Here is a 57,671-nt window from a genome sequence, read left to right as displayed (position 1 = left end):
GGACGCTGGTGATATTGCATGGCCTGTTTGGTCAGGCCCGCAACTGGACGGCGATTGCCCGGCGTCTGGCTGAAAAATATCATGTCGTAACGGCGGACTTGCGCAATCACGGGCGCTCTGGCTGGGATATGGACATGACGTACCTGGCAATGGCATCCGACATTGCCGAACTGATCCGCGATATTGATAACGGCCCCGTGCATCTGATTGGTCATTCGATGGGGGGCAAGGCATCGATGACGCTGGCCTTGTCGGACGATGCCGGTTTGATTGCCGATCTGGTGGTGGTGGATATTGCCCCCTTGCCCTATCAGCATGATTATAACGGTTATATCAAGGCCATGCGGGCGGTGGATTTTGATAGCATTTCCCGGCGGGCCGAGGTGGAAGACGCCCTGGCAAGCGAAATTTCCGAAAAGGGCATTCGCCAGTTTCTGGCGCAAAATGTGGTGACGGACAAAGACAGCGGCAAAATGTCCTGGCAGGTCAATATTGATGCGATGGCCGCGCATCTGGAGGATATTACCGGCTGGCATAATGACGATGGCGCGCAATATCAGGGCGATACCCTGTTTATTGCCGGGGCGAATTCGTCTTATGTCGATATGGAAAGACGCGACGATATCAAGGCACTGTTTCCCAAGGCATCCTTTACCAGTATTAAAAATGCCGGGCACTGGGTCCATGCCGAAAAACCCGATGCCGTTTTGATGACGTTATCGGCGTTTTTAAACCGCTAACCTTTTAACATTCAGAACAGGCCCTGCCATGAGCGACGATTTCCCCGCAGCCTGGACCCGGTTTGAAGCCGATCATGTTCGTCTTGATGGCGTCGATTGCCTGTCGGACAACTGGTACCATCTTTATCGGGTGCGCTTTGCCTTGAAACGCCGTGATGGCGAATGGCAGGAACAGACGCGCGAGGCCTATGAGCGGGGCAATGGCGCGGGCATCCTGCTGTATAACCGGCGCACGCGCAGCATTATCCTGACCCGCCAGTTCCGGATGCCAAGTTTTGTCAATGGCAACGAAACCGGCATGTTGATCGAGGTTCCCGCCGGTGTGTTGGACGACCGTGCCCCCAATGCTGCCATCATTGCCGAGGTCGAGGAAGAAACCGGTTATAAAATTGGCAAGCCCCGCGAAGTGTTTGACGTGTTCATGAGCCCCGGATCGGTCACCGAAAGGCTGTACCTGTTTGTCGCCGAGATCACCAGCGATCATTTGCAGGGTGAAGGGGGCGGCAAATATGACGAGGGCGAAGATATCAGCGTGCTGGAAACGCCCTTTGAGGAGGCGATTGCCATGATCGCCGATGGTCGCATTCGCGATGCCAAGACCATCATGCTGATCCAGTATGCCCAGCTTCATTGTCTGTTTGATACAGCCGCGCCGTAATCGTTCGTCGCTCAATATTCGATTTCACTGCCGTCATAGGCATAGAAGCCGCCATTTTGATCCCGCGAGAGCCGGTTGATCACGTTGAGCATATTGGCTGTGGCCTGTTTTGGTGTTTGCTCCGGCAGGCCGCTTTTGGCAAAGGGGGCGGAAAGCCCGGTATCCACCGTGCCGGGATGCAGGGCAAGGCACAGGGCATCGCGTTTTTTGCGTGCCAGCTCCACCGACATGGTTTTGACGATCTGGTTTAGGGCCGCCTTGGCCGCGCGATAGCCATACCAGCCGCCAATATGATTATCGCCAATGCTGCCCACCCGTGCCGACAGGGTGACAAAGGCCGATTTGCCCTCTTTGGGCAGCAGGGGTAGAAAATGCTTCATCAACAAGGCCGGGCCAATGGCGTTGATGGCGAAGTTGTGCGCCATATGGGCAGGGTTGATCTGCCGCCAGCTTTTTTCGGGTTGAAAGTTTTCGTCATGTAAAAAGCCGGTGGCATCAATGATCAGGCGGATATCGCCTTGCATGTGCGAAAGGCTGTTAGCACAGTTTGCAATGCTGGTTTCATCCAGCAAATCAAGGGGCGGTGTGCCGCTGCGCGAGAGCGAAATTATCTGCGAGAAATGGTTGGCATTGGTCAGGTGGTGCACAAACGCCCGGCCAATACCGCCACTGGCACCGATCACCACGGCAATGGACCCAGGCGCGAAACTGTCAAGGTTCACGGGCGAAGTCGTGCTGACCGAAGGGGCTGTTGCTGTGCTGTCGGACATGGGGCCTCCTGCCAGGATTATGCAGATATTTGCGTAAACAAGATACGGCGCAAAATCCTGTTTGGTTCCCTTTTGCGTGGGGCGGTTGAGCAATAAGACTTAACACGGGTTATGAAAGGCGACGAAAATGGCATATATCTTTACCGAAGCGAATGATCCCACCAAAATTGCGGAACGTCAGTGGGGGAAGGCGGATCCGATCATGTTCACCACATTCACATCCTGCATCGGCATTATGGGGATCAAGGATGACAAGGTGATTGGTGTTCACCTGACTTTGATGGGCACCGAGGATGAACTGGTGACGACGGCCAATATCGATCAGGCGATTGCGCTGCTTGACGGGGCAGCGAACCCCGTCATTATCGGGCAGGTTGAAATTTGGGAAGATTCTGTGCCCGCCGTGTATCAGCATCTGGTTAGCACATTACACCCGGTTGCGATTTATCCGCGCGATGATGGCACCTATGGCGGGGGCAATGATCAGGGCAATGTTCAGCCGCTAGAAGCTCCATAAGCCGCCTATATGATGAAAAAAGCCGCCCGGATGAAGGGGCGGCTTTTTGCTGTGATGTGGTGATTTTATTCGGCGGCGTCGGTTGTGACTTTGGCAGGGGCGCTGTTTGCCCCTTTGCCTTCATGGTCGTGACGGCGGATGAATTCCTTGACACGCGGGCTGATCTGTTCGCGCCAGCGCCGCCCGTTAAACACGCCATAATGGCCGACACCGGGCTGCAAATAGTGCATGCGCATATTATCGGGCAGGTTGCTGCACAGTTTGTGGGCCGCGCGGGTTTGGCCCATGCCGGTAATATCGTCGCGTTCGCCTTCCACCGTTAACAGGGCGGTTTTGGTGATTGCCGATGGCTCAACCGGGATGCCCTGCCAGCGCATGGTGCCGTTGGGCAATTGATGCTCAAGAAACACGACCTTCAGGGTCTGAAGGTAGAATTCCGCGCTCATATCCATCACGGCAAGATATTCCTGATAGAATTTGCGCTTGGCATCGGCACTTTCGCCGTCCCCTTCCACCAGATGGGTGAACATGTCGTGGTGGGCGGCAAGGTGGCGGTCCCAGTTCATGCTCATGAAACCGGCAAGCTGCATGAAGCCGGGATAAACCCGGCGCATCACCCCGGCATGGGGCAGGGGCACATGCGAAATCACATGGCGTTCAAACCATTCCAGTTCGTGTTGCTTGGCAAAATTGTTGACTTCGGTGGGGTGTTCGCGCGTATCAACCGGGCCGCCCATCAATGTCATCGAGGCGGGCTGGCAGGGTTCATCGCCCGCCGCCATCAGCGAGACCGCCGCCATCACCGGTACCGAAGGCTGGCAAACGGCAATGATGTGGGTGTTGGGGCCAAGATGGCGTAAAAACCGCATCAGATAGTCGATATAGCTGTCCAGATCGAAATGGCCCATATGCACCGGCACATTGCGCGCATCCACCCAGTCGGTGATATAAACATCGTGATCGGGCAGCATGGTTTCGACCGTGCCCCGCAGAAGCGTTGAAAAATGACCCGAAAGCGGGGCAACAATCAATACCTTCGGATCATCGGGCTGTTGTGCCAGATGTGCCGTTTCGCGCTTGAAATGCAACAGGTTACAGAAGGGTTCGCTATAGACAAACTCTTCGGTGATGGGGACCTCTTCACCCGCAATCAGCGTGGTATCAAGGCCGAATTCCGGTTTGCCATAACGGTTGGTGATATGGGTAAAGACATCAAATGCCGCCGCCGTCGCCCGACCGGGCTGGGTATAGGCCCAGGGATTGACCGGGTTGCGCATCCATTTTTTGCCCAGATCGGCGGCAACGCGCCAAGGGCTTATGGTTGCATGTTGCAATTCATAAAAATTATAGAGCATTCAATCTCACTCCCCGGCCAGGGTGTTATTAAAATTTCGGGAAATTCTGGCCGTTCAATCCCTGTATGTCAGTTGTGGTTTTGCCAGCCACAATTCAATTGTTTTGTTTCGGATTGGTGTCATTCAAAACGTTATTGGTCATAACGTATGACGAATTTACGGCTGTTGTCACTGATTCAAACGAATATTTGGCGTGATGTCGAGTGAATTTTTGCAGTGCGGCGTAAGTTGTTGCAATGCAATATAAGTTTTAATCTGCTTTTTTCCGGTTTGTCTCCCTTTGCTTCTGGTGGCGTTAAAATTGTGACTCGGCCCTGATGGCAGGCTGCTTGCCGTTTTGACGCGTTGCGAAAACAGATGCCACAATTATTATGTTAACGCTGCAAACACAAAAAGGTGCACGATACGTGTGAGAGAAATGGCAAAAAAACACCGCTGCCGTGGGGACGGACAGCGGTGCGAGTTGCGCGGTTGTATGGATTTGAACGGGACGGGCGGAACGACACTGGACGGGGACTGGGTGCGGGGTTGTCCAGGGCCGGGTATGGGAAGCCGTCCCGTTCAAAACTTGAAGAAGGTCAAGTCAGATCAGACCACGAAGGGTTTGGGCCATGCCCAGGGCAATAACGAAAAGGAAAAATCCGGTACTGCCGACAACGGCGACAGTGCTGCAAACATCGTTAAGGCGACGGGGATTCTGAAGCAGTTTCATCATGGCTGTGACCTCCTTGATCTGTCTGAAGTCACTGTATTGTTCTAATTTTGTTCCATCAAGAACAAAATCGGAACAAAATACCGATTTCCTATTAAATTATTGATTATAATGAATTTTTTAAATTTCGTTTTTGCTTTGTTCTTGTTTGTTCTGCCTCAATAAGAACGCATTTGACGAAAGACTCGGGCTTTTTACCTGTGGTCAGGATGTGCGAAGGTCGCCTTTCCCGGATGGCCGGGGATGCCAGATATAACAGGTATCAAGGTCGTCCCTGTCGGTCACTTCAAAGCCGCAGCCCTGATAAAAGCGGTTGCGGGTTAAACGACCTCGGCGGGCACACCCTTTAGCCCGACACAGCGACCAAAAGAAACACCGTCGGTTTCGCTGGGCAGCGGGCGGGCGGGAACAGCACCGATGCGGGCATCGGGCATGGGCGGATAATCCGGGAACTGGCCGTGAATGCGAATATTGTCGCGATAATCCCGCGCCGATTTGCCGCGATACTGGCGAAAACGGCGATTGAAATTGGACAGATTGCTAAAGCCGTTAAATTCGGCAATGCGATAGATCGGCCAGTCGGTGCGCGATAGCTGCACGCAGGCGCGTGAAATGCGGTATTCGTTGAGATATTCCACCACGCTGCGCCCGGTATAGCGTTTAAACAGCCGGTAAAAGCTGCTTTCGCTGACGCCTGCGACATTGGCAAGGGTTGAAACCCGCAAGGGTTCGGCATGATGGGCATGGATAAAGGCAATGGCCCGATCGACACGCAGCGAATCACTATTTCCTGCTGTATCATTGCCAAAGGATGCCGATGCCAGCGGTCCGTCAATGCCATTGAGCAGAATTTCAAGAATTTCGATAATCAGCATAAAGCGTTTGCGCGGAGCGGCATCGTCCAGTTCCGGTGCGATCGCCAGCACTTTTTGCACAGCCTCGGGCGTGAAGGACTGGCCGCGCCTTGCCTGCTCGAACAGGGCATACAGGTCGGCAAATTCAACAAAATCGCGGGTCAGGTTTTCCACCCATTCCTGGGAAAGCCATAGAACATAAACCTCGATCTGTTTGTCGGTTGAAAGGCGCTGACATTCCCACAAATGGGGCAGGTTCGGGCCGACCATCGCAAAATCCACCCCGTCAAAGGACTGCCGGTGATCGCCAATCAGGCGACTGCCTTTGGCATTTAAGGTCAGGGTCAGTTCGTATTCCGGGTGCTGGTGCCAGTTACAGCGAAAATCATCCCAGACATAGTGGAAATATCCCCACGAATATCCTTCTGGGTTGGTGATGCGTTCCTGGATGATGCGCATTGGGTTCTCCCGGTTTTGGATGATCTTTTGCAGAATAGTATCATCCTTTAAAGGATATGACACTTTGAAAAGGCCGTAAGCGGCGTATCCTTTTTGCATCGGGTGTTGCTGGAAACACAAAGACATTCCCCGCCTGGCGGAAACACCCCGAACCGGTTTGCGCAAAAATATCCGGATCAATAAGGGCAAAGCCAATAACAGGCAATCTGCCCGGGAAAACCGAAAACCATCAATAGGGAGGATTGAATGACCCTGATCCAGAAGTTGCTTGCAGGCGCCAGTGTGGCTGGTGCGGTTTTTGTCATGGCGGTTCCGGCACAGGCGGCCAAGCTGGCCATTTCGTGCGGTGCGGTTGGCCAGGAACTGGCCCTGTGCAAGGAAGGTGTTGATGCCTGGGCCAAAAAAACCGGCAACGAAGTTGATGTGATTTCAACGCCCAATTCCTCGACCGAACGGCTGGCTGTTTATCAGCAAATGCTGGCCGCCGGGTCATCGGATGTGGATATTTACCAGATCGACGTGATTTGGCCGGGTATTTTGGGCAATCATTTCGTCGATTTGAACAAATATATGGGCGATGAAGCCAAGGAACATTTCCAGCCGATTATCGCCAACAACACGGTAGATGGCCGCCTGGTGGCGATGCCCTGGTTTACCGATGCCGGTGTTTTGTATTACCGCAAGGATTTGCTGGAAAAATATGGCGAGAAAGTTCCTGAAACCTGGGCGCAATTAACCCAGACTGCGCAAAAGATTGAAGAAGGCGAACGCAAGGACGGCAACGACAAGATGTGGGGCTATGTGTTCCAGGGCCGCGCCTATGAAGGGCTGACCTGTAACGCGCTGGAATGGGTCGCCTCCTATGGTGGTGGTACGATTGTTGAGCCGAACGGCGATATTTCCATTAATAATGACAAGGCCAAAGAGGCCCTGACAACTGCGGCAGGCTGGATTGGCACCATCGCGCCGGATGGGGTGCTGGGCTATGACGAGGAAGGGGCCCGGGGCGTTTTCCAGTCGGGCAATTCGGTTTTCATGCGCAACTGGCCCTATGCCTGGGCGCTGGCAAATTCCGCCGACAGCCCGGTGAAGGGGAAAGTCGGTGTCGCCCCGCTGCCCAAGGGCGGTGAAGACGGTCAGTCCGCAGCCACCCTGGGCGGTTGGCAATTGTCGGTATCAAAATATTCCAAAAACCCGGAACTGGCCGCCGATCTGGTCAAATATCTGACCTCGTATGACGAACAGAAACGCCGGGCGATTGAAGGGGCCTATAACCCGACGATTGCCGCCCTTTACAAAGATAAGGATGTTTTGGCAGCCAACCCGTTCTTTGGCGATCTCTATGAAACCTTCACCCATGCGGTGCCGCGCCCGTCAACGGCAACAGGGACCAAATATAACAAGGTTTCCAGCGATTTCTGGGACGCGGTGCATACCACCCTTTCGGGCGTGCAAACGGCTGATCAGGCGCTTTCCGGGCTGGAACGCCAGCTTAAACGGACCAAGCGTTCGGGCTGGTAACAGCATTTTGGATGGTCATGTTGCGCGGCAGATTGCAAAAGCGCGCAACATGCCATCCAGGCATTCATTCTTCCGTCCTTTGAAATGATCACGGGCCATTCCTGTGGTGATGGCACACCAAAGGCAGCCCTGCCGGGCAGGGCGCCTTTTTAACCAAGAGCATTTGTCATGGCGCAAGCTTCGTCTTTGACGCGAGCCAGACGGCGTTCCGCGTGGATTTTTCTCGCCCCGATGCTGGCTATTCTGGCGGCGGTGGCGGGTTGGCCGCTGCTTCGCACGTTTTATTTCGGTTTTACCGATGCCAGCCTGTCGGACCTTTCCACCTATCATTTTATCGGCATTGAAAATTTCTATGCCGTTTATGACGGGGAAACGTATGGCCTTCTGACCGACCCCGCCTGGTGGCAGGCCGTGTGGAACACGCTGTTTTTCAGTGTGATTTCGGTGTCGCTGGAAACGGCACTGGGCATGATTGTGGCCCTGGTTTTAAACCAGAACTTCCGGGGCCGTGCGCTGGTGCGGGCTGCCGTGCTTATTCCCTGGGCCATTCCCACCATTGTGTCGGCGCGGATGTGGAACTGGATGCTCAATGACCAGTTTGGCATTATCAACGACATGCTGATGAAGCTGGGCATTCTCTCTACGCCCATTGCCTGGACATCCAGCCCCGAATGGGCCATGAGTGCGGTGATCCTGGTGGATGTCTGGAAAACCACGCCGTTTATGGCTCTGCTGATTTTGGCTGCATTGCAAATGCTGCCCGGCGATTGTTACGAGGCCGCCAAGGTGGATGGCATTCACCCGGTGCGGGTGTTTTTCAAGGTAACGTTGCCCCTGATCAAACCGGCCGTGATGGTGGCGGTTATTTTCCGTGCCCTTGATGCCCTGCGTGTGTTTGACGTGATTTACGTATTAACCCCCAACAACCCGCAAACCACCACCATGTCGGTCTATGCCCGACAGCAATTGGTGGATTTTCAGGAAGTCGGGTATGGATCGGCGGCATCAACCCTTTTGTTTATCGTAATCGCCTTTTGCATCATGGCCTATATCATGATCGGGCGTGTCCGCCTGGACGAGGGAGGGCATTAACATGAACACGAAATTGCGCAAAATATTGCCTAAGGCCGGGTTCTGGCTGTTGGTGACGGTGATTGTTCTGTTTGCCGTTTTCCCGTTTTACTATGCCATTCTGACCTCGTTTGAGAGTGGTTCCGGCCTGTTTCAGGTCAATTACCTGCCCGAAAGTGTGACGCTTGCAAATTATATCTCGGTGTTTAAGGGGCAGGCCTTTGGCCATAATATTTTCAACTCGGTCTTTGTCAGCTTCATGGTGGTTGCCCTGTCACTGCTGTTGGGGGTCACGGCATCCTATGCGCTGGCACGGGTGAAATTTGCCGGGCGTGGCCTGCTGTTACTGACCATTCTGTCGGTTTCGATGTTTCCGCAGGTGGCGGTGCTGTCGGGGATGTTCGAACTGATCCGGGGTGTCGGGCTTTATAACAACATGTTTGGCTTGGCGATTTCTTACATGATGTTAACCCTGCCATTTACCGTGTGGGTGTTAACCGCCTTTATGCGCGAATTGCCCCGCGAGCTGGAAGAAGCCGCCGTGATGGACGGGGCATCGCCCTGGATCATTATTCGCCGGGTGTTTTTGCCCGTGATGTGGCCGGCAATGGTGACAACGGGGCTTTTGGCTTTTATTGCGGCGTGGAATGAATTTCTGTTTGCCCTGACCTTTACTCTGACCGACGACAAACGCACCGTGCCGGTTGCCATTGCCCTTATTTCCGGGGCCAGCCAGCATGAAATGCCCTGGGGCAATATCATGGCGGCATCGGTGATTGTGACTTTGCCGCTGATTGTGCTGGTGCTGATTTTCCAGCGCCGCATCGTTTCGGGGCTGACGGCGGGGGCCGTGAAGGGCTAGGCCGCGGGCGTCAAAAAGATGCCTTTTTACCCGTGATGATCATATCCGGTCGGAAAACAGGACAGGGTCCGGTGTTTTTCGACCGGCAAACGACGACAAACAAATTTCAGGATGTTCCAAGATGGCATTAGGTGGCGATCTCGACTGGTGGCGTGGTGGTGTTCTTTACCAGGTTTATCCGCGCAGCTTTTTTGATTCCAATGGCGATGGCATTGGCGATTTACCCGGGATTACCCAGAAACTGGACTATATCGCCGACCTTGGCGTGGACGGGATCTGGCTTTCGCCGTTTTTTACCTCGCCGATGAAGGATTTTGGCTACGACGTTGCCAATTACCGCGATGTTGACCCGATGTTTGGCACGCTCGATGATTTTGATCATCTGCTGGAAAAGGCCCATGCGCTGGGCCTGCGGGTGACAATTGACCAGGTGCTGTCGCACAGTTCGGATGCGCATCCGTGGTTTCGCGAAAGCCGCTCCTCGCGCGATAATCCGAAAGCGGACTGGTATGTCTGGGCCGATCCCAAGCCCGATGGCACCCCGCCCAATAACTGGCTGTCGATTTTTGGCGGGTCTGCCTGGAAATTCGATACCACCCGCCAGCAATATTACATGCACAACTTTCTGGTCAGCCAGCCGGATTTGAACTTCCACAACCCCGATGTTCAGCAGCAATTGCTTGAGGATGTGGAATTCTGGTTGCGGCGCGGGGTGGATGGCTTCCGGCTGGATACCGCCAATTTTTATGTCCATGATAAACAACTGCGCGATAATCCGCCCTGGGTGCCCGGCACGCACCGCCCCGAAGGCGCGCCCAAGGAAAACCCCTATACCCGCCAGATGCACGTTTATGATAAAACCCGGCCGGAAAACCTGGCGTTTTTGAAAAAGCTGCGTGCGGTGCTGGATAAATATCCCGGCAGCACGACGGTGGGTGAAATCGGGTCGGATAATTCGCTGGCGACAATGGCGGAATATACCGCCGGTGGCGACAAGCTGCATATGGCCTATACCATCAACCTTCTGGAAAGTCCGCTGGAAGCTGGCCTTGTACGCGGTATGCTGGTGGATGTGTTTCGCGAACTGGGCGATGGCTGGCCGTGCTGGGCGGTCAGCAACCACGATTTTGTGCGGGTTGCCTCGCGCTGGGGCAAGGATAAGGGCGGCGACAATGATGCCCGCCTGCGCATGATCCCGGCCCTTTATACCACCTTGCGTGGCACGCCGTGCATTTATCAGGGCGAGGAACTGGGCCTGGAAGAGGCCATTGTGCCCTATGAATTGCTGCAGGACCCCTACGGGATTGAAATGTGGCCGGAATTCAAGGGGCGCGATGGCTGCCGCACCCCGATGCCGTGGCACAATGCCAATGTGGCGCATGGTGGTTTTACCACGTCTGATCAGCCCTGGTTGCCGGTCCCGCAGGAACATAGTGCGCTGTCGGTGGCAAGCCAGGTTGAAGACCCTGATTCCCTGCGCAATTTCTACAAAAACCTGCTGGCATGGCGCAAAACCCACCCGGAAATCATCCAGGGTGATATCGAAATGCTGGAGCATATCGATGATGCGGTGATCGCCTTTACCCGCCTGGCCGGCATTGTCCGCACAATCTGTGTTTTCAATGTTACGCCCGATCCGGTGACAATCACGCTGCCGGGGAAATCACAGGGAAATTGCCCGCTGAATACCGGTTCAGTCTCGGGTGACAGCCTGTCTTTGCCGGGCTGGGGTTTTTATTTCGGAACGATCTGACGGTCCTGACAACAAAAGGTGGGAGGAAGACCAATGGCAAATGTGGTTCTAAAGCAGGTCCGTAAACGGTTTGGGCCGGTGGAAACCATTCACGGGGTTGATCTTGATATTCGGGATGGCGAATTTTGCGTGTTTGTCGGCCCGTCGGGCTGTGGCAAGTCAACGCTTTTGCGGCTGATTGCCGGGCTGGAAGACATTACCGATGGCGAGCTGTCGATTGGCGGAGATGTGGTTAATGACATCGCGCCCAAGGAACGCGGTGTGGCGATGGTGTTTCAGTCCTATGCGCTGTATCCGCATATGAGTGTGTTTGAAAACATGGCCTTTGGCCTGGATTTGGCAAAACACAGCAAGGATGAACAAAAGGCACGGGTGATGGCGGCGGCCAAAACCCTGCAACTGGAAAACCTTCTGGACCGCAAGCCCAAGGAGCTTTCGGGCGGGCAGCGCCAGCGCGTGGCAATTGGCCGGGCGATTGTGCGCAAGCCGCGCGTGTTTCTGTTTGATGAACCCCTGTCAAACCTGGATGCCGCCCTGCGTGTGCAGATGAGGATCGAGCTTGCCAAACTTCATGAAAAATTGAACACCACCATGATCTATGTGACGCATGATCAGGTGGAGGCCATGACAATGGCCGATAAAATTGTGGTGTTGCGCGATGGCCGGGTGGAACAGGTGGGCACCCCGCTGGAGTTGTATCATTACCCGGCAAATCTGTTTGTCGCCGGTTTCATCGGTTCGCCTAAAATGAACTTTATTTCGGCTAATGTTGCGCAGATTTCGCAACATTCTGTTACGGTTAAACTGGAATCCGGTAAAGAAGTGTCGTTACCCGTTGATGGCAGTGGTCTTGCCCCGGCAGATCGTGTAACAGTGGGCATTAGACCGGAACATTGCAGCATTGCCGATCAGGACACGGCGCTGTTTACCGGAACGGTCGAAGTGGTCGAACATCTGGGCGAAGCAGGCCTGGTTTATGTTCGCACCGGATCGGACGATCTTTTTGTTGTCAGGGTTGCGGGGGATACCGCGATCAAGAACGGCGAAACCGTTGGTGTCGCGGCAGCAGAACAGGATTGTTACGTGTTTGACGGGGCGGATATGGCCAAACGGCGGCTGGCGGTGGATAATGCACCGTTAAAAGCGCAGATGACACTGAATTAACAGGGCCTGACATGCCCTGGGCACGGAAACTTTCGTGCAACCGCATGCCGGCCGGAACCGCAAAAAACGGTTCCGGGTCCCACCTTGGCAGCGGGGAGGATAACGAGTGAGAGCAGTTCGCTTGGAAGGCGCAAGTCAACATGAAGAAACAAAGGCTTAAACATCGCATAGCCGATATTGTGATTTTCGGTGGGACCGGAGATTTGGCGCTACGCAAATTATTTCCCGCTTTGTATGAAATGGAGCGGACGGGGCGCTTTGACGATGAAACCCGCATTTTTGGTGCATCACGCAGCCCGCATAGCGACGATGATTTTCGCGCAAAATTGCTTGAGGCAGGCAAAAAATACATTCCCGAGGGCGAGTTTGACCAGAAAACCTGGGATAAATTTGCCAGCCGTGTTGCCTATTTGCAGGTTTCGGCCGGCGATGCGGAAGGGTTTAAAAACCTGTATGACCGCCTGAGCGACGCCCCGGATCGCGACCGGGTTTATTATTTTTCCACCAGCCCCAGCCTGTTTGCCGATATGGCCTTTAATTTACAAAAGGCCGGGCTTGTGACGCCCAATTCGCGTGTCGTGCTGGAAAAACCGCTGGGACACGACCTTGAAAGCTGCCGCGAAATTAACGGCCAGATCGGTGAAGTGTTCGCGGAAGACCAGATTTTCCGTATTGACCATTATCTTGGCAAGGAAACGGTGCAGAACCTTTTGATCCTGCGCTTTGCCAATGCGATGTTTGAACCGCTCTGGAGCAGCGCGCATATCGACCACGTCCAGATCACGGTGGGCGAGGAAGTCGGTGTGGAAGGGCGCTGGTCCTATTATGACGATGCCGGTGCGATGCGCGACATGGTGCAGAACCATATGTTGCAGCTTTTGTGTCTGGTGGCGATGGAACCGCCCTATGTGCTGGACCAGGATGCGGTGCGTGACGAAAAGGTCAAGGTTCTCAAGGCGCTTAAGCCGATTAATGACACCAATATCGACCAGAACACCGTGCGCGGCCAGTATCGTGCCGGGGCTGTCGGTGGCAAGGAAGTGCCAGGCTACCTTGAGGAAGAAGGGGCCAATGTGGACAGCACCACGGAAACCTTTGTTGCTCTGCGTTGCGAGATCAACAACTGGCGCTGGGCCGGGGTGCCGTTTTATCTGCGCACCGGCAAACGTCTGCCCAAGCGCCATTCGGAAATTGTCATCCAGTTCCGTGATGTGCCGCACCAGATGTTCCCGCTGGCAAAATCCATGACCAATTACCAGGCCAATCGTCTGGTGCTGCGTTTGCAGCCTGATGATGGCATTCATCTGGTTTTGAACAACAAAAATCCGGGGCCGGGCCTTGTCCGCCTGCGTCCGACCGCGCTGAACCTGTCCTTTGCCGAGGCCTTTGGTGCCCGCAGCCCGGATGCCTATGAACGTTTGCTGCTGGATGCGATTGATGGCAACAATACCCTGTTTGTCCGCCGTGACGAACAGGACATTGCCTGGCAGTGGGTGGATGCGATTCAGGAAGCCTGGGAAAACAACCATATCGCGCCCAAGGGCTATACGTCGGGCACCTGGGGGCCGTCGGCTGCCATTGCCCTGATCGAACGTGACGGCCGCACCTGGAATGAAGAAGCGGTCTTCTGATCAGCCATGCCGGGGTGGGGGCTTCCCATTCCCGGCACTTGCTTCATTTGATCCGGTTTCCCATTTCTATGGACGATAACATGACAAACGAACGCACCTTTAAAAGTGGCGACGAGATGCTGGCCAGCATGGTTGCGCACACCGTGGAACGGCTGGAATTTGCCATTGCCGAACGGGGCCGGGCGACCATTGCTGTTGCCGGTGGCCGTTTCCCCAAACCTTTTTTTCAGGCTTTGTCACAGGCAAAGCTGAACTGGTCCAAAGTTACCATTACCCTGGGCGATGACCGCTGGGTGGGCATTGACGATGACCAGTCGAATGAAAAACTGGTCAGGGATAACCTTTTGATCAACGAAGCCGCCAGCGCGACCTTTGTGTCGCTGAAAACGGCGGATAAAAACCCGGAAGACGCCATTGCCACCGTGACGGAGCGTTTGAAAAACGATCTGTCCTGGCCGATGGACATTGTCTATCTGGGCATGGGCGATGACGGGCACACGGCATCGCTGTTTCCCTCCTCAACGCCCGAGAATTTGAAGCGCGGGCTTTATCCCGAAAATGGTGAACTGGTGGCTGCCGCACGGCCAACCGTTTCGCCGGTTCCGCGCATCAGCATGACTTTGCCGGCTTTGCTGAATGCCCGTTATATCGGCATTCACATTACCGGTTCCGATAAATGGTCGACCTTTGAAGCCGCGAAAAATGGCACCGTGATTGAAGAAATGCCGGTTCGCGGGATTTTGCACCAGACTGACGTTCCCGTCGATCTATGGTGGAGCGCCGAGAACCCGAAAGGCTGAACCCCATGAAACGTGAAATCGAAATCGTTACCCAGCGGATTGTCGAACGCTCGAAACCGACGCGCGAAGCCTATCTGGCGCGCATCGAGGCTGCCGCAAGCGACCGTCCGCATCGTTCCAAACTCTCTTGCGGCAATTTGGCCCATGCGTCGGCCGGGTGCCTTGGTACGGAAAAGGATCGCATCAATCACGATAATGCCGCCAATCTTGGCATTGTCACCGCCTATAACGATATGCTTTCGGCGCATCAGCCGCTGGGAACTTACCCGGATCGCATTAAAAAGGCCGCCTTTGATGCCGGGGCAACCGCCCAGGTGGCCGGTGGTGTGCCCGCCATGTGTGATGGTGTCACCCAGGGTCGTCCGGGCATGGAACTGTCGCTGTTTTCGCGCGATGTGATTGCCATGTCCACGGCGGTGTCTTTGTCGCATGATACATTTGATGCCGCCCTTTATTTGGGGGTGTGCGATAAAATCGTTCCCGGTCTGGTGATGGGTGCGCTGGCTTATGGGCATATTCCGGCGGTGTTTGTGCCCGCTGGTCCCATGCCGTCGGGCCTGCCGAATGATGAAAAGGCGCGCGTGCGCCAGCTTTATGCGCAGGGCAAGGTCGGGCGCAAGGAATTGCTGGAAGCCGAGGTGGCCTCCTATCACAGCCCGGGTACCTGTACATTCTATGGCACGGCCAATTCCAATCAGATGCTGATGGAAATTATGGGGCTGCATTTGCCCGGTGCGGCATTTGTTAATCCGGGTACGGACCTGCGCGATGCCCTGACCGAGGAATCGGCCCGTCGTGCCCTGCAAATTACCCGTCTTGGCAATGATTACCGGCCGATTGGCAAAATTCTCGATGAAAAGGCCTTTGTAAACGGCATTATTGGCCTGTTGGCAACCGGGGGCTCCACCAACCACACCCTTCATTTGCCCGCTATGGCCCGTGCCGCCGGGATCGAACTGCGCTGGGAAGATTTTGACGATCTGTCGCGCATTATTCCGCTTCTGTGCCGCGTTTATCCGAACGGCCAGGCCGATGTGAACCATTTCCATGCGGCTGGCGGCATGGGCTTTGTGATTAGCAATCTTTTGGCACATGGCCTGCTGCATCATGAAGTTGAAACCATTGTTTCGGGTGGTATGGCGGCCTTTGGCACCGAACCGCACCTTGAAGAAGGCAAGCTTCTGTGGCGCGATGCCCCGAAAGACAGCCATGACGAGGAAATTTTGCGCCCGGCGGAAAAGGCCTTCAGTGCCGATGGCGGCTTGCGGATGCTCACGGGCAATATCGGCCGTGCGGTGATCAAGGTGTCGGCGGTAAAACCCGCCAACCGCGTGATCGAGGCCCCGGCAGCGGTCTTTACCTCGCAGGATGACATGATGCAGGCCTTCAAGGATGGCAAACTGCATCGCGATGTTGTGTGTGTGGTGCGTTTCCAGGGGCCGCGCGCCAATGGTATGCCCGAACTGCACAAATTAACCCCGCCTTTGGGGGTATTGCAGGATCTGGGGTATAAGGTCGCATTGGTGACGGATGGCCGTATGTCTGGTGCATCGGGCAAGGTCCCGGCTGCCATTCACGTAACACCGGAAGGCATGATGAACGGCATGATCGCCAAGGTACAGGATGGCGATATCGTGCGTCTGGATGCCGAAACCGGCGATCTGAAATTGCTGGTATCCGACGAAGAGCTGGCAAAACGCGAATTCGCCCTGTTTACCAACAAGGCAGACTATCAAACCGGCTTTGGCCGTGAATTGTTTGGTGTTTTCCGTGACAATGTTGGTTTGGCGGAAATGGGGGCCAGTGCCGTCCTGCCCGGAGGGAACGAATAATGCGGCTGGTCGGGGATATTGGCGGGACGAACGCCCGTTTTGCCTGGCTGGATGACAATGGTAATCCGCACGCGCCGTTAACATTGGCCGTGCGCGATTATCCTGATATCGGCAGTGCCATTCGTGATTTTGTCGCCCGGACCGATGGGCCCGCCCCGCGCGAATTTGCCGTTGCCGTGGCCTGCCCGGCAATGGCGGATCAGATCAAATTCACCAACAATCCGTGGGTTTTTTCCAAAACGGCCTTAACGGCGGAATTTGGGCTGGACCGGCTGGTCGTGGTCAATGACTTTACCGGCCTTGCCATGTCGGTGCCGTTTTTGGGCAGCGATGATTTGATCACGCTGTTTGACGGGCCGGGGCGGCCGGGGCAGCCTTTGGCCGTGATCGGGGCGGGCACCGGGCTTGGTGTTTCGGGCCTTTTGCCCCATAACGGGCACTGGATACCCGTGCAGGGCGAAGGCGGGCATGTGTCGCTTCCGGCGGTGGATGACCTGGATTATGAAATTGTCAAATTTCTGAGCGCCGAGTTGGGCCGGGTATCGGCAGAGCGTATTTTATCAGGTATGGGCATTGAAAACCTCTATCGTGCGCTGGGCGCGATTAACGGGCAGGATGTAACCCCCAAAACCGCCGCCGAAGTGGTTGAAGGCGCACTGGTGGGCAGGGACCCGCTATGTCTTTCGGTGCTGGATCGGTTTTGTCTGTTTTTGGGCGGTGTTGCCGGGGATCTGGTGTTAACGCTTGGCGCGTTTGACGGTGTTTTTATTGGCGGGGGTATTGGCCCGCGCATTGCCGGTTTTATGAAACAGAGCGGCCTTAAAGAACGCATGATCGCCAAGGGGCGGTTCCGCGAATTAATGAATGATGTGCCGGTGCGCCTGATGACGGCGCAATATCCGGCGCTGCTGGGTTGTGCAAAAATTCTCAGCGCATAACCGGCAAACAGGAGAAACGAAAAATGGCTTTGTCTTCACGCGAAATTCTTTCACAGGCCCCGGTGGTTCCGGTGCTGGTTATCGAAGATGCCAATGATGCCGTGCCGTTGGCAAAGGCCCTGGTGGCCGGTGGTCTAAAGGTGCTGGAAATTACCCTGCGTTCGGCGGCGGCCGAAGAAAGCATCCAGCGTATTATCGCCGAAGTGCCCGAGGCGATCACCGGGGCAGGCACGGTGATCAATGCCAAACAGATGGAACGCATGGCGGAAATCAATTGTGCCTTTGCAGTTTCACCGGGGCATAGTGCCGGTTTGCTGGCTGCGGCCAAAGATACTGGCGTGCCGCTTCTGCCCGGTGCCGGTACACCGTCGGAGATTATGAACCTGCTCGATCATGGCTATGACGTTTTGAAATTCTTCCCGGCGGAACAGCAGGGCGGTGTTTCGATGCTCAAGGCTCTGGGCGGGCCACTGCCGCAGGTTAAATTCTGCCCGACGGGTGGTGTGTCGCTCTCCAACCTGGCCGATTATATTGCCCTTCCCAACATCATTACCGTGGGCGGGTCCTGGGTTGCGCCCAAGGATGCGGTCAAGGCCGGTGACTGGGCGAAAATTACCAAACTGGCGCAGGAAGCAACGGATAAGGTTGCGGCCTTGCGCTCTGCTTAGTCCTGAGCCTGAAATTTACGTCGTTCACGTTTAATAATTTGGGGTCTGGGGTACATCCAGGCTCCGATTTTTATCTGTCAACAATCCTGTAAGAGATCCCGGACATGATTGGCTGGCGCGTTCTGTTGTTTTGTTTTCGTCATGCGCAGAGCAGTATCAGACATTGTCCGCCGTAATTGCGTTGACGATCGTTGCGCAACTTGCTGCACGCTCGCATTCCGACAGAGTGTTTCAGCCTGTCGCAATTCCCTTCATGAAAATGTCTATCAAACGGGTGATATGCCCGTCTGAGGAATTGTCCTGCTCTGTCGCAAGCGAGATTGCCGTTACGACGCATACAATATCGGCGAAGCAGATATCTGGTCGAACAACGCCGGAGTTTTGGGCATTTTCTAGAAGTCGCGTGCCTTCCTCGCTTGTTGCGATACATCCTGGCGTCCCAATCTGAAGGACTATGCCCAGCGACGCGGCAAAACCACGATACATATTCGCATATTCGACGAGTTCTTCAAGATAGGTCCGCAGGGCGTTTAAGGGATCAAGCTCGGTTGCCCTGATGCGACTGTTTTCAGAAAATTTTAGGAACCGGGAACTATAGGCGGCGGCCAACAGGTCCTCCCGCGTCGGAAAGCGTCTATAGAGCGTGCCGATTCCCACGCCAGCACGTTTTGCGACCTCGTCGAGCGAGACTTTAGCCCCTTTTTCAACGAAAACTTCCTCTGCCGCAGTCAGAATGCGATCGCGGTTTCGTTGCGCGTCGGCGCGCAATGGCATTTCGTTCGTCAACAATCTGCTTCCCTGTTTGCTTGATAAGTGGAGTATTACTCCATATAATAAATGGAGCAATACTCCACTTAATGAAGGGCATGTATGAAATGACGAAACGATTTAACGACAAGGTTGTGGTGATTACTGGGGGAACGGATGGTATTGGTTTAACAACGGCCAAGTCATTTGCCGCCGAAGGGGCACATGTATATATCACCGGGCGTCGGCAACAGCGTCTTGACGCAGCACTTAAGGAAATCGGCGGCGGCGTGATTGGTGTTCAGGGCGATGTCAGCAATCTTGCCGATCTTGATAGATTGTATGATCAAATATCGCGTGATCATGGTCGTGTGGATGTGATTTTTGCGAATGCTGGTATATCCGAATCCGCACCGGTCGGCAGCATTACGGAAGATCATTTTGATCGTGTCTTTGCAATCAATGTGAAGGGTACGGTTTTCACGGTGCAGAAGGCTTTGCCGTTGATGTCTGCGGGCGGTAGCGTTGTGTTGACCGGTTCGGGCGCGGGCTGCAAGGGGTTTGCCAGCCTTTCCATTTATAGTGCGACAAAGGCGGCCATCCGTTCTTTGGCCCGGACATGGACGACCGACCTCAAAGGCAAGGGTATTCGCGTAAATGTTGTTTCGCCGGGGATGGTCCTGACCCCCGCCATGCAAACCTATCTAAATGAAAATGTTGGTGCTGAAGAATGGATGGAGCAGGCGATCCCGTTTGGTCGGCTGGCCCAAACGGAAGAAATTGCCAAGGCTGTTCTGTTTCTTGCTTCTGGTGAAAGCAGTTTTATCGGTGGCGAGGAACTGTTGGTCGATGGCGGTTTCGTGGCCGTTTGACAGGGCGTGAAAGCCCTCATTTTCGTATCTGTTTACGGCTGTTGAAGACAGGTCTTCTATGTTTTCCGGATATAAAAACGGCCCCGAACAGTCTGTTTCGGGGCCGTTTCAGTTTCGGTTACGTGAATGTAACATTAACGACGACCCTGTGTCGTTTCACCAAAGGTCGTAACGCGTGCGGTATTATTTCCCGCATCAATCATCTGAAGTTTCCAGTTTTGACCGTCAAAAACCCGTTCCAGGCCAACATCGTGCAGCTGGGAAACGCTGAGTTGTTCGATAATCTGGCGCTGGCTGCGGTTCATCCGGGCGCGCATCATGCGGTTAACCAGTACCTGACGCAGCTTTTGCACCAAAGCACCATGCAATACCGGCGTGGTGTTCATGACAATCCGGTCAAGATGGGTGATTGGCAGAGTGGACATTTTGCCCTCCATGTGTTTGACTTTGCGATGCGCGCAATCTGCCATATGCAAAATAGCCCGAAAATTGGCAGTTTTTGCAAATTTGATGTTTATTTTTGCACAGGTTTTTGCGGGGAAAAATTTCGCGTAAATTCCGCTTAAGCGCTTTATTTGCAACGGTATGGACAGCCAGTTCAGGTGCTGCTATTTCTTGAAAATGGAACATAAACACCACCATTTTACTGTTGTTATTATTACCGCCATTCCACGAATGGCGGGGTAGAAACGGTATTTCCAATACCCAAACCCGCCGGCGAGGCGGGTTTTGTCATTCTGTCTCCCGGTGTCATCTTAACCTGAGAAGGAGACGTGTTATGACGCCACCGAAAAATTCATTTAATCATCAGCATCATCTTCAAATGCCGTCGCGATCAAGCGGGGCAACCCTGCATATGTTGTGTGGCAAGATCGCGTCGGGCAAATCCACCTTGGCGGCAAGATTATCGCAGAATCCGGCGACCGTTCTGATAAGCGAAGATGTCTGGCTGGCCGGGTTATTCGGGGCGGAAATGGCGTCCGTTGCCGATTACGTATGTTATTCGCGTCGTTTGCGCCAGGTGATGGCGCCGCATGTTACCGGGCTGTTGGAACAGGGATTATCGGTTGTTCTGGATTTTCCCGCCAATACGCCGGAATTGCGCCGCTGGATGCGCGAAATTTTTGCCAGGGCCGGGGCTGCGCATAAATTGCATTTTTTGGATGTGGCAGATGAAAGCTGCAAGCAACGTCTGCGGCTGCGTAATCAGGCGCAAAACCATGAATTTTCGGCATCCGATGCGCAGTTTGACCTCATCACGGCGCATTTTGTACCGCCACAGCCGGATGAAGGATTTGATGTTTTGCGTTATGGACCGTGTGACTAAACCGACAACCTTGTGAAGATGCAACCGGGCTGGTTCATGTAATTTGGCCCGTCATGGCCTTCCGGTGATTAATATTTGTCACCGGAAGGCATTGTGAGGCGCGAGTTGCGACTCGTGAAGGTTTTCAATTGCGTATTGTGCGGTTCAGGAATTGGCCGCTTTCGGGCAGGCGGCGCTGAATAATGCCGTGCATACCATTATGGTCCCGTTCCAGTCCGCCGTCGCGCAGCAGATGGTCGCTCAGATCGGCCATTAAAACCTGGCCCTGGTACCAGCGCAGAAAGGCCGTCGCCAGTTTTTGCGCCGATGTTCCAACATTTTTCAGGTGCCTGAGAACGCGCAGCGGTGCTGGTTTGATTAATCCGCGCTCAAGTGTGGGGCTGTTAAAATGTGCCATAAATAGCCTCTTGCGGCATAACGATGAGGGGAGAACCAATCGAATCGGACGCATCCTCTCATATGCAAAATCGCCCGGAAATTTGTATGTTTTGCATAGTTCGTGTGCAAAAATGCACATGGAAATGTCTGGAGGACGTGCGGTGAACTGGGATGATTTGAGGTTTTTTCTGGTTTTGGCCCAGGAAGGAACGCTGTCGGGGGCGGCCCGGCGTTTGCGCAAGGAACACACCACGGTTGCCCGCCGGGTTGAAGCCCTGGAACAGGCGGTCGGGACCAAACTGTTTGACCGGATGCCGGGGGGCTGGCGGCTGACACCCGACGGGCAGCAGCTTGTCCCCCTTGCCGAGCGGGTCGAGGAAGACGCCCTGGCCTTTGAGCGCATGGCAAACAGCAGCGAAATCGCCCGGGGGGTTGTGCGTATTTCCGTGCCACCCGTGGCGGGGCGCATTTTATTTGCCCCGCGCCTGGCGGCCTTGCTGGCCGAACATCAGGGCCTGGAATTTGAATTGATCGGCTCATCGCATGTGGCAAATCTGGCCCGGCGCGAGGCCGATATTGCGGTACGCATGGTCACACCCACCGAACCGGGCCTGATTGCGCAAAAACTGGCCGAAGTTGGCGTCGGGCTGTATGGCGCGCATGATTATGTTGCCAACATCCCCGAAGAATCGTGGGAATTATGTGGTTATGACGATACATCCTATGGTTTGTCCAAGGCGGAGTGGGTCCGGCGTTTGCTGGGGCGCGATATTTTATGCCGCCTTCGGGCCAACGATACGGCATCGGTGCAGGCTTTTGTTGCGGCGGGCCTGGGGGTTGGGGTGTTGCCACGTTATTTGGGGGATAATGACAGCCGCCTGACCCTGATCCGCGAAGACGAGAAAGGGGAAAGCCGCGAGCCGATCTGGCTGGTGGTTCACCCGGATATGCGGCGCTCCCCGCGCGTAAGATTGGTGATGAATGCCCTGATCGATGCCTCGCGCAATATTGCTGAGGAATTCCAGCTTTAATGTCAATTCCACAAGGTGCGGCTTTAATTAAAATAATAAAAAATCATATTTTTCAATGATTTGATGGAAGTCAACGCATCGGGAAGGCGCGGATTTACGATATGCCGGTTTTCATTTGAACCGGAGAAAATCCGTTGTCTGTTGCGCGTCCGGCTTTTACGCCGTTTCTGTTGCTTGGTCCTATCGTCGCGGCGATGCCCGGCTGGCTGATTGACCGTGTTTTGGCCCATGCGATTGCCACCATGCAATCGCGCCATGCTGCCGTGTTTGACCGTTTTGGCCCAGCAATGCAAAAGGGCAAAGATGCGGGGGATGTGGCAGGGCAGCCGTATGATGGGCGTGATGCGGGCACAGGTATTGTGGTTTCGCCGCTGGATTTGGGCATTGACCTTTATTTGCGTCTTGATCCGGTAAAATCGGTGTTGCGCCGGGCAACGGTGGCAGATCGCAAGGCGGCCCAGGCCACCATTATCGGCCCGTTGCCTGCTTTATTGCAATTGCTGGAAGGCACATCGGATGGCGATGCGCTGTTTTTTTCCCGGACGTTGAAAATTGAAGGCCGCACCGAGATTGTCGTCGCCCTGCGCAATGCGCTGGATGGGGAAAATATCGATATACGCCAGGCGGTGGTGGAAAGTTTTGGCCTGTTGGGACCGGTGGCCCGCCGTGCCCTGAAGGTGGCGGAGCGTGGTTATCATCGCCTGGACCGCGACATGGCACGCTTTACCGACGCCTTTGCCGGGGCATCCGATAAAAAACAGGCCGGTTTGGCCGACAGGGTTGAAGACCTGTCCTTACGTCTTGCCAGTGCCGAATCGCAAATACGCCGCCGTCAGCCTGCACGCGGGCGGGGGCCTGCTGTATCCGTTGTCGCGGGTCCGTCTGTTGGCACGGTGGGCGAAGCCGGAACTTTCCGGGCGGCAGACTATGCCAATTCCACCAAAGATGATTTTTCCTTACCCGAAACGGATACCCCTCAGAAGAGCGGAGGAACCTTGTAATGGAACTTGTTTGTCCGGCGGGAACCCCGGCCAGTTTGCGTGCCGCCGTCGAGGCCGGGGCGGATGTGGTTTATTGTGGTTTTCGTGATGAAACCAATGCCCGAAACTTTCCCGGCCTTAATTTTTCCCGTGCCGAACTGGCTGCCGAAACCGAATTTGCCCATGCGCGGGGAACGCATGTTTATCTGGCGTGCAATACCTATCCAACCGCCGGAAACGAGGCCCTGTGGCACAAGGCGGTGGATGACGCGGTTGCAATTGGCGTTGATGCCGTCATTCTGGCCGATATTGGCCTGTTGCGCTATACCCGCGACCGTCACCCGGATGCGCGTTTGCATTTGTCGGTGCAGGCATCGGCCTCGAATGTCGAGGCGATCCGCTTTTATCATCGCGAATTCGGGGTACGGCGCGTGGTGCTGCCGCGTGTTTTGTCGCTTGATGAAATTGCGGACCTGAACCGGCAAATTGGCGTTGAAACCGAAGTTTTCGCCTTTGGCGGTATGTGCGTTATGGCCGAAGGGCGTTGTTCGTTATCGTCTTATGCCACCGGGGAAAGCCCGAACATGAACGGGGTATGTTCCCCGGCCCATCATGTACATTACGAAGAACGTGGCGATGCAACGGTTTCGCGTTTGGGCGATTTCACCATCAATGTTTACGGGGCCTCGGAAACGGTGGGGTATCCCACCTTGTGCAAGGGGCGTTTCCGCGCGATGGGCAAGGCGGGATATTTGTTCGAGGAACCGACCAGCCTGGATGTCACCAGTATGCTGCCCGAACTTGAGGTCGCCGGTGTAACCGCCCTTAAAATTGAAGGCCGCCAGCGTGGTAAAGCCTATATATCCCAGGTAGTTGGCAGTTTTCGGCGCGCACTGGACCAGATTGCAGCGGGGCAGAATGCCGTGGCCAGCCGACTTTCCCATATGACTGAGGGCCAAAGCGATACCACCGGGGCCTATCGGAGGAATTGGCAATGAGCATGCCTGTCAACACAATGCCATCATCGGCCCTTTCCGCACCCAGGCTGGTGATGGGGCCGGTTCTGTTTCACTGGCAGGCCGATTATTTGCGCGATTTTTATGCCCGCATCGCCGATGAAGCCGATGTCGATGTGGTGCATGTGGGCGAAGTTGTATGTGCCAAGCGCATGCCGTTTTTTGACCGCGACTGGCCCGATGTGATTGAAAGGCTGCAACGCGCCGGAAAGCAGGTGGTTTATTCCACGCTGGCCCTGGTGATGGGCGATCGCGAGGTGGGCATTATTCGGGATCTGGCGGAAATGCCCGACCTCCTGATCGAGGCCAATGATTTTTCTGCCATTGGTGTGCTGGCCGGACGGCCACATATGGTGGGGCCTTATGTGAATATCTATAACGAAGGTACCCTTCGCTATATGATTGAACGGGGCGCGACCCGCATTGCCCTGCCGTGGGAACTGCCCGAATCCTCGATTGCCAATTTGTGTGCCGCCGCGCCTGATGTCGAACTGGAAATGCAGGTTTTTGGTCGTGTGCCGCTTGCCATTTCAGCACGATGTTATTCAGCACGGGCCAATGGTTTGCACAAGGATGGCTGCCGTTATGTCTGCGGTGATACGCCCGATGGCATGAATGTCGATACCCTCGATGGTGCGCCTTTCCTGGCTGTTAACGGCCTTCAAACCCTGTCGGGGACCTATCTGGAATTGTCTGCCGAAATGGCGGATTTGCACCGGGCTGGCATTAACCTGTTTCGCCTGTCGCCACACCGCTGTGACATGGTGGCGATAGCCACGGTTTATCGCCAGTTATTGGGCGGGCTTATCGGGCCAGAAGAGGCCCACCAAGCCGTTTTGGATATTGCCGGGGATGTTAACCTTGCCAACGGGTTTTTACATGCCATTCCAGGGGCAGAACTGTATCGGATTCCGGGGCAGGCGCAGCCCGAATAGGGCTGTCTTTGGCGTAAATGTTCTAAAATGCTTCTTTCCCAATCCTAAGTTTTTGCAAAATACAACCCGGCCAAACCCGTCTCTGTGATCTGTTTCACACTGACGGGTTTTCTTTTGTGTAACAGGCTGTTTACTGGTCGAAATATCATAAGTATTTGTTTTTTAAATATTTTGTTTCGGAATTAGTAGCATTTTGGGTTTCGATGGTACGGTCAAACGGAACCAGTATCGGTTGTGTTTCACATAAAAGGCGCCTGAGAGTGTGAACGATTTCACAAAACTGTAGGAAAAAATCGAAAAATCCGGGTGTAGGTTCAGCGCCATCGCAACGGCATACAGCAAGCCGGGGCGAAAATTCATTTCAGAAATTTGGTGGCGGCATGTTGCCGACAGTCAAGTTTCCCTGATTTTTTGATTTTGCCGCTATGGTGATTGGGAGAACCTCATGCTGACGACTTTTAAGAAAGGCATCCTGGGTGGTGCTGCTCTTTTGATGGCTGCCGGTGTATTTGCTTCGGCACAGGCCACCGAAATTTCCGGTGCCGGTGCGACCTTCCCTTATCCGGTTTATGCAAAATGGGCCGAAGCCTATGAAGCAAAAACCGGTGTCAAGATGAACTACCAGTCGATCGGTTCGGGCGGCGGCATTAAACAGATTAAGGCCAAAACCGTTGATTTTGGTGCATCTGACGCACCGCTGACCAAAAAAGAGCTCGATGAAGCCGGTCTGGTTCAGTGGCCGATGATCATGGGTGGTGTTGTTCCGGTTGTGAACATCAAAGGCATCAAGGGCGGCGACGTCAAGCTGACCGGTCCGGTTCTTGCCGACATTTATCTTGGCAAAATCACCAAATGGGACGACAAGCAGATCACCGATCTGAACCCGGACCTGAAACTGCCCTCAGAAGCCATTTCGGTTGTTGAACGTTCGGATGGTTCAGGCACCACCTTTAACTTCACCAACTACCTGGCTGCCGTTAGCCCGGAATGGAAGAAAAACATTGGTGTCAACAAATCGGTTCAGTGGCCGGTCGGTGTTGGTGGCAAGGGCAACGAAGGCGTTGCTTCCTACACCAAACAGATCGACGGTTCGATCGGTTATGTTGAATATGCCTATGCCCTGCAAAACAACCTGGCCTACACCCAGATGAAAAACAAGGATGGCGAGTTCGTTTCGCCGACCGCTGCCTCGTTTGCTGCTGCCGCTGCCAATGCTGACTGGGCTCATGCGCCGGGTTATTACCTGATCCTTGGCAACCAGCCGGGTGCCAAAAGCTGGCCGATCACCGCTGCTTCCTTCATCCTGGTGCACAAATCCCAGGAAAAGCCGGAAACCGCCAAAGAAGTCCTGAACTTCTTTGACTGGTCCTTCAAAAACGGCGGCGAAATTGCCGACAAGCTGGATTATGTCGCCATGCCGGAAAACGTTGTCGACATGGTTGAAAAGACCTGGTCTGCCGACATCAAAGGCAGCAATGGCAAAAAGATCTGGTAAGTTTGCTGCATAACTTACCTGACCAACCCGCCGCCGAACGATCTCGGCGGCGGGCTTTGGTGTTTCGGGGACAGCCCCGGAAGGTCGTTATATTTTTCCCTAGAAAACAGGTTTATTGCGGTGTCTGTAAAACAGTTCAGACCGGGATTTGATCGCGGTTTCCATAACCTGACTTTCGGGCTGGCGATGTCCGTTCTGGTCCTGCTGGCGGCTATTCTTGCCTTTCTGGTCGTGGGCAGCATCCCGGTTTTGCAAAACCAGGGATTGTCATTTTTCATCAGTTCCGACTGGAACCCGGTAACGGATGTCTATGGCGCGCTTCCGGCCATCATTCAGACATTGATTACCGCTGTCATTGCCCTTGTAATCGGCGTTCCGGTCAGTTTCGGGATTGCGGTTTTTTTGACCGAACTGTCACCGGGCTGGATCGCACGGCCAGTTGGTGTGGCGATTGAGTTGCTTGCGGCCATTCCCAGTATCATTTACGGCATGTGGGGGCTGTTCGTTTTTGCGCCGACATTTGGCGCAGCCCTGCAACGCTGGACGATGGCCAATCTGGCACCGATCCCTGTTATTGGTCCGCTCTTTGCCAGTCCGCCCATGGGCATTGGTATTTTTACCGCCAGTATCATTCTTGCCATCATGATCGTGCCGTTCATCACGGCGATGATGCGCGATGTCTTTACCACGGTTCCCGCCGTGCTTAAGGAATCGGCCTATGGACTGGGCTGCACGCGCTGGGAAGTGATTTACCGGGTTGTGCTGCCTTATTGCCGGGCAGGGACGGTGGGGGCCGTCATGCTGGGGCTGGGGCGCGCACTGGGCGAAACGATGGCCGTGACCTTTGTGATCGGAAATTCGCACCGGCTGTCGGCCTCCATTATGGGGCCGGGGGCGACCATTTCATCCTCGATTGCCAATGAATTTGTCGAGGCGGATTCACCCCTGCACACATCGGCACTGGTGACACTGGGTCTGACCCTTTTTGTCATCACCTTCATCGTGCTGGCAATTGCGCGGCTGTTTTTGCTGCGTTTGAAAAAACAGGCAGGCCACTAGGCCGGGAAAGGACAGGATATGTCAGTTCAAATACCGGTCAGACGAACGACCGAACGTCAGGTTTCCAGCCCTTATCAGCGCCGCATGTATATGCGCCGCCGTTTGACATCGATGTTCCATATGACAATGGCACATCTGGTAACGGCCCTGGGCATTGCCATGCTGGCCTGGATTTTGTGGTCGTTGTTTGGCGAAGGGCTTTCGGCGGTTTCGCTGAAACTTTTTACCGAAATGACACCGCCGCCCGGATCAGACGGCGGGTTGTTGAATGCCATTGTCGGATCGCTGATGATGGTGGGGATTGCCACGGTCCTTGGTATTCCCATCGGGCTTCTGGTTGGGACCTATCTGGCGGAATATGGCCGCTATGCAAAAATTTCGGCCGTGGTGCGTTTTATTAACGACATCCTGCTGTCGGCGCCGTCAATTCTGATTGGCCTGTTCGTTTACGAACTGGTTGTCGTCCCGATGGGGCATTTTTCAGGTTATGCCGGGGCCATTGCCCTGGCGGTTATTGCGCTGCCGGTGGTGGTGCGCACCTCCGAGGACATGCTGCTTCTGGTGCCAGATAGTCTGCGCGAAGCTGCCGCCGCGCTTGGTATTCCGCGCTGGCGGGTGATTTTGCAGGTGTCTTACCGTGCGGCGGGCCCGGGCCTGTTGACCGGCGCGCTGCTGGCCGTGGCACGCATTAGCGGCGAAACGGCACCGCTTCTGTTTACCTCGCTCAATAACCAGTTCTGGAGCGCAAACCTCAATCATCCGATGGCAAACCTGCCGGTGGTGATTTTCAACTTTGCCATGAGCCCCTATGAGGACTGGCGTGCGCTCGCCTGGGCCGGGGCATTGCTTATTACGCTTGCCGTGCTGGGCCTGACCATTGCCGCACGGATTTTGCTGGCCGCCAAAAGCCGGATGAAAGGTTAATCATGAGTACGTTTCAGGCGCTTTCCGACGATATTCTTGCCCATGCACCGATTGCCGAACCGACGCCGGTCAAGCTGAGTGTTCGCGATCTTGATTTTTATTACGGCAAGAACAAAACGCTAAACTCGATCTCGCTGGATTTTCATGATCGTAGCGTGACCGCGCTGATCGGACCCTCTGGCTGTGGTAAATCGACGCTTTTGCGTACGTTGAATCGCATTTATTCGCTTTATCCCAATCAAACGGCAACGGGTGAAATCCTGCTTGATGGGGAAAATATTCTGGCATCGGGCAAGGATTTGAACAATCTGCGCGCCCGTGTTGGCATGGTGTTCCAGAAACCAACACCGTTTCCGATGTCGATTTACGAAAACATCGCTTTTGCCGTGCGCATGTACGAAAAACTCAGCAAATCCGAAATGGATGAACGGGTGGAATGGGGCCTGCGCAAGGTTGCCCTGTGGGATGAAGTGAAAGACAAGCTGCATGCCAGCGGCAACGGGCTTTCTGGCGGGCAGCAGCAGCGTTTGTGTATTGCCCGTTCGGTGGTGCTGAACCCCGAAGTTCTGTTGCTTGATGAACCGGCATCGGCCCTTGACCCGATTTCAACCATGAAGATCGAGGAACTGATTTCGGAATTGCGCGCGGATTACACCATCATCATTGTCACCCACAATATGCAGCAGGCGGCGCGGACATCCGATTATACCGCCTTTATGTATCTGGGCGATCTGGTTGAAATCAGCCCGACGCGTGAATTGTTTACCAATCCGCGCGAGGCCCGCACCCGGGATTATATCACCGGTCGTTTTGGCTGATATTTCCGGCCTTTGGGCCGGGCGGTACTTTTAATACACACAGGCCCGAAAAGGTGGTTTCGGGCCTGTTTTGTTTAGCCTGCGTTGTTTAGCCTGTGTCAGAGCGGAAACACGCTAAATCCAGCCCATCTGATGGCTGGCCGCTAAAAACAGTACCACCCCAAACAGGGTAATCATCGCCGCCCCGCCAAAACCGACAATTCGCCGGATCCAGTCGGACCATTTGGGCGGTAGGGAAAACAGCTTCTGGCTACCAAAGCGAATGCCAATCGCGGCAAGACCGATGGCACTGACGGTCAGTGCCACGCCAAATGCCATTGCAAAGGCAGCAATGATGCCGACCAGGAACAACCCGTTTGCCAGGGTGAACAACAGCATCAGAATAGACCCGGTGCAGGGCCGCAAGCCAACAATGATGGCGCTGGTAATGGCATTGTAACGGCCAGATCGCGTTGTCGTGTCTGCCGTGCTGGCCGCATCATGCGCATGGTGATGATGACCGTGATCATGATGATCGTGGTGATGATGATCATGATCATGATCATGGTGATGGTCGTGAGCGTGATCATGCGTAGGGCCGATGGGACCATGATCGCAGCAATCATCCTTGCCCTGAAGGATGCGCAGGCACATATAGCCGCCCATCACCACGATCAGGGCATAGGATGCCAGTTCCAGCAATAATCCGTTTCGGGTGATTTCGGCGGGACCAAGATTGAGGACAAGGCCCAGGATGCCGACCAGGGCAATGGCACTGACGGCCTGGGTAGCGGCAATCAGCGCGCCCATTGCCACCCCCTGTTTCCATCCGGCATCGCGCGACAGAAAATAGGTGCTTGTTACCATTTTGCCATGCCCGGGTCCGGCGGCATGAAACACGCCATAGGCAAATGACAGGGCAATGATGCTCAGTGCGGGCCACCAGCTATTGTCCTGTTTTGCCGCCCGCAGAGTGGCTGTCATGTTGCGGTTTAACTGGGTTTGGATTTTCATCGCACCGCCAACAATACCGGCCAGCCAGTCCGGCATTTTAAAGGCGGGGGCCGGGTTTTCCGTTTCCGCCGGGGCGCTGCGCCGTCCCAGTAATTCAGCCGATTGCGCATGTGCGGTGGTCGGCATGATCAGGGCAAAAAGGGCCAGCATCAGCACCGCTAAAACAGCCAGCAATTTGGCCGGTCGGTTGCGGTTTTTGCCGCCAGAGCTGCTGTTATTTGCAGGTAATGTCCGCCCGCTGCGGTGAGACCATGTCATAATAGATGCGGTGTTTGTCATCTTCGCCCATTTTATAGCTGCAGGTCAGGCCGTCATTGCCGGAAAACAGGACCGGATCCTTCTGGGCAAAGGCGACATCAATAAAGAATTCGGAATCATAAACCGACAGGCCGATCTGGTCGGCAACGGGGTCTACCGGTTCGGCCAGATCCAGTGTGAAGCTGTATTTAACACGTCCCTGGTCGGTAATATCGGCGACAAAATCATGAAAGCCGGCAATTTTGACAACTTCTTCATTGCGGCGCAGATAGGTCATAAACCCGATATCGGCCAGCGCGATGAAGGCATTGTCACGGACTTCGTCATTTTCCTGATCAAAAAAGCGCATGTCATGATTGTGGTCGAACTGGTCCATCAGGGTCAGGCTGAACATATCGTCAAACACCCAGACCATGTGGATGCCGGTAATTTTGTTTTTGTCAAAAATCATCGTTGCCTGGCTGTCGATCCAGACATGCGGATGGGCGGTCGCCACGGGGATGTAGCCAACAATGGCAAAGGTAGCGGTCAGGGCGGCAATGGCGGTTTTTGGGGCCAAACGCAAAAAGCGCGCACCCCGAAAAACGGAGTGCGACGCCCTTTGCCAAAAGGTTAGGGGTTTAACCTTCGAGGCAACTCGCCAGGTGGTCGATATTTTGTGAAAGAATCTCGATATAGGCATTCGGACCGGCGTCAATATTCGCTCCTAGCGGATCCAGCGTGCCCGTGCGTGCGCCGGTATCGGCGACAATGGACTGGACAATGGCGGGTTTGAACTGCGGTTCGGCAAACACGCAGGTAGCCCCGCTGGATTTGATTTTGTCTTCAATATCATGAAGCCGCTTTGCCCCCGGTTTACGATCCGGTGAAATCGTGATCGACCCGACGGCGTGCAGGCCAAAGCTGTGTTCGAGATATTGATAGGCATCATGGAAAACAATGAAGGGTTTGTCTTTGACCGGCGCAACCCGGCTGGCAAGATCATCCTTTGTTGCATCGATTTTGCCAAGCAGACTTTTCAGATTGGCGCGATAAAAGTCCGCATGGGCCGGATCAATTTCCGCCAGTTCTTCGGTAATGTCGGTGGCAATGGCTTTGCCGTTTTCCGGGCTCATCCAGATATGCGGGTCGCCTTCGTCATGATGATGTTCATGTTCTTCGGCATGTTCGACATCTGTATGGTCGTGATCATGGTCTGCGTCTTCTGCATGGTCATGATCGCCGTCATGGTGGTCATGGTCGTGGTCATCGTGACCGTCTTCATGTTCGTCACCGTGATGATGCGCCTCAAACGCGCCGCCTTCACGCATTTCCAGGGTTTCCACCCCTTTGGCCTCTGCCAGTTCCATCACCTTTGCATTCGCCGAAAGCGATTTTAGCGGTTTGGCGAGAAACGATTCCAGTTCCGGCGACACGTAAATCACCAGGTCGGCATTTTGCAGCGCGCGGGCTTCGCTGGGGCGCAGTGAATATGTATGCGGTGACGCTGCACCATTGACCAGCAATTCAGGTTTGCCAACACCCTGCATAATGGCGGCCACTATGGAATGGATCGGTTTGATCGAGGCAACAACTTTGGGTGCATCCGCCGCCCAGGAAGCCGCTGGAACAGCAAATTGGGCAGCAGCAAAAAAAGCACCGGCAAATAACAAACGTGACTTTGGCATCGGATTTCCATCTTGGCAGGAGGCATGTAAATTTATTTTGTTATGTTATAACGTATCTTGATTGTCAAAGGAAAATTGGCATTCCGGGGGAGCGTGTTTGTCATGTGCCATGTGCCATGTGCCATGTGTCATGTCGTGGGGCGGGATTGAATCATCTGTCTTGTGCCGGGCTTGCGGTATGTCGCCAGAGGGGGCTGCGGGTACGGCAAAAGCTGTCAGTTATTCACGGTTGGGCACATGGCGTTGCTTGCATGGCGGGTTGCGGCCTTAATTGGGCGCAAAGCAGGTTTTTTTTAATTTTAAAATTATACTTTAATCCAATCAGAATGTTTTATTTGATCCTGAAATGATTATTTTTATATCGTAATGATAAAACTGCAAATGCAGGTAATGGCCCGGCAGATGGATGAATCGTTTTGATATGGTGATAAAATTCCGTTTTGTCGCGGATGATGGTAGTGACGATCAGATACAGCAAAGGCTGCAATCGCTTGCAGCCTTCAAAGCTCCGGGCGTGAGGTGAACCGGTTAAACCGGGACGAGATCTTCCGGGGTGTAGTGCATTTCGCTCAGGATTTCGCCGCTATCATTGTCAACGGCTTGCAGGGTGACGCCATACCCCCATAACTGTCCGATATAGCCCAGTGCCAATTCCGCTTCGGATTTATCAAGACGAATGCCGTCATGCTGGGTATGGGCGATGTAAAGCTGGCGATTGCCGCGCAAATCGACATCGACCACTTGCAGGTCGGGCTCGCGCACCGACAGGTCGTGCATGCGGGCCAGCGCACGGCGTACATTGCGATAACCGTTATCATCATGGATGGCACCAACCTGAAGATACGGGGCGGAGGCCTGGTCATTGATCATGAACATGCGCATGTCCCGCATCACCTTGGGCGAGAGGAATTGCAAAATGAAGCTTTCATCGCGGTAATGCGCCCAGGCTTCGCGCAGCGTGGCAAAGGGCTGGTTATTGCCGGCAATGTCGGGGAACCATTTATGGTCTTCCTCGGTAGGCTCAACGCAGATGCGGTGAATATCCTGCATCATGGCAAAACCCAGCGCATAGGGGTTAAAACCGGAATAGCGCGGATCGTCATATTCGGGCTGAAACACCACCTTGGAATGGGAATCGATAAATTCCATGATCGCGCCTTCGGAAATCAGCCCTTTGTCATACAGGCGGTTCATGATGTGGTAATGCACATAACATGCACAGCCCTCATTCATCACCTTGGTCTGTTTTTGCGGGTAAAAATACTGGCCGATATTGCGCACGATGCGCAAAATCTCGCGCTCCCACGATTGTAAACCCGGCGCATTTTTTTCCAGGAAATAAAGCAGATTTTCCTCGGGCAGGCCAAATTGTGCCCGGCGTTGTTCCTGGCGCAGGCGGCGCTTCTGGTCATCCAGGTCTTCGGGGTCGTCATCGTGCTGGGGCAGGGTGCGCCACAAATCGTTATAGGTTTCGTCTTCGTATTTGGCGCGCTCGCGTTCACGCTCCAGCTCGACCGCCAGATTGGGTTTTTCCGGGTGGGAATAACGGTTCACCCCGTGATCCATCAGGGCGTGTGCGGCATCCAGAATGCGTTCAACCGCATCAAAGCCAAACCGGTCCTCGCATTTGGCGATATAGCGTTTGGCAAATTGCAGATAATCGAGAATGCCCTCTGCATCGGTCCATTGTTTGAACAGATAATTGTTTTTGAAAAAATGGTTATGGCCAAAGGCGGCATGGGCCATCACCAGCGCCTGCATGCCGATGGTGTTTTCTTCCATCACATAGGAAATGCAGGGGTTGGAGTTAATCACGATCTCGTAGGCCAGTCCCTGATAACCCTTGCGATACATCGCGTCATCGCGCACGAAGCGTTTGCCGAACGACCAGTGATGATACATCAACGGCATGCCAATCGATGAATAGGCATCGAGCATTTGCTCGGATGTAATCACCTCGATCTGGTTGGGATAAACATCAAGGCCCATTTCATTCAGCGCAATGTCCTCGATCGCGTCATAGGTGGCTTTGAGACTGTCAAAGTCCCAGTCGGCACCATCAAACAGCAGGCCGGATTTGGTTTTGCGGGCTGTCATATCCGTGCCTCCGCCTTGTTTTTGGCAAACAGTTCGCGAAATACCGGGAAAATATCGGCCGCTTTCTTCACCCGTTTCAGGGCAAAACGGCCATTCTGGCTCTGTGCGAGCGGGGCATAAGCCTTCCAAAGCGCGGTTTCACCTTCGGCTGTTGAAAATATTTCGGCCTCGCGTTCGTCGGTGATTTCGATATAGGCGTAATACTGGCATTTGGGCAAAAGGTCCTCGGCCAGAAGGGCGGTGCATTTGGCCCCGTCATTGGAATAGTTATCACCATCCGATGCCTGGGCGGCATAGATGTTCCACTGATCGACCGGGTACCTCTCGGCCAGGATTCGCTTCATTTCCTCGAGCGCGGTGGAAACAATGGTGCCACCGGTTTCGCGCGAATAGAAAAAGGTTTGTTCGTCCACCTCGGATGCGCGTGATGTATGGCGAATAAACACCACTTCCACATGTTCGTAACGACGATGCAAAAACATGTGCAGCAGCATGAAAAACCGTTTCGCCAGTTCCTTCATCTGTTCGGACATCGAACCTGAAACATCCATCAGGCAGAACATCACGGCCTGGGTATTGGGATCGGGGATTTGCCGAAACTGGTTATAACGGGTGTCGATCGGGTCAATAAAGGCAATCGCCTTGCTGCGCCGTTTGGCTTCGTCCAGTTCGGCCTGCAACAGCTTCAGCGTTGCTTCATTGGCCTGCTTTTGCGGTTGCGGAATGTCGCCTGCATTTTCAGCCGTCAGGGCGGCAATTTTCTCTTCCAGTTCGCGGATTTCACTGCTTTTGGGGCGGCGCAGGCCAATGCGCCGGGCCAGCGAATTGCGCATGGTGCGCACCAAGTTCAGGTTGGCCGGGCTGCCCTCCACCGAATATCCCGCCCGTGCGGTGCGAAAGGCGGTGGTTTGTTTCAGGCTTTTTTTCAAAAGATCGGGAAGCTCCAGATCCTCGAAAAAAATATCAAGAAACTCATCGCGCGTCAGCACGAACTGGAATTCATCTTCGCCTTCGCCATCCGGGCTGGCCTGTGATCCACCGGCACCGCCATCGCCGCCCTGGGGGCGCGCGATCCGGTCGCCGGGAACGAATTTTTTATTGCCGGGCAATACATAATTGCGGTCGCCGCCCCGGCCTGCATGGTGAAACCCCGGTTCCCGCAGGGTTTTGCCGGGAATCGTGATTTGGTCGCCATTGTCAATGTCGGTAATGCCGCGTGTTTTTATGGTGTCTTCGACGGCTTTTTTGATCTGTGCCTTGGCACGGCGCATAAAACGCTGGCGATTGCCAATGCTTTTGCCTTTCGGGTTTTTGCGGCGGTCGATGATATGGAACATGGGCAGTCTATCCTTGAAACGCAGGGCCGCACCGGCGGCTGGCCCAACCCGGCACCGGGTGGCGGAAGGGGAAAACCGCCACCCGGCGGGGGCCGGTACGGGCCTGTCAGCCCGCCTTGTTGACGCGCATATACCATTCCACCAGACGGCGGGTCTGGCGTTCGGTATAGCCACGCTCGATCATGCGTTTGACGAACTCGTTATGTTTCTTTTCGGTATCGCCATCCTTTTTCGATCCGAACGAAATCACCGGCAACAGGTCCTCCACCTGGCTGAACATGCGTTTTTCAATTACGTCACGCAGCTTTTCATACGATGTCCAGGCGGGGTTTTTGCCCTTGTTGTTGGCGCGTGCCCGCAGGGCAAATTTGACAACCTCGTTACGGAAATCCTTGGGGTTGGCAATACCGGCCGGTTTTTCGACCTTTGAAAGCTCCTGATCGATAATTTTGCGGTCCAGAAGCTGCCCGGTATCGGGGTCTTTGAAATCCTGGTCTTCGATCCAGGCGTCGGCATAGGCGACATAGCGGTCAAACAGGTTCTGACCATAATCGGAATAGCTTTCCAGATAGGCTTTCTGGATTTCCGCCCCAATAAATTCGGCATAGCGCGGGGCCAGTTCCGCCTTGATGAACTCCATATATTCCTTTTCGCGTTCTTCCGGGTACTGTTCACGCCGGATCGCCTGTTCCAGCACATACATCAAATGGACCGGGTCGGCGGCCACCTCGTGGGTGTCGTGGTTGAAGGTTTCGGATAAAACCTTGAAGGCAAAACGGGTTGAAATGCCGTCCATGCCTTCATCGACACTGGCCGAATCGCGATATTCCTGCATCGAACGCGCTTTCGGGTCGACATCCTTGAGCGTTTCGCCGTCATAAACGCGCATTTTGGAAAACAGGTTGGAATTTTCATGTTCCTGAAGGCGCGACAGGATGGAAAACTGGGCCAGCATTTTAAGGGTACCGGGCGCGCAGGATCCCTGCTCCAGTTCCGAACCCTGCAGCAATTTGTCGTAAATGCTGGTTTCTTCGGTGACACGCAGGCAATAGGGCACCTTGATCACGCTGATACGGTCAATAAAGGCTTCGTTGTTTTTGTTGGCCTTGAAACTTTGCCATTCCGCCTCGTTGGAATGGGCCAGAATCATGCCCTGGAAGGGGATGGCACCCAGGTTTTCCGTACCGATATAGTTGCCTTCCTGGGTTGCGGTCAGCAACGGATGGAGCATCTTGATCGGCGCCTTGAACATTTCGACAAATTCAAGCATGCCCTGATTGGCACGGTTTAACCCGCCGGAATAGGAATAGGCATCGGGATCATTCTGGCTGTAATATTCCAGCTTGCGAATATCAACCTTGCCCACCAGCGATGAAATATCCTGGTTGTTTTCATCGCCGGGTTCGGTTTTGGCAATGGCGATTTGCCGCAGGCGCGATGGCAGCAGCTTGACGACGGAAAATTTGGAAAGATCGCCGTCAAATTCATCCAGGCGCTTGACCGCCCAGGGCGACATCAGGCCGGTAAGGCGGCGTTTGGGAATGCCGTATTTATCCTGGATCGCATCGCCCATTTTTGACGGATTAAACAGGCCCAGCGGGCTTTCAAATACCGGGCTGATGTCATTACCGGCTTTCAGAACATAAATGGGTTCCTGTTCCATCAATTCCTTAAGCCGTTCGGCAAGCGAGCTTTTGCCCCCGCCAACCGGGCCCAGCAGATAAAGAACCTGTTTGCGTTCCTCCAGTCCCTGGGCGGCATATTTGAAGAAACCGACAATCCGTTCGATGGTTTCTTCCATGCCAAAAAAGTCGTCAAAGGCCGGGTACCGCTTGATTGTGCGGTTCAGAAAGATGCGGCCCAGACGGGAATCGGTCGATGTGTCGATCAGTTCGGGTTCGCCGATGGCCTTGATCATGCGTTCGGCCGCCGAGGCATAGGCCGATGGATCATCGCGACACAAATTGAGATAGTCACGAATGGTCAGTTCGGTTTCGCGTTTTCCGTCATAACCTTCCGCATATAGCTCGAAGATATCCTGGTCTTCAGCCATGGCGCGGTCTCCTTTCCAAAATTATCGCACGTCTTTTGTTTCATAAGGGTCCGGTCTTGTGGCAACTCTCCCGGTTGAAGGTCGTTGGGCGGCCTGGGGCCATGCCCGTTATTTTTTGGTTCCGCCGGAAAAGGGGTATTGCACAATGCCGGTGGAACGGTTTTGAGAAAAAAGGGGCAGCTTGGGTGTCAATGCACGGCTAAAAGCAAAATGGCGTCGTCAGACCCGGGAAACAGGCTGCAAAAGTGCCCGCCTGTAGAAATTTTCATCCATAGTGTCCGCGGTTGGCTTGCCGGGCGACGGACTGAATTTTTCCGCCAAAATCGTGCCCCTGTGCAAGGCCAGGGCGACAGGATGCAATCGTAAAGCAACTACTTTAGAACGTGGTTACTGCGCTGGTGCTACGCAATATGTTCTTTAAAAATTTCAGTAAGTTCCAGCCGATTTTATCGAAATGACCGTTCACAAATTGGTGACGGGATGCCTACATGTTGGTACGACATCGTCAATAGCCTCTCCCTGACAGACAGTGTGCCTGATAGATGCAGGTCATGAAAGGAAACAATGTCAGAAAATTCTGTATATTTTATTGACAGTGACGCCCTGAACCGGATTTTGCAGGAAAAAAGTGCGCTGCTGGTTGATGTTCGTCAGCCCGACGAATTTTCCGGCGGTACGGTGCCCGGCGCGATCAATATCCCCTTGGGCGAGCTTGATATGTCCGCCCTGATTGATCAGACCGACGAAATGGAATGTGACATCGTTTTTATCTGTGCGGTGGGGCAGCGGTCCTTTGGGGCGGCCAATGCCGCATTGCCGCATCTGGATTGCAAGGTCATGACCCTGAAGGGCGGTGTGCAATCCTGGGCGCGCGATGGCTTTGCTGTTCAAAAATAAGTCTGCCATGTCGGGCGATCGCTGGCGCAAAAGAAAACCCCGCAACCGGTGACGGTATGTGGGGTTTTCTTTTGATGGTGCCGGCAGAGAGACTCGAACTCCCAACCTTCGGATTACAAATCCGCTGCTCTACCAATTAAAGCTATGCCGGCGTGAGCGGCGAGAACATAGTCCGGCTGGATCAGGATTGCAAGCCCCTGATTCATCCGGTTTTCCGCCGCCGGTTATTTTGCGATAAATCCTTTTGTTTCAAGCGATTCGCGTAAAATCAAATCCGGTTTATCCCTGTGTGCGGAACAACTCGTAAAGGGCGACCGCCGCCGCATTGGACACATTGAGGCTTTCGATGCGGTCCGTCATCGGCAGTTTGACCAGAAAATCGCAATTATCCCGGGTCAGGCGGCGCAGACCATCGCCTTCGGACCCCATGACGATTCCCACCTTGCCGGTCAGTTTGGCCTCGGCCAGGGTTTGTTCGGCTTCGCCATCCATGCCTGCCAGCCAGAAATTGGCCCCCTTCAGGGCTTCAAGCGCGCGGGCAAGGTTGCCAGCATGGATATAGGGCACAACTTCCAGTGCCCCGCTGGCCGATTTTGCCAGGACACCCGATTCTGTCGGCGCGTGACGATCCGGGACAATGACGGCACTGGCACCAAAGGCCGCCGCACTGCGCAGAATCGCGCCGACATTGTGCGGGTCCGTGACCTGATCTAGAATCAGCACTGTTGCCGAATCCTGATCGCGAAATTCCGCCACCAGATCCTCGACGGCGGGTTGGGGCAGGGGGGCACAGTGCATGGCCATGCCCTGATGCACCGATCCGGGCGGTAACATCTGGTCAATATCGACACGCCCGGCATTATCGACGGCAATATCGGTGCGTCCGGCTTCCTGTAAGGCATAGTTGATTTCATCGCGGGCATTTTCGGTGGCCCAGATGCGATGAATCGTGCGTTGCGGGTTTGCAATGGCCATCATGACCGGATGACGGCCAAAAAGAATCAGGCGCGACGAATCCCGTCCGGCCCCTGAATCCCGGCCGCGTCCGCGACCCCGGCGGGAATTGCCATCGGTGTTTTCCGCGTCTTGCGGGGACATGCCGCCCTCTGGCGAGGCGGCGGGGCGGGAAAATGAACGATTTTTGCTGCGGCGCGCCATTGTGGCGGAAACCTCCAACTCATAAGAACTTGAATGCACTTTATTTCGCCCGGTTTACCGGGTGAAACGAGCATATAGGAAAGGAAATGCGAATTCGTGCTTTTTTTGCTGTTGACAAGAAGGGTACCTGCAACGTATTCCCTCCCTCGCCGAAACGAGGCGGGCCTCACAGCCAACAGCGTTTCAGCCCCGTGGAGGGGTGGCAGAGCGGTCAAATGCAGCGGACTGTAAATCCGCCGACTTAGTCTACGCAGGTTCGAATCCTGCCCCCTCCACCAACCTCTCGCCCTCGCGAGAGCTCGCAATATAAATATGCGGGTGTAGCTCAATGGTAGAGCAGAAGCCTTCCAAGCTTACGACGAGGGTTCGATTCCCTTCACCCGCTCCAGAATTTTAGTGGCCCGTCGGCGAGTGCGGTGGGTTCTTACGTGTTTTTTTGGTTCGGATTAGGATCTGAGGGCAATGGCCAAGGAAAAGTTTGCGCGTACAAAGCCGCACGTTAACGTTGGCACCGTCGGCCACGTTGACCACGGTAAAACCACGCTGACCGCAGCGATCACGAAAGTACTGGCAGAAAGCGGCGGTGCGTCGTTCCAGGACTACAACATGATCGACAAGGCACCGGAAGAGAAGGCACGTGGTATCACGATCTCGACCGCGCACGTCGAATATGAAACCGAAAACCGCCACTATGCGCACGTCGACTGCCCGGGCCACGCTGACTATGTGAAGAACATGATCACCGGTGCCGCCCAGATGGACGGTGGTATTCTGGTTGTTTCGGCAGCTGACGGCCCCATGCCGCAGACCCGCGAGCACATCCTTCTGGCCCGCCAGGTTGGCGTTCCGGCACTGGTCGTGTTCATGAACAAGGTTGACCAGGTTGACGACGAAGAGCTGCTCGAACTCGTCGAAATGGAAATCCGTGAACTGCTGTCGTCCTACGACTTCCCGGGCGACGATATTCCGATCATCAAGGGCTCGGCTCTTGCTGCTCTGGAAGGTCGCGACGACGAAATCGGCAAGAACGCCATCATGGAACTGATGGCCGCTGTTGACGATTACATCCCGGCGCCGGACCGTCCGAAGGACAAGCCGTTCCTGATGCCGATCGAAGACGTGTTCTCGATCTCGGGTCGTGGTACGGTTGTGACCGGTCGTGTTGAAACCGGTATCGTCAAGGTTGGTGAAGAAGTCGAAATCGTCGGCATCAAAGCCACCGTCAAAACCACCGTTACCGGCGTTGAAATGTTCCGCAAGCTGCTCGACCAGGGCGAAGCTGGCGACAACATTGGTGCGCTGCTGCGTGGTACCAAGCGTGAAGACGTCGAACGTGGCCAGGTTCTGGCTCATGTCGGCTCGATCACCCCGCACACCAAGTTCCAGGCAGAAGCCTACATCCTGACGAAGGATGAAGGTGGTCGTCACACGCCGTTCTTCTCGAACTACCGTCCGCAGTTCTACTTCCGTACGACGGACGTTACCGGTTCGATCGAACTGCCGGAAGGCACGGAAATGGTGATGCCGGGCGATAACGTGCAGATGGTCGCAACGCTGATCGCACCGATCGCGATGGACGAAGGTCTGCGTTTCGCAATCCGTGAAGGCGGTCGTACCGTCGGCGCGGGCGTCGTTGCCAAGATTATTGAATAATTTGTGATTTTGCATCGAATAGATGCTTGATCTTTGATGTGCGGGCGGATATAAGCCGCCCGCACACCCCACCACCCGGATGGGGATGTGTCGGAAACAAAATTGATTACCAACTGTTTCTGGCAAGATTATAGGAGTGTAGCTCAGTTGGTAGAGCATCGGTCTCCAAAACCGAGGGCCGTGGGTTCGAGTCCCTCCGCTCCTGCCATTTTTTCCGGGCCTGATTTAATAAGCATTTGAAACGGTACACACCCGACAATGGCTAAAACGTCACCGGCACAATTCGTACAACAGGTTCGCCAGGAAGCCCGCAAGGTTACGTGGCCGACCCGCAAGGAAACGACCGTATCAACCCTGATGGTTTTCATCATGGTTGCTTTTGCGTCTGTTTTCTTTTTTGTCGTTGATCAGCTTCTTGCCCTGGGCGTCAAGCTGATCTTTGGTGTCGGGGGCTGATATGGCTGAGCATCGCTGGTACGTGCTGCACGTCCATTCCGGTTTTGAAAAAAAGGTCGCCCAGTCGATCCGCGAACAGTCGATCAAGAAAGGTCTTGAAGGCGAGATTGCGGAAGTTCTGGTCCCGACCGAAGAAATTACCGAAATGCGTCGTGGCAGCAAGGTCAATGCCGAGCGCAAGTTCTTCCCGGGTTATGTGTTGCTGAAAATGCAGCTGACGGACGAAAGCTGGCATCTGGTCAAAAACACTGCCAAGGTTACAGATTTCCTTGGTAGCCGTGGCAAGCCGATGCCGATTTCGGAAAAGGAAGCCCAGCATATCCTGCATCAGGTTCAGGAAGGTGTTGATCGTCCGAAATCCACAGTCAGCTTTGAAGTTGGCGAAGAAGTCCGGGTTTCGGATGGTCCGTTCGCATCCTTTAGTGGTGTGGTCGAAGGGGTCGACGAAGAGCGCGCACGCCTTAAGGTGTCTGTGTCGATCTTTGGTCGTTCAACCCCGGTCGAGCTGGAATACACCCAGGTCGAAAAGATCTGATCGATCTTTGAAAAGTTTCCGGATTGCAAGGTTTTGTATCCGGTTTATAGAGCGCGGGAGGTCAGCCATGACCGGACCGCGCGCTTCTTTAAGAGGTAAGTGAAATGGCCAAAAAGATTACTGGCTATATCAAGCTGCAGATTGCCGCTGGTAAAGCCAACCCGTCACCGCCCGTCGGCCCGGCTCTGGGTCAGCGCGGCGTGAACATTATGGAATTCTGTAAGGCGTTCAATGCTGCAACCCAGCAGATGGAACCCGGTATGCCGATTCCTGTCGTCATCACCGTCTATGCCGACCGTTCTTTCAGCTTTGTCACCAAAACCCCGCCTGCATCCTACTTCCTGAAAAAGGCAGCAGGTCTGGCAAAGGGTTCGGGTACGACCGGCAAGGGTTTTGTCGGTAAAGTGACCAAAGCCCAGGTCGAAGAAATTGCCAATGCCAAGATGGCTGACCTTAATGCGGTCGACATCAAGGGCGCTATGGCGATGATCGAAGGTTCGGCCCGTGCAATGGGTCTCGAGGTTGTGGAGTAAGACGATGGCCAAGACTGGTAAGCGCCTTGCCCAGGCCTATGAGGGCATTGACCGTAACAAACAGTATGAACTTGCTGCTGCCATCAAGCTTGTCAAAGACGGTGCAAAAGCAAAGTTCGACGAAACCGTTGAAATCGCGATGAACCTGGGTGTTGACCCGCGTCACGCCGACCAGATGGTTCGTGGTGTTGTATCGCTGCCGCACGGTACCGGTAAAACCATGCGTGTTGCTGTCTTCGCAAAAGACGCCAAAGCAGAAGAAGCCCAGAAAGCGGGTGCGGATGCTGTTGGCGCCGAAGACCTGATGACCGCAATGCAGGGCGGCGATCTGAATTATGATCGCGTCATTGCAACCCCGGACATGATGGCTGTTGTCGGTCGTCTCGGTAAGGTTCTCGGCCCGCGCGGCCTGATGCCGAACCCGAAACTCGGCACCGTGACGATGGACGTTGCCAAGGCCGTTGCCGATGCAAAGGCAGGCCAGGTTCAGTTCCGCGCTGAAAAGAATGGTCTGGTTCACGCTGGCGTGGGCAAGGCATCGTTTAGCGAAGAACAGCTGGTTGAAAACGTCAAGGCGTTCGTTTCGGCGATCGTCAAGGCGAAACCGACCGGTGCCAAGGGCACCTATCTGAAGCGTGCCGCTGTCAGCTCCACGATGGGTGCTGGCGTTAAGGTCGCCGTTTCGGATATCGCGACCAACTAAGATTTGAGTTTCCGGTCTGCCCCCGGGCGGGCCGGTTGCCGGAGAGGGGGCTATCCCCTCTCTACCTGTCTGTCCCAGACTGCAGGTGGGCAATGTCTGATTGCTCTTAATCTCCTGCATAGGCAGAGGTTCCGGTTCTAGAATTTCCCGTTATCGGGGTTTTCCAAAGGCTTGAACATCTGGCAAACGGACGGGCGTCATCGACCGGTTCCTGTGGACCGGTCACGTCTGTGAACCCTTAGGGGTTCAGGGCAAAAAGCAAAATGTCGGAGACTGATTGTGAACCGCGATGAAAAACAACAGTTCGTAGCAGAAATGCGCGAAGTGTTCGAAGGTGCGGAAGGCGTCATCGTCACCCAATACAAGGGTCTGACGGTCGCTGAAATTACCGCTCTTCGTGCGCAGATGCGTCAAGCTGGTGCGGGCTTCAAGGTCACCAAAAACCGGCTTACGCGACTTGCTCTGGAAGGCACCAAATTTGCCAACCTGGCAGATTACTTCACCGGCCCGACCGCGATCGCCTATTCGGCGGACCCGGCCGCAGCCGCAAAGGTAGCTGCCAATTTTGCCAAGGCAAACGAGAAGCTTGTTCTCGTTGCTGGTGGTCTCGGCGAACAGGTTCTGGATGAACAGGGTGTTAAAGCTCTGGCAGAACTGCCGTCGATCGACGAACTGCGCGCAAAACTGGTTGGCATGATCCAGACCCCGGCACAGCGTATCGCTACGCTGACTTCCAAGCCGGCGGCCCAGATCGCCCAGGTGCTCAAGGCATATGCCGACAAAGGCGAAGCCGCGTAACCCTTTTTTACCTCAATACTACCAAGTTTAAGCCTAGGAGTTATCAAAATGGCCGATCTTAAGGCACTCGTCGAAGAGCTCTCCAAGCTCACCGTTATCGAAGCTGCTGAACTGTCCAAGCTTCTCGAAGAAGAATGGGGCGTTTCCGCCGCTGCTCCGGTTGCTGTTGCTGCCGCTGCTGGTGGTGCTGCTGCTGAAGCTGCTGAAGAAAAAACCGAATTTGACGTTGTTCTGGCATCTGCCGGCGACAAGAAAATCAACGTCATTAAAGAAGTTCGCGCAATCACCGGTCTTGGCCTGAAAGAAGCCAAAGACCTGGTCGAAGGCGCTCCGAAGCCGGTCAAAGAAGGCGTGGCTAAGGAAGAAGCTGAAGAAATCAAGAAGAAGCTTGAAGAAGCTGGCGCAACCGTCGAACTCAAATAATCGGCGGCTTTTGCCAAGGTTTGGGTCGGCGTTCCTTTTGGGGACGTCGACCTATCCGTCTTTGCGGGATATATTTTTTGACACCGCAGGACGCGAAAGGGAAATTTAACGGTTGACGCTGCCAAAGCTAATCATACATAGTGCGAGACTGTTTTTGCCGAAGGTTATCTTTGGCGGCGTCGACAGCCGAGGGATCAGTGATCTCTATTCATGTTGGATGTCAAATAACATCCGCGGTCATATTTAAGTAACGCCCGCCCCGTACGGGGCTCGGGCGTCGTTGTGCTGAACGCATTTTTTGCGGGGGCATGTTCGACGACGAGTTCGGACGGTGTGGGGAGGCGCGATTAAAGGAACGATGATGGATAAGTCCTTTACTGGTCGAAAGCGCATTCGCAAGAGCTTTGGACGGATCAGCGAAGTCGCTCCGCTCCCGAACCTGATTGAGGTTCAGAAGAATTCTTACGTGAAGTTTTTGCAGACCGGAATCCCGAGTGAGCAGCGGGATGATACCGGCTTGCAGGAAGTCTTCAAAAGCGTCTTTCCGATTAAAGACTTTTCGGAACGAGCGACTCTTGAATTCGTCTCTTTCGAGCTGGAGCAGCCGAAATACGACGTTGAGGAATGCGGCCAGCGTGGCATGACCTTTGCCGCGCCGTTGCGCGTGACCCTGCGTCTGGTCGTTTGGGATATTGACGAAGATACCGGTGCACGTTCCATCCGCGATATCAAGGAACAGGACGTGTATATGGGCGATATGCCGCTCATGACCGAGCATGGCACCTTTATCGTCAATGGTACCGAACGTGTGATCGTTTCGCAGATGCACCGTTCGCCGGGCGTCTTCTTCGACCACGACAAGGGCAAGACCCACAGCTCGGGTAAATATCTATTCTCTGCACGCGTGATCCCGTATCGCGGTTCCTGGCTCGATTTTGAATTCGATGCCAAGGATGTGCTTTATGTCCGTATCGACCGTCGTCGCAAGCTGCCGGCAACCACGTTGCTGATGGCGCTTGAAAACGAAGAGTCCGAGCAGCTTCGTGCGCAGCGCGCCGAAGAAGGCCGCTCTGTCGATCCGTCGGAAATCGAGGGTCTGACCCCGGAAGAAATTCTCAACTATTACTATGATTCGGCTGAATACCGCCGGACCAATAATGGCTGGGTGACGGATTTCGATGCCGATCGTTATATCGGTCAGAAGCTTCTGAACGACCTTCTCGATGCCGAAAGCGGCGAGGTTGTTGCTGCTGCCGGTACGAAGATCACCAAACGTTCTGCCGCGAAAATCGTCGAGCAGGGCGTTAAACAGATCATGGTGCCCGAAGAACAGCTTTATGGCTGGTACATGGCCGAAGATCTGATTGACGGCGAAACCGGCGAAATCCGTGCCGAAGCCGGCCATGAACTGACCGAAGGCGTGTTTGAACAGCTTAAGGAATGGGGTGTTGATTCCGTTCGTCTGCTGCTGATCGATCATAACAATGTCGGGGCCTATCTGCGCAACACCGTGGCGCTGGATAAAAACAGCAACCGTGAAGAAGCCCTGGTTGACATTTATCGTGTCATGCGCCCGGGTGAGCCGCCGACGATCGAAGGTGCCGAGGCCATGTTCAAGGGCCTGTTCTTCGATGCCGAGCGGTACGATCTGTCGGCTGTTGGCCGTGTGAAGATGAATGCGCGCCTTAATCTGGAATGCCCGGATACGGTGCGTGTTCTGCGCCGCGAAGACATTCTGGAAGTCGTCCGTGTTCTGATCGACCTGAAAGACGGTCGTGGCGAAATCGACGATATTGACCATCTGGGCAACCGTCGTGTTCGTTCTGTCGGCGAACTGATGGAAAACCAGTTCCGCGTTGGTCTGCTGCGTATGGAACGTGCGATCCGCGAGCGCATGAGCTCGGTCGAGATCGACAATGTCATGCCGCATGACCTGATCAATGCCAAACCGGTTGCGGCGGCCGTGCGCGAATTCTTCGGCTCCTCGCAGCTGTCGCAGTTCATGGACCAGACCAATCCGCTGTCGGAAATTACCCACAAGCGTCGTCTTTCGGCCCTTGGACCGGGAGGTTTGACCCGTGAGCGCGCAGGCTTTGAAGTCCGTGACGTGCATCCGACCCACTATGGGCGTATTTGTCCGGTTGAAACGCCGGAAGGTCCGAACATTGGTCTGATCAACTCGCTGGCGACCTTTGCCCGTGTCAACCAGTACGGCTTTATCGAAAGCCCGTACCGCAAGGTTGTTGACGGAAAGGTGACGCCCGAGGTGATTTATCTGTCGGCGATCGAGGAAGGGCGTTATGTGATCGCCCAGGCCAACGAACCGCTGACCGAAGATTTCCGCTTCGCCAACGAACTGATCAACACCCGTAAGGCGGGTGAGCATCTGATGGCGCGCGAAGAAGAAATCGACCTGATGGACGTTTCGCCAAAACAGCTGGTATCCGTGGCTTCGGCCCTGATCCCGTTCCTTGAAAACGACGACGCCAACCGTGCTCTCATGGGCTCGAACATGCAGCGTCAGGCGGTTCCGCTGATCCGCTCTGAAGCACCGTATGTCGGGACCGGCATGGAAGTTCCGGTGGCCCGCGATTCGGGTGCAACCCTTATTGCGCGCCGTGACGGTGTTGTTGAATCGGTTGACGCCACCCGTATGGTGATCCGTGCGACGGGTGATATTGCCGCCTCGGAATCGGGTGTTGATATTTACACGCTTCGTAAATACCAGCGGTCGAACCAGGGCAGCTGTATCAACCAGAAGCCGCTGGTGAAGGTGGGCGACGTTGTCCAGAAGGGTGACATCATCTCTGACGGTCCCTGTACCGACATGGGTGAACTGGCCCTTGGCCGTAACGTGCTGGTCGCGTTTATGCCGTGGAACGGTTACAACTTCGAGGACTCCATCCTTCTGTCCGAACGGATTGCACGTGATGACGTCTATACCTCGATCCATATCGAGGAATTTGAAGTCATGGCCCGTGACACCAAGCTCGGCCAGGAAGAAATCACCCGTGACATTCCGAACGTCGGTGAAGAAGCCCTGAAAAACCTCGACGAGGCAGGGATTGTCTATATCGGTGCGGAAATCAAACCGGGCGATATTCTGGTTGGCAAGGTCACGCCGAAGGGCGAAAGCCCGATGACGCCGGAAGAAAAACTTCTGCGTGCCATCTTCGGTGAAAAGGCATCCGACGTTCGCGATACCTCGCTGCGTGTCCCGCCGGGACAGTTCGGTACCGTTGTTGAAGTTCGTGTTTTCTCGCGCCGTGGCGTGGACAAGGACGAACGTGCGCTGGCCATTGAACGTTCGGAAATCGAACGTCTGGCGCTGGACCGTGATGACGAACGCTCGATCCTGGAACGCAACTTCTATGGCCGTCTGAAAAATCTGCTGCTGGGTCAGACCATCGTTGATGGTCCCAAAAGCCTGGCCGGTGTGATTACCGAAGACAGCCTGTCGAATGTTGCCCGTGGCTTGTGGCGCCAGATTGCGGTTGCCGATGACACTGTCATGTCCGACATCGAGGCGCTGAAAAAGCAGTTTGAAGAATCGATCAAGGTCCTTCAGGCCCGCTTTGATGACAAGGTTGACAAACTTCAGGCCGGTGACGAATTGCCGCCGGGCGTTATGAAGATGGTCAAGGTCTTTGTTGCCGTGAAGCGTAAAATGCAGCCGGGCGATAAAATGGCCGGTCGTCACGGGAACAAGGGTGTCGTGTCGCGCATCATGCCGATGGAAGACATGCCGCACCTTGAAGACGGGACCCCGGTTGACATCGTTCTGAACCCGCTTGGCGTGCCGTCGCGCATGAATGTCGGTCAGATTCTTGAAACGCATCTTGGCTGGGCATCGCGCGGTCTTGGCGAGCAGATCGGGAATATGGTCGATGGTGTTCTTGATGAACGCAATTCGATGGACGAACTGCGCAGCAAGCTGAACGAAGTCTATGAAGACGACGATTATGTCGCCGGCATCAAGGAATTGAGCGACGGTGACGTGATCGAGCTTGGCAACAATCTGCGTCGTGGTGTGCCGATGGCAACGCCGGTCTTTGACGGTGCACGCGAACCCGATGTGGTCCGCATGCTCGAAAAGGCAGGCTTGGATGGTTCTGGTCAGGTCGATCTTTATGACGGTCGTACCGGCGAGAAGTTCCATCGCAAGGTCACTGTGGGCTACATCTACATGCTCAAGCTGCACCACCTTGTCGATGACAAGATCCACGCCCGTTCGATCGGTCCGTACTCGCTTGTGACCCAGCAGCCGCTGGGTGGTAAGGCGCAGTTCGGTGGCCAGCGTTTCGGGGAAATGGAAGTGTGGGCACTCGAAGCATATGGTGCCGCTTACACCCTGCAGGAAATGCTGACTGTCAAATCGGACGACGTTTCGGGCCGTACCAAGGTTTACGAAGCGATTGTGCGGGGCGAAGACACCTTTGAAGCCGGTATTCCGGAATCCTTTAACGTTCTTGTTAAGGAACTCCGGTCGCTTGGTCTCAATGTCGAGCTTGAGCAGGAAGACTACTAAAATCCAGGGCGGGCGAAGCTTGCTTCGTCCGCCATTGCATCTTTCGGCCTGAAATTGGCGAAACCCGGCGCGGCCGGGCATAGCGGGAGAGCCTTTATGAACGAGTTGATGAAGATCTTCGGGCAGCCGCAGGGCACCCAAAGCTTCGATCAGATCCGCATTCAGATCGCCAGCCCGGAGCGTATCCGTTCCTGGTCTTTTGGTGAAATCAAGAAGCCGGAGACCATCAACTACCGGACTTTTAAACCGGAGCGCGACGGTCTGTTCTGTGCGCGCATTTTTGGTCCGGTCAAGGATTATGAATGCTTGTGCGGCAAGTACAAGCGCATGAAATATCGCGGTATTATCTGCGAAAAATGTGGCGTTGAAGTTACGCTGGCCAAAGTGCGTCGTGAACGCATGGGGCATATTGAACTGGCAGCACCTGTTGCGCATATCTGGTTCATGAAATCCCTGCCGAGCCGCCTTGGCCTGCTGCTGGACATGATGCTCAAGGATCTTGAGCGTATTCTGTATTTTGAAAACTATGTCGTGATCGAGCCGGGCCTGACCCCGCTCAAGATGGGTGAACTTCTGAGCGAAGATCAATTCACCACGGCACAGGAAGAATACGGTGAAGACAGCTTCCGCGCCGGGATTGGTGCCGAAGCCATTCGTGACATGCTGGCCGAGATTGATCTTGACGACGAATATGAAGTCGCCAAGCACGATCTCAAGGAAACCAATTCCGAAGCCAAACGCAAAAAGCTGGTCAAGCGTCTGAAGCTGATCGAGGCTTTCCGGGATTCGGGTGCGCGTCCGGAATGGATGATCCTGGAAGTTATTCCGGTCATTCCGCCAGAATTGCGTCCGCTGGTTCCGCTGGATGGTGGCCGTTTCGCAACGTCGGATCTGAACGATCTGTATCGTCGCGTGATTAACCGTAATAACCGTCTGAAACGCCTGATCGAACTGCGTGCGCCCGATATTATCGTGCGTAACGAAAAGCGTATGCTTCAGGAATCGGTTGACGCCCTGTTTGACAATGGTCGTCGCGGCCGTCCGATCACGGGGGCGAACAAGCGTCCGCTGAAATCGATGTCTGACATGCTCAAGGGCAAGCAGGGTCGTTTCCGTCAGAACCTTCTGGGTAAACGCGTTGACTATTCCGGCCGTTCGGTGATTACCGTCGGGCCGAGCCTGAAACTGCATCAGTGCGGTCTGCCCAAGAAAATGGCGCTCGAACTGTTCAAGCCGTTCGTTTATGCGAAACTTGAACTGTACGGTATGGCGACCACGATCAAGGCGGCCAAACGCATGGTCGAAAAAGAGCGTCCGGAAGTGTGGGATATCCTCGAACAGGTTATCCGTGAACATCCGGTGATGCTCAACCGTGCGCCAACCCTGCACCGTCTTGGTATCCAGGCATTCGAGCCGACCCTGATCGAAGGTAAGGCCATTCAGCTTCATCCGCTGGTTTGTACTGCCTTTAACGCCGACTTTGACGGTGACCAGATGGCCGTTCACGTGCCGTTGTCGCTCGAAGCGCAGCTTGAAGCCCGTACCCTGATGATGTCGACCAACAACATCCTGTCACCGGCATCGGGTCGTCCGATCATTGTGCCGTCCCAGGACATTGTTTTGGGTCTGTATTACATCTCGATGGACGGCGAAGGCGAACCGGGCGAGGGCATGTCCTTTGTCGATATCGCTGAAATCGAACAGGCGCTGGATTCGGGTGCGGTTGGTCTGCATGCGAAAATCAATGCCCGTTACCACACCGTTGATGCGAACAACGAACCGATCACGGTACGTGTTCAGACGACGGCGGGCCGTATGTTGCTCTCGGAACTGTTGCCGCGTCATCCGCGCATTCCGTTCTCGACGATCAACAAGCTGCTGACGAAAAAAGACATCTCGAACGTTATCGATATTGTCTATCGTCACTGCGGCCAGAAAGAGACGGTCATTTTTGCTGACCGCCTGATGGGCCTTGGCTTTAACTGGGCATGCCGTGCCGGCATTTCCTTTGGCAAGGATGACATGGTCATTCCCGATGCCAAGGAACCGCTGGTCAACACGACCCACGAAAAGGTCAAGGAATACGAACAGCAGTATCAGGACGGCCTGATCACCCGTGGTGAAAAATACAACAAGGTGGTCGACGCCTGGTCGCAATGTACCGACGACGTTTCCGAAGCCATGATGAAGGGCATTTCGGCAACGAAGGAAGGCAACCAGATCAACTCCGTTTACATGATGGCCCATTCCGGTGCCCGTGGTTCTGCCGCCCAGATGCGTCAGCTTGCCGCCATGCGCGGCCTGATGGCCAAGCCGGATGGCTCGATCATTGAAACGCCGATCATTTCCAACTTTAAGGAAGGCCTGACCGTGCAGGAGTACTTCAACTCCACCCACGGTGCCCGTAAGGGTCTGGCCGATACGGCGCTGAAAACGGCAAACTCCGGTTATCTGACCCGTCGTCTTGTTGACGTCGCCCAGGATTCGATCATCACCCAGCATGATTGTGGCACCGAACGGGGCCTCGACATCTCGGCTGTGGTCGATTCGGGTGAAGTGATCGAAACCCTGTCGGATCGTATTCTCGGTCGTTACACCGCCGATGCCATCGTTGATCCGTCAACCGGCGAGGAAATCGTTGGCAAAAACGAAATGGTTGTCGAAGATCATCTCGACCTGATCGAAAAGGCCGGTGTTGAAACCGCCCGTATTCGCTCGGTTCTGACCTGCGATGCCGAAACCGGCGTTTGCGGCCATTGTTATGGTCGTGATCTGGCACGCGGTACCACGGTCAATATCGGTGAAGCGGTTGGTGTTATCGCCGCCCAGTCGATCGGTGAACCGGGTACCCAGCTCACCATGCGTACGTTCCACATTGGTGGTGCCGCGCAGCGTGGTGCGGAAGTTTCCGGTGTCGAAGCCAATTTCGATGCGACCGTGAAAATCAAAAACCATGCCGTGGTGACGAACTCCAAGGGCGTCAACATTGTCATGGCCCGTAACCTGGAAATTCTGCTTCTCGACAAAAATGGTCGTGAACGTGCGAAATTCCGCGTTCCTTACGGTGCGAAGCTGCTGACCGAAGACGGTGCACAGATCTCGCGCGGTCAGAAACTGGCCGAATGGGACCCGTACACCCTGCCGATCATCACCGAGAAGGAAGGTTTCGTGAACTATGTCGACCTGATCGAAGGGACGACCATTCGCGAAATCTACGACGAGGCGACCGGTATCGGGGCCAAAACGGTTATCGACTGGAAGAGCCAGCCGAAGGCGTCCGATCTCAAGCCGCGTGTGACCCTGCGCAATGAGAACGGCGAGGTCATCAACCTTGATAACGGTCTTGAAGCCCGTTACTTCCTGTCGGTTGACGCGATTCTGTCGGTTGAAAACGGTCAGAAGGTCAATGCTGGTGACGTTCTTGCGCGTATTCCGCGTGAAGGATCGAAAACCCGTGACATTACCGGTGGTCTGCCGCGTGTGGCCGAGCTGTTTGAAGCCCGTAAACCGAAAGAGCACGCCATTATCGCAGATATTGCAGGGCGTATCGAATTCGGTAAGGACTACAAGAACAAGCGTCGTGTCATCCTGCATCCGCATGATGATGCCGGTGTCGAGCCGATCGAATATCTGATCCCGAAAGGCAAGCATCTTGCCGTTCAGGAAGGGGACTTCGTCGAGCGTGGCGACCTTCTGATGGATGGTTCGCCGGTGCCGCACGATATTCTGCGTGTCATGGGCGTTCCGGCGCTGGCGGACTACCTGGTCAATGAAATCCAGGAAGTTTACCGGTTGCAGGGCGTTAAGATTAACGACAAGCACATCGAAGTCATCGTTCGTCAGATGCTCCAAAAAGTGGAAATCACCAAACCGGGTGACACCACACTTCTGGTTGGCGAAATTGTCGACCGTGTCGATTTCGATGCCGAGAACGAAAAGGCAGCCCGCGAAGGCGGCGATATGGCCGAAGCTTCACCGGTCCTCCAGGGGATCACGAAGGCTTCTCTCCAGACGCACTCCTTCATCTCGGCCGCGTCGTTCCAGGAAACCACGCGCGTTTTGACCGAAGCGGCGGTTTCGGGTAAAACCGATACCCTGATCGGTCTGAAGGAAAACGTGATCGTGGGTCGTTTGATCCCGGCAGGGACGGGGGCTGTGATGAATCGCTTCCGCGCCTTGGCCAGTGAACGTGACCGTGTGGTCCAGCTTGAGGCTGAAGAGGAAGAAATCGGCGATAGCTTTGGTCCCCAGGGCGGGTCCGAGTCCCCGAGCCTTCCGGCCGGCGAGTAAGGATTTACGCGCAAGGTTATGAAAGAATCAGAGACGAACCGGGAATTTTTGATCGACGCCCCGGTTCGTTTCGGCGTTTGAAGCGCCAACTCGATGGCTCCAAGGGTTTTGCTTGACGCGATATGGGCCCGTCACTAGTATGCGCCCACCGAATCTTGGGGGGTGTTTCTGTGGCGGTGCCGATAATGGTTCCGGGCGGAGATGCCCTTCCGTCGCATCAGGCGACTTTGACGGCCGTCGAGGCAGGATCCAACCTGCTTTTTTGGGCGTCCGCGATGTTTTTGTCTTTTGGCAAAAGCAAAGCGGTCGTTCGTCGTGCGTCGATAGAGTACGCCCAAGTGGCGTCCGTTAAGGCAAAAGGGAAAGTTAATGCCTACGATTAACCAGTTGATCCGCAAGTCGCGGTCGCCGCGCTCTCAGCGCGATATGGTGCCTGCACTGGAAGCATGCCCGCAGAAGCGTGGCGTGTGTACCCGTGTTTACACCACCACACCGAAAAAGCCGAACTCGGCACTTCGTAAGGTTGCCCGTGTCCGTTTGACCAACGGCTACGAAGTCACCAGCTACATTCCGGGTGAAGGCCACAACCTGCAGGAACACTCTGTCGTCATGATCCGTGGCGGCCGTGTGAAGGACTTGCCGGGTGTTCGTTATCACATTATTCGCGGTACCCTCGATACGCAGGGTGTTAAAGACCGTAAGCAGCGTCGTTCGAAATACGGCGCGAAGCGTCCGAAATAAGGAGCGCATTGAATGTCTCGTCGTCACGCTGCTGAAAAGCGCGAAGTACTTCCTGACGCCAAATATGGCGATAAGGTTCTGACCAAATTCATGAACGGTTTGATGCTCGACGGTAAAAAGTCGGCGGCTGAAAAGATCGTTTATGGTGCATTTGACATCATGGAAGCAAAAGGCGGCGATCCCGTTGCCCAGTTCCATGAAGCCATGGACAACGTGAAGCCGAACGTCGAAGTTCGCTCGCGTCGTGTTGGCGGTGCGACTTATCAGGTTCCGGTCGAAGTTCGTTCCGAACGTCGTCAGGCGCTTGCCATTCGCTGGCTGGTGGATGCGGCGCGCAAGCGTTCCGAAACCACCATGATTGGTCGTCTCGCTGGTGAATTGATGGATGCTGCTAACAACCGTGGCACCGCCGTCAAGAAACGCGAAGACACCCATCGTATGGCCGAAGCCAACAAGGCTTTCGCTCATTATCGCTGGTAATTCAGACCCAAAGATCAAGAGTCGATTATGGTACAACGTACTCCGATCTCTCGGTATCGCAATATCGGCATCATGGCGCACATTGATGCCGGTAAAACCACGACAACCGAGCGAATTCTATTCTACACCGGCAAGTCCTACAAAATCGGCGAAGTCCATGACGGCGCCGCGACGATGGACTGGATGGAACAGGAACAGGAACGCGGCATTACGATTACGTCTGCTGCAACCACCTGCTTCTGGAAAGATCACCGCGTTAACATCATTGACACGCCGGGCCACGTTGACTTCACGATTGAAGTTGAACGTTCGCTGCGCGTGCTCGACGGTGCCTGCGCCGTGTTTGACGCGGTTTCCGGTGTTGAACCGCAGACCGAAACCGTATGGCGCCAGGCTGACAAATACCACGTCCCGCGGATGTGCTTTGTCAACAAGATGGACCGTACCGGCGCGGACTTCTTCCGTTGCGTCGAGATGATGAAAGAACGTCTTGGTGCCAACACGGCCGTGTTGCAGTTGCCGATCGGTTCTGAATCCGAGTTTGAAGGTGTTGTCGATCTGGTTCACAACCGGGAAATCGTCTGGAAAGACGAATCCCTGGGTGCTGAATTTGAATATCGCGAAATTCGTGATTCCCTGGCTGACCAGGCGAACGAATATCGTGAAGCCCTGATCGAAGCCGCCGTCGAATTTGACGAAGAAGTGATGGAAGCGTATCTCGAAGGCGAAATGCCGTCTGAAGAAACGCTGAAGGCCTGTATCCGTAAGGGTACGCTGGCGTCCAAGCTGGTTCCGGTTCTGTTGGGTACCGCGTTCAAGAACAAGGGTGTTCAGCCCCTTCTTGATGCCGTTATCGACTATATGCCCGCACCTGACGACATCACCGATGTGCGTGGTGTCAAGCCGGGTACCGAAGACGAGCCCGATTCACGTCCGCTGAATGACGAAGCACCGTTCTCGGCGCTGGCATTCAAGATCATGAGTGACCCGTTTGTCGGTTCTCTGACCTTCATTCGTATCTACTCGGGTGTTCTTGATGCCGGTTCCTACGTTCTGAACTCCGTTAAGGAGAAGAAAGAACGTATCGGTCGTATGCTGCTGATGCATTCAAACAACCGTGAAGAAATCAAATACGCCTGCTCGGGTGACATCGTGGCACTGGTTGGTATGAAAGATACCACCACCGGTGATACGCTCTGCGATCCGTCCAAGCCGATCATTCTGGAACGCATGGAGTTCCCGGATCCCGTTATCGAAATTGCTGTTGAGCCGAAAACCAAGGCTGACCAGGAAAAGATGGGTCTGGCACTCGCACGTCTGGCACAGGAAGATCCGTCTTTCCGCGTCAAGACCGACCACGAATCCGGTCAGACCGTGATTTCGGGCATGGGTGAACTGCATCTCGACATTATCGTTGACCGTATGAAGCGTGAATTCAAGGTCGAAGCGAATGTCGGGGCTCCGCAGGTTGCCTATCGCGAAACCATCTCGCAGCAGGTCGATATCGATTACACCCACAAGAAGCAGTCGGGTGGTTCGGGTCAGTTTGCCCGTATCAAGTTGACCTTCACCCCGGGTGAACCGGGCAGCGGGTTCTCCTTTAGCGATACCGTCGTTGGCGGTAACGTGCCGAAGGAATACATCCCCGGTGTCCAGAAGGGTCTTGAAAGCTCGCTGCCGAATGGCGTTATCGCAGGCTTCCCTGTGACCGACCTTTCCATCACCCTGACCGACGGCGCATATCACGACGTCGACTCGAGCGTGATGGCCTTTGAAATTGCTGCACGCGCTGCCTTCCGTGAAGGTCTCGGGAAAGCTCGTCCGAAGCTTCTTGAGCCGATCATGAAGGTTGAGGTCGTGACCCCCGAAGAATATATGGGCGACATCATTGGCGACCTGAACAGCCGTCGTGGCCAGGTTCGTGACATGGACTCTCGCGGTATCGCGCGCGTCGTCACGGCTTATGTCCCGCTGGCAAACATGTTCGGTTATGTCAACACGCTGCGTTCCATGTCTCAGGGTCGTGCCCAGTTCGTGATGCAGTTCGATCATTACGCCGACGTGCCGCAGGCTGTCGCGGACGAAGTCCGTGCCAAATCGGCCGGCTAAGGCGAAGCAAGGAATAAACGGAGTTAAAAATGGCTAAAGAAAAATTTGCGCGTACAAAGCCGCACGTTAACGTTG

50 protein-coding genes and 4 tRNA genes (1 of these 54 running past the window's edge) are annotated in these 57,671 nt (G+C 54.7%); 39 read left to right on the top strand and 15 right to left on the bottom strand.

Annotated features, from left to right (window positions below):
- Positions 1-740, top strand: partial view of an alpha/beta fold hydrolase gene (locus TH25_RS18915; RefSeq protein WP_114089852.1) — the 3' portion only. It extends 46 nt beyond the left edge of the window; the window shows 740 of its 786 coding nt (coding positions 47-786); the start codon falls outside the window, past its left edge; its stop codon occupies positions 738-740.
- Positions 741-768: 28 nt separating this feature from the next.
- Positions 769-1,398: an NUDIX domain-containing protein gene (locus tag TH25_RS18910; RefSeq protein WP_114089851.1), complete on the top strand. Its 630-nt coding sequence runs from the start codon at positions 769-771 to the stop codon at positions 1,396-1,398.
- Between the two features lie 11 nt (positions 1,399-1,409).
- Here TH25_RS18910 and TH25_RS18905 read toward each other — a convergent pair whose 3' ends face one another.
- On the bottom strand, positions 1,410-2,168 hold the full coding sequence (locus tag TH25_RS18905; RefSeq protein ID WP_114089850.1) for an SDR family NAD(P)-dependent oxidoreductase: 759 nt from the start codon (positions 2,166-2,168) through the stop codon (positions 1,410-1,412).
- A gap of 127 nt (positions 2,169-2,295) precedes the next feature.
- On the opposite strand from TH25_RS18905, the gene TH25_RS18900 reads away from it, so the two are divergent.
- The gene (locus TH25_RS18900) at positions 2,296-2,685 is read left to right on the top strand and encodes a hypothetical protein (RefSeq protein WP_114089849.1); all 390 of its coding nucleotides are present in this window, start codon (positions 2,296-2,298) and stop codon (positions 2,683-2,685) included.
- Positions 2,686-2,750: 65 nt separating this feature from the next.
- Here the strand turns inward: TH25_RS18900 and TH25_RS18895 are convergent, their stop codons facing one another.
- The 3 genes from TH25_RS18895 to TH25_RS18890 form a co-directional block, all read right to left on the bottom strand.
- Entirely contained in the window at positions 2,751-4,040 is a 1,290-nt protein-coding gene (locus TH25_RS18895; protein WP_114089848.1) for a polyhydroxyalkanoate depolymerase, read from the bottom strand.
- Between the two features lie 583 nt (positions 4,041-4,623).
- Positions 4,624-4,755 (bottom strand): hypothetical protein, encoded by a 132-nt coding sequence (locus TH25_RS25515; protein WP_256359936.1) that lies wholly within the window; start codon positions 4,753-4,755, stop codon positions 4,624-4,626.
- 317 nt (positions 4,756-5,072) lie between these two features.
- Positions 5,073-6,065, bottom strand: coding sequence for a helix-turn-helix transcriptional regulator (locus TH25_RS18890; RefSeq protein WP_181847706.1), 993 nt, complete (start codon positions 6,063-6,065; stop codon positions 5,073-5,075).
- Positions 6,066-6,311: 246 nt separating this feature from the next.
- Here TH25_RS18890 and TH25_RS18885 point away from each other — a divergent pair, with 246 nt between their 5' ends.
- The 10 genes from TH25_RS18885 (at position 6,312) to TH25_RS18840 (ending at position 18,305) form a co-directional block, all read left to right on the top strand.
- Complete coding sequence (locus TH25_RS18885) at positions 6,312-7,586, top strand: ABC transporter substrate-binding protein (protein ID WP_220151457.1); 1,275 nt, start codon at positions 6,312-6,314, stop codon at positions 7,584-7,586.
- Positions 7,587-7,754: 168 nt separating this feature from the next.
- Complete coding sequence (locus tag TH25_RS18880) at positions 7,755-8,678, top strand: carbohydrate ABC transporter permease (RefSeq protein WP_114089846.1); 924 nt, start codon at positions 7,755-7,757, stop codon at positions 8,676-8,678.
- A gap of 1 nt (position 8,679) precedes the next feature.
- Positions 8,680-9,519, top strand: coding sequence for a carbohydrate ABC transporter permease (locus tag TH25_RS18875; protein ID WP_114089845.1), 840 nt, complete (start codon positions 8,680-8,682; stop codon positions 9,517-9,519).
- Positions 9,520-9,640: 121 nt separating this feature from the next.
- Entirely contained in the window at positions 9,641-11,272 is a 1,632-nt protein-coding gene (locus TH25_RS18870) for an alpha-glucosidase (protein ID WP_114089844.1), read from the top strand.
- Positions 11,273-11,305: 33 nt separating this feature from the next.
- Entirely contained in the window at positions 11,306-12,436 is a 1,131-nt protein-coding gene (locus TH25_RS18865; RefSeq protein ID WP_114089843.1) for an ABC transporter ATP-binding protein, read from the top strand.
- Between the two features lie 140 nt (positions 12,437-12,576).
- The gene (gene zwf / locus TH25_RS18860; protein WP_114089842.1) at positions 12,577-14,067 is read left to right on the top strand and encodes a glucose-6-phosphate dehydrogenase; all 1,491 of its coding nucleotides are present in this window, start codon (positions 12,577-12,579) and stop codon (positions 14,065-14,067) included.
- A gap of 80 nt (positions 14,068-14,147) precedes the next feature.
- The gene (gene pgl, locus TH25_RS18855; protein ID WP_114089879.1) at positions 14,148-14,867 is read left to right on the top strand and encodes a 6-phosphogluconolactonase; all 720 of its coding nucleotides are present in this window, start codon (positions 14,148-14,150) and stop codon (positions 14,865-14,867) included.
- A gap of 5 nt (positions 14,868-14,872) precedes the next feature.
- Entirely contained in the window at positions 14,873-16,699 is a 1,827-nt protein-coding gene (gene edd / locus TH25_RS18850) for a phosphogluconate dehydratase (protein ID WP_114089841.1), read from the top strand.
- The gene (gene glk / locus TH25_RS18845) at positions 16,699-17,637 is read left to right on the top strand and encodes a glucokinase (protein WP_114089840.1); all 939 of its coding nucleotides are present in this window, start codon (positions 16,699-16,701) and stop codon (positions 17,635-17,637) included. The genes edd and glk overlap by 1 nt, the downstream gene beginning before the upstream one ends.
- Before the next feature lie 23 nt (positions 17,638-17,660).
- A complete protein-coding gene (locus TH25_RS18840) occupies positions 17,661-18,305 on the top strand; it encodes a bifunctional 4-hydroxy-2-oxoglutarate aldolase/2-dehydro-3-deoxy-phosphogluconate aldolase (RefSeq protein ID WP_114089839.1) in 645 nt (214 codons plus the stop codon).
- A gap of 231 nt (positions 18,306-18,536) precedes the next feature.
- Here the strand turns inward: TH25_RS18840 and TH25_RS18835 are convergent, their stop codons facing one another.
- Positions 18,537-19,091, bottom strand: coding sequence for a TetR/AcrR family transcriptional regulator (locus tag TH25_RS18835; protein WP_258549224.1), 555 nt, complete (start codon positions 19,089-19,091; stop codon positions 18,537-18,539).
- Here TH25_RS18835 and TH25_RS18830 point away from each other — a divergent pair.
- Positions 19,073-19,924, top strand: coding sequence for an SDR family NAD(P)-dependent oxidoreductase (locus TH25_RS18830; RefSeq protein ID WP_258549223.1), 852 nt, complete (start codon positions 19,073-19,075; stop codon positions 19,922-19,924). The genes TH25_RS18835 and TH25_RS18830 overlap by 19 nt on opposite strands.
- Before the next feature lie 134 nt (positions 19,925-20,058).
- Here the strand turns inward: TH25_RS18830 and TH25_RS18825 are convergent, their stop codons facing one another.
- On the bottom strand, positions 20,059-20,349 hold the full coding sequence (locus TH25_RS18825) for a hypothetical protein (protein ID WP_147253048.1): 291 nt from the start codon (positions 20,347-20,349) through the stop codon (positions 20,059-20,061).
- Positions 20,350-20,702: 353 nt separating this feature from the next.
- On the opposite strand from TH25_RS18825, the gene TH25_RS18820 reads away from it, so the two are divergent.
- Positions 20,703-21,251 (top strand): P-loop nucleotide/nucleoside kinase family protein, encoded by a 549-nt coding sequence (locus TH25_RS18820; protein WP_114089836.1) that lies wholly within the window; start codon positions 20,703-20,705, stop codon positions 21,249-21,251.
- 124 nt (positions 21,252-21,375) lie between these two features.
- On the opposite strand, the gene TH25_RS18815 is transcribed toward TH25_RS18820, so the two are convergent.
- The gene (locus TH25_RS18815) at positions 21,376-21,648 is read right to left on the bottom strand and encodes a hypothetical protein (protein WP_114089835.1); all 273 of its coding nucleotides are present in this window, start codon (positions 21,646-21,648) and stop codon (positions 21,376-21,378) included.
- Between the two features lie 118 nt (positions 21,649-21,766).
- On the opposite strand from TH25_RS18815, the gene TH25_RS18810 reads away from it, so the two are divergent.
- From TH25_RS18810 to pstB, 8 genes are all read left to right on the top strand, one after another.
- Positions 21,767-22,660 (top strand): LysR family transcriptional regulator, encoded by an 894-nt coding sequence (locus TH25_RS18810; RefSeq protein WP_258549222.1) that lies wholly within the window; start codon positions 21,767-21,769, stop codon positions 22,658-22,660.
- A gap of 134 nt (positions 22,661-22,794) precedes the next feature.
- Entirely contained in the window at positions 22,795-23,661 is an 867-nt protein-coding gene (ubiT, locus tag TH25_RS18805) for a ubiquinone anaerobic biosynthesis accessory factor UbiT (RefSeq protein WP_258549221.1), read from the top strand.
- A complete protein-coding gene (ubiU, locus tag TH25_RS18800) occupies positions 23,661-24,638 on the top strand; it encodes a ubiquinone anaerobic biosynthesis protein UbiU (RefSeq protein ID WP_114089834.1) in 978 nt (325 codons plus the stop codon). The genes ubiT and ubiU overlap by 1 nt, the downstream gene beginning before the upstream one ends.
- Positions 24,635-25,591 carry a ubiquinone anaerobic biosynthesis protein UbiV gene (ubiV, locus tag TH25_RS18795; RefSeq protein WP_258549220.1) on the top strand — a complete coding sequence of 319 codons (957 nt, stop codon included), beginning with the start codon at positions 24,635-24,637 and terminating at the stop codon, positions 25,589-25,591. Before ubiU ends, ubiV begins: the two co-directional genes overlap by 4 nt.
- Positions 25,592-26,036: 445 nt before the next feature.
- A complete protein-coding gene (gene pstS, locus TH25_RS18785; protein WP_181847705.1) occupies positions 26,037-27,086 on the top strand; it encodes a phosphate ABC transporter substrate-binding protein PstS in 1,050 nt (349 codons plus the stop codon).
- Positions 27,087-27,206: 120 nt separating this feature from the next.
- Positions 27,207-28,145, top strand: a complete 939-nt coding sequence (gene pstC / locus TH25_RS18780; RefSeq protein WP_258549219.1) for a phosphate ABC transporter permease subunit PstC — start codon at positions 27,207-27,209, stop codon at positions 28,143-28,145.
- A gap of 18 nt (positions 28,146-28,163) precedes the next feature.
- Positions 28,164-29,069, top strand: coding sequence for a phosphate ABC transporter permease PstA (pstA, locus tag TH25_RS18775; RefSeq protein ID WP_220151456.1), 906 nt, complete (start codon positions 28,164-28,166; stop codon positions 29,067-29,069).
- Between the two features lie 2 nt (positions 29,070-29,071).
- Positions 29,072-29,887, top strand: coding sequence for a phosphate ABC transporter ATP-binding protein PstB (gene pstB / locus TH25_RS18770; protein WP_114089832.1), 816 nt, complete (start codon positions 29,072-29,074; stop codon positions 29,885-29,887).
- Between the two features lie 114 nt (positions 29,888-30,001).
- On the opposite strand, the gene TH25_RS18765 is transcribed toward pstB, so the two are convergent.
- From TH25_RS18765 to TH25_RS18740, 6 genes are all read right to left on the bottom strand, one after another.
- Positions 30,002-31,138 carry a nickel/cobalt transporter gene (locus TH25_RS18765; RefSeq protein WP_258549218.1) on the bottom strand — a complete coding sequence of 379 codons (1,137 nt, stop codon included), beginning with the start codon at positions 31,136-31,138 and terminating at the stop codon, positions 30,002-30,004.
- Positions 31,095-31,703, bottom strand: a complete 609-nt coding sequence (locus TH25_RS18760) for a DUF1007 family protein (RefSeq protein WP_258549217.1) — start codon at positions 31,701-31,703, stop codon at positions 31,095-31,097. Before TH25_RS18760 ends, TH25_RS18765 begins: the two co-directional genes overlap by 44 nt.
- A gap of 55 nt (positions 31,704-31,758) precedes the next feature.
- Positions 31,759-32,805 carry a zinc ABC transporter substrate-binding protein gene (locus TH25_RS18755; RefSeq protein WP_114089830.1) on the bottom strand — a complete coding sequence of 349 codons (1,047 nt, stop codon included), beginning with the start codon at positions 32,803-32,805 and terminating at the stop codon, positions 31,759-31,761.
- Between the two features lie 528 nt (positions 32,806-33,333).
- Positions 33,334-34,902, bottom strand: coding sequence for a SpoVR family protein (locus tag TH25_RS18750; RefSeq protein WP_114089829.1), 1,569 nt, complete (start codon positions 34,900-34,902; stop codon positions 33,334-33,336).
- The gene (locus TH25_RS18745) at positions 34,899-36,239 is read right to left on the bottom strand and encodes a YeaH/YhbH family protein (protein ID WP_114089828.1); all 1,341 of its coding nucleotides are present in this window, start codon (positions 36,237-36,239) and stop codon (positions 34,899-34,901) included. The genes TH25_RS18750 and TH25_RS18745 overlap by 4 nt, the downstream gene beginning before the upstream one ends.
- A gap of 106 nt (positions 36,240-36,345) precedes the next feature.
- Complete coding sequence (locus tag TH25_RS18740) at positions 36,346-38,292, bottom strand: PrkA family serine protein kinase (RefSeq protein WP_114089827.1); 1,947 nt, start codon at positions 38,290-38,292, stop codon at positions 36,346-36,348.
- A gap of 564 nt (positions 38,293-38,856) precedes the next feature.
- Here TH25_RS18740 and TH25_RS18735 point away from each other — a divergent pair.
- Positions 38,857-39,189 (top strand): rhodanese-like domain-containing protein, encoded by a 333-nt coding sequence (locus TH25_RS18735; RefSeq protein ID WP_114089826.1) that lies wholly within the window; start codon positions 38,857-38,859, stop codon positions 39,187-39,189.
- Positions 39,190-39,264: 75 nt separating this feature from the next.
- Here the strand turns inward: TH25_RS18735 and TH25_RS18730 are convergent.
- Together TH25_RS18730 and rlmB are read right to left on the bottom strand one after the other, a co-directional pair.
- Positions 39,265-39,341 (bottom strand) — tRNA-Thr (locus TH25_RS18730).
- 127 nt (positions 39,342-39,468) lie between these two features.
- Complete coding sequence (gene rlmB / locus TH25_RS18725) at positions 39,469-40,287, bottom strand: 23S rRNA (guanosine(2251)-2'-O)-methyltransferase RlmB (protein WP_258549216.1); 819 nt, start codon at positions 40,285-40,287, stop codon at positions 39,469-39,471.
- A gap of 253 nt (positions 40,288-40,540) precedes the next feature.
- Here rlmB and TH25_RS18720 point away from each other — a divergent pair.
- The 15 genes from TH25_RS18720 to fusA all read left to right on the top strand — a co-directional run bounded on the left by TH25_RS18720 (position 40,541) and on the right by fusA (position 57,596).
- Positions 40,541-40,625: transfer RNA gene (locus tag TH25_RS18720), tRNA-Tyr, on the top strand.
- Between the two features lie 36 nt (positions 40,626-40,661).
- A tRNA-Gly gene (locus TH25_RS18715) sits at positions 40,662-40,735 on the top strand.
- A 74-nt stretch (positions 40,736-40,809) separates the two neighbouring features.
- Entirely contained in the window at positions 40,810-42,000 is a 1,191-nt protein-coding gene (gene tuf, locus TH25_RS18710; RefSeq protein ID WP_114089824.1) for an elongation factor Tu, read from the top strand.
- A 132-nt stretch (positions 42,001-42,132) separates the two neighbouring features.
- A tRNA-Trp gene (locus TH25_RS18705) sits at positions 42,133-42,208 on the top strand.
- 50 nt (positions 42,209-42,258) lie between these two features.
- Positions 42,259-42,456: a preprotein translocase subunit SecE gene (gene secE / locus TH25_RS18700; RefSeq protein ID WP_114089823.1), complete on the top strand. Its 198-nt coding sequence runs from the start codon at positions 42,259-42,261 to the stop codon at positions 42,454-42,456.
- Position 42,457: 1 nt separating this feature from the next.
- A complete protein-coding gene (gene nusG / locus TH25_RS18695) occupies positions 42,458-42,991 on the top strand; it encodes a transcription termination/antitermination protein NusG (protein ID WP_114089822.1) in 534 nt (177 codons plus the stop codon).
- 104 nt (positions 42,992-43,095) lie between these two features.
- Complete coding sequence (rplK, locus tag TH25_RS18690; RefSeq protein ID WP_114089821.1) at positions 43,096-43,524, top strand: 50S ribosomal protein L11; 429 nt, start codon at positions 43,096-43,098, stop codon at positions 43,522-43,524.
- 4 nt (positions 43,525-43,528) lie between these two features.
- The gene (rplA, locus tag TH25_RS18685; protein ID WP_101271767.1) at positions 43,529-44,227 is read left to right on the top strand and encodes a 50S ribosomal protein L1; all 699 of its coding nucleotides are present in this window, start codon (positions 43,529-43,531) and stop codon (positions 44,225-44,227) included.
- Positions 44,228-44,506: 279 nt separating this feature from the next.
- Positions 44,507-45,025 (top strand): 50S ribosomal protein L10, encoded by a 519-nt coding sequence (gene rplJ / locus TH25_RS18680; protein WP_114089820.1) that lies wholly within the window; start codon positions 44,507-44,509, stop codon positions 45,023-45,025.
- Positions 45,026-45,073: 48 nt separating this feature from the next.
- A complete protein-coding gene (gene rplL / locus TH25_RS18675; RefSeq protein ID WP_114089819.1) occupies positions 45,074-45,448 on the top strand; it encodes a 50S ribosomal protein L7/L12 in 375 nt (124 codons plus the stop codon).
- Positions 45,449-45,809: 361 nt separating this feature from the next.
- Complete coding sequence (gene rpoB / locus TH25_RS18670; protein ID WP_114089818.1) at positions 45,810-49,976, top strand: DNA-directed RNA polymerase subunit beta; 4,167 nt, start codon at positions 45,810-45,812, stop codon at positions 49,974-49,976.
- A gap of 96 nt (positions 49,977-50,072) precedes the next feature.
- The gene (gene rpoC, locus TH25_RS18665; RefSeq protein ID WP_114089817.1) at positions 50,073-54,266 is read left to right on the top strand and encodes a DNA-directed RNA polymerase subunit beta'; all 4,194 of its coding nucleotides are present in this window, start codon (positions 50,073-50,075) and stop codon (positions 54,264-54,266) included.
- 369 nt (positions 54,267-54,635) lie between these two features.
- The gene (gene rpsL, locus TH25_RS18655; protein WP_073957450.1) at positions 54,636-55,007 is read left to right on the top strand and encodes a 30S ribosomal protein S12; all 372 of its coding nucleotides are present in this window, start codon (positions 54,636-54,638) and stop codon (positions 55,005-55,007) included.
- Between the two features lie 12 nt (positions 55,008-55,019).
- Positions 55,020-55,487: a 30S ribosomal protein S7 gene (gene rpsG / locus TH25_RS18650; protein WP_073957451.1), complete on the top strand. Its 468-nt coding sequence runs from the start codon at positions 55,020-55,022 to the stop codon at positions 55,485-55,487.
- A gap of 27 nt (positions 55,488-55,514) precedes the next feature.
- A complete protein-coding gene (fusA, locus tag TH25_RS18645) occupies positions 55,515-57,596 on the top strand; it encodes an elongation factor G (protein WP_114089815.1) in 2,082 nt (693 codons plus the stop codon).
- The last annotated feature ends 75 nt before the right edge of the window (positions 57,597-57,671 follow it).

It is taken from the genome of Thalassospira profundimaris, from assembly GCF_003326755.1.
Classification (GTDB): Bacteria; Pseudomonadota; Alphaproteobacteria; order Rhodospirillales; family Thalassospiraceae; genus Thalassospira; species Thalassospira profundimaris_B.
The sequence above is the reverse complement of the archived record's forward strand: the minus strand, read 5'-3'. Positions and strand labels throughout refer to the sequence as shown.

What these genes read in the sequence shown, in the direction of transcription:
- TH25_RS18910 (WP_114089851.1), top strand. Translation starts at nt 769, where the DNA reads ATGAGCGACGATTTCCCCGCAGCCTGGACCCGGTTTGAAGCCGATCAT.
- TH25_RS18905 (WP_114089850.1), bottom strand. Translation starts at nt 2,168, where the DNA reads ATGTCCGACAGCACAGCAACAGCCCCTTCGGTCAGCACGACTTCGCCC.
- TH25_RS18900 (WP_114089849.1), top strand. Translation starts at nt 2,296, where the DNA reads ATGGCATATATCTTTACCGAAGCGAATGATCCCACCAAAATTGCGGAA.
- TH25_RS18895 (WP_114089848.1), bottom strand. Translation starts at nt 4,040, where the DNA reads ATGCTCTATAATTTTTATGAATTGCAACATGCAACCATAAGCCCTTGG.
- TH25_RS25515 (WP_256359936.1), bottom strand. Translation starts at nt 4,755, where the DNA reads ATGATGAAACTGCTTCAGAATCCCCGTCGCCTTAACGATGTTTGCAGC.
- TH25_RS18890 (WP_181847706.1), bottom strand. Translation starts at nt 6,065, where the DNA reads ATGCGCATCATCCAGGAACGCATCACCAACCCAGAAGGATATTCGTGG.
- TH25_RS18885 (WP_220151457.1), top strand. Translation starts at nt 6,312, where the DNA reads ATGACCCTGATCCAGAAGTTGCTTGCAGGCGCCAGTGTGGCTGGTGCG.
- TH25_RS18880 (WP_114089846.1), top strand. Translation starts at nt 7,755, where the DNA reads ATGGCGCAAGCTTCGTCTTTGACGCGAGCCAGACGGCGTTCCGCGTGG.
- TH25_RS18875 (WP_114089845.1), top strand. Translation starts at nt 8,680, where the DNA reads ATGAACACGAAATTGCGCAAAATATTGCCTAAGGCCGGGTTCTGGCTG.
- TH25_RS18870 (WP_114089844.1), top strand. Translation starts at nt 9,641, where the DNA reads ATGGCATTAGGTGGCGATCTCGACTGGTGGCGTGGTGGTGTTCTTTAC.
- TH25_RS18865 (WP_114089843.1), top strand. Translation starts at nt 11,306, where the DNA reads ATGGCAAATGTGGTTCTAAAGCAGGTCCGTAAACGGTTTGGGCCGGTG.
- zwf (WP_114089842.1), top strand. Translation starts at nt 12,577, where the DNA reads ATGAAGAAACAAAGGCTTAAACATCGCATAGCCGATATTGTGATTTTC.
- pgl (WP_114089879.1), top strand. Translation starts at nt 14,148, where the DNA reads ATGACAAACGAACGCACCTTTAAAAGTGGCGACGAGATGCTGGCCAGC.
- edd (WP_114089841.1), top strand. Translation starts at nt 14,873, where the DNA reads ATGAAACGTGAAATCGAAATCGTTACCCAGCGGATTGTCGAACGCTCG.
- glk (WP_114089840.1), top strand. Translation starts at nt 16,699, where the DNA reads ATGCGGCTGGTCGGGGATATTGGCGGGACGAACGCCCGTTTTGCCTGG.
- TH25_RS18840 (WP_114089839.1), top strand. Translation starts at nt 17,661, where the DNA reads ATGGCTTTGTCTTCACGCGAAATTCTTTCACAGGCCCCGGTGGTTCCG.
- TH25_RS18830 (WP_258549223.1), top strand. Translation starts at nt 19,073, where the DNA reads ATGGCATTTCGTTCGTCAACAATCTGCTTCCCTGTTTGCTTGATAAGT.
- TH25_RS18825 (WP_147253048.1), bottom strand. Translation starts at nt 20,349, where the DNA reads ATGTCCACTCTGCCAATCACCCATCTTGACCGGATTGTCATGAACACC.
- TH25_RS18820 (WP_114089836.1), top strand. Translation starts at nt 20,703, where the DNA reads ATGACGCCACCGAAAAATTCATTTAATCATCAGCATCATCTTCAAATG.
- TH25_RS18815 (WP_114089835.1), bottom strand. Translation starts at nt 21,648, where the DNA reads ATGGCACATTTTAACAGCCCCACACTTGAGCGCGGATTAATCAAACCA.
- TH25_RS18810 (WP_258549222.1), top strand. Translation starts at nt 21,767, where the DNA reads ATGGAAATGTCTGGAGGACGTGCGGTGAACTGGGATGATTTGAGGTTT.
- ubiU (WP_114089834.1), top strand. Translation starts at nt 23,661, where the DNA reads ATGGAACTTGTTTGTCCGGCGGGAACCCCGGCCAGTTTGCGTGCCGCC.
- ubiV (WP_258549220.1), top strand. Translation starts at nt 24,635, where the DNA reads ATGAGCATGCCTGTCAACACAATGCCATCATCGGCCCTTTCCGCACCC.
- pstS (WP_181847705.1), top strand. Translation starts at nt 26,037, where the DNA reads ATGCTGACGACTTTTAAGAAAGGCATCCTGGGTGGTGCTGCTCTTTTG.
- pstA (WP_220151456.1), top strand. Translation starts at nt 28,164, where the DNA reads ATGTCAGTTCAAATACCGGTCAGACGAACGACCGAACGTCAGGTTTCC.
- pstB (WP_114089832.1), top strand. Translation starts at nt 29,072, where the DNA reads ATGAGTACGTTTCAGGCGCTTTCCGACGATATTCTTGCCCATGCACCG.
- TH25_RS18765 (WP_258549218.1), bottom strand. Translation starts at nt 31,138, where the DNA reads ATGACATGGTCTCACCGCAGCGGGCGGACATTACCTGCAAATAACAGC.
- TH25_RS18755 (WP_114089830.1), bottom strand. Translation starts at nt 32,805, where the DNA reads ATGCCAAAGTCACGTTTGTTATTTGCCGGTGCTTTTTTTGCTGCTGCC.
- TH25_RS18750 (WP_114089829.1), bottom strand. Translation starts at nt 34,902, where the DNA reads ATGACAGCCCGCAAAACCAAATCCGGCCTGCTGTTTGATGGTGCCGAC.
- TH25_RS18745 (WP_114089828.1), bottom strand. Translation starts at nt 36,239, where the DNA reads ATGTTCCATATCATCGACCGCCGCAAAAACCCGAAAGGCAAAAGCATT.
- TH25_RS18740 (WP_114089827.1), bottom strand. Translation starts at nt 38,292, where the DNA reads ATGGCTGAAGACCAGGATATCTTCGAGCTATATGCGGAAGGTTATGAC.
- TH25_RS18735 (WP_114089826.1), top strand. Translation starts at nt 38,857, where the DNA reads ATGTCAGAAAATTCTGTATATTTTATTGACAGTGACGCCCTGAACCGG.
- rlmB (WP_258549216.1), bottom strand. Translation starts at nt 40,287, where the DNA reads ATGTCCCCGCAAGACGCGGAAAACACCGATGGCAATTCCCGCCGGGGT.
- tuf (WP_114089824.1), top strand. Translation starts at nt 40,810, where the DNA reads ATGGCCAAGGAAAAGTTTGCGCGTACAAAGCCGCACGTTAACGTTGGC.
- secE (WP_114089823.1), top strand. Translation starts at nt 42,259, where the DNA reads ATGGCTAAAACGTCACCGGCACAATTCGTACAACAGGTTCGCCAGGAA.
- nusG (WP_114089822.1), top strand. Translation starts at nt 42,458, where the DNA reads ATGGCTGAGCATCGCTGGTACGTGCTGCACGTCCATTCCGGTTTTGAA.
- rplK (WP_114089821.1), top strand. Translation starts at nt 43,096, where the DNA reads ATGGCCAAAAAGATTACTGGCTATATCAAGCTGCAGATTGCCGCTGGT.
- rplA (WP_101271767.1), top strand. Translation starts at nt 43,529, where the DNA reads ATGGCCAAGACTGGTAAGCGCCTTGCCCAGGCCTATGAGGGCATTGAC.
- rplL (WP_114089819.1), top strand. Translation starts at nt 45,074, where the DNA reads ATGGCCGATCTTAAGGCACTCGTCGAAGAGCTCTCCAAGCTCACCGTT.
- rpoB (WP_114089818.1), top strand. Translation starts at nt 45,810, where the DNA reads ATGGATAAGTCCTTTACTGGTCGAAAGCGCATTCGCAAGAGCTTTGGA.
- rpoC (WP_114089817.1), top strand. Translation starts at nt 50,073, where the DNA reads ATGAACGAGTTGATGAAGATCTTCGGGCAGCCGCAGGGCACCCAAAGC.
- rpsL (WP_073957450.1), top strand. Translation starts at nt 54,636, where the DNA reads ATGCCTACGATTAACCAGTTGATCCGCAAGTCGCGGTCGCCGCGCTCT.
- rpsG (WP_073957451.1), top strand. Translation starts at nt 55,020, where the DNA reads ATGTCTCGTCGTCACGCTGCTGAAAAGCGCGAAGTACTTCCTGACGCC.
- fusA (WP_114089815.1), top strand. Translation starts at nt 55,515, where the DNA reads ATGGTACAACGTACTCCGATCTCTCGGTATCGCAATATCGGCATCATG.